Origin of the sequence: Niallia circulans (assembly GCF_003726095.1) — a bacterium.
GTDB classification, from domain to species: Bacteria; Bacillota; Bacilli; order Bacillales; family Cytobacillaceae; genus Niallia; species Niallia circulans_A.
Genome location: NZ_CP026031.1, coordinates 3,806,323 through 3,863,993, shown reverse-complemented (window position 1 = coordinate 3,863,993; position 57,671 = coordinate 3,806,323). Strand labels below are relative to the sequence as shown.

The following is a 57,671-nucleotide window of genomic DNA, read 5'->3' as shown; positions in this document are numbered from 1 at the left end:
ATTGCGACAAAAAGGATATTTTTCATCTGTCACTTATAAAGGCAGGTAAGAGAATAGAGAAGGAAAATAACAGCTGAAAAAAGCAGTATATTCGCTATTAAAGGTGAGCGCTAGGGAGACTAATAAAAAGTTATAAGAGGGAGGCATCTGAGGTGCAGGTATATTCAGGAAAGCTGGTAATAGATTTAGCAACAATTGTTGATGATGCAGATAAAAACATTATGAAAAATAATGCTCATGAAGCATTAACTTTAGAAGTGATACACGAACTGCGAACGATACTGGGGGCAGCTGGATATTTGGCTGGAAGTGTAGGAGCAACATTGGAGACAGTAGAAGATGCTAACCCGAACGATTATTCAATGATTAAGTCATATGTAGAACAATCCAAGAAAGATGTACAACGAGTATATAACAAAGCTAACAGATCTACTTTTAAAATAGAGTAACATGGTGCAATAATATAGGGCTTGCAGCTTTTTATAATTCTAGGCTGTGCAGGCAATTCTAGAAAACAACTAAAAGGTTATCTTATTAATGTTGGGATAGCCTTTTTTTCGGTGATATTAAAACATTGTAATAAAGGAGAAGTGAGTTCTCTTTTAATTTTAACTAAAAAAGGGGTGTGGTTTTGGGTGGGTACTTATGTTCGTCTGTCTATTCTTCCTCATCAGATTTCACAACAAGATTGGATAAGTGTTTATAAAGAAACCGTGAAATTACTGAAATCTTATGATTTTGCAGATTTAGGAGAAAAAAAGTTATTTGATAAGCAGATCCCTGTATATGTTAAATCCGAAGAACATGAAGAGCCTTCTCGATTTTGGAGAACATGTGGGAACTTAGGTAGTAAGAAATTTGCAGAAACTTTCAGGCTTTACTCTGATATTAAAATGTATAGGGAGGCTGCGCCAGCTTCAAATAATGAAACAGATATTTTAAAGGGATACGAAAGCTCAGTTGTTGTTTTTAATGCTAAGACTCAAGGGTATCCATACCATCTTTACATATTAGCCATAGCTATGCTAATTGAGAGCCGTTTCCCCAAGTTTGCTAGTGTAAGTGGAGATATAGATCATCTGCAGTGTGTAAAAGGAAAACAATGGGCAGACACTCATCTCTCAACCCCAATAAAGTTACCGGTACGCGTTGATCCACGGCAGTTGCTTAACCGATTTTCTCTTAAAAATGAAAGTGAAAAAATAAAATTGATTGAAAAATGGACAATTGCAGATCAGGAAAAAATTTTAGAACTAGTTTATACATACTCTGATAAAGAAACTTTCCACAAGTGGATTAAGGAAAAATTAGTTAAGTACTCTTCTCCGACCCAAATTGGGTCTGTTAAGCTCTTGGTCTATTATCTGAATCAAGTTAGGGACATTAATAGTTTGTTTTCTATAGCTTGCAAGGAGGAAGGTGGCCCCAAGTATAAACCTGAAGAAATGCTAAGGGCAATTACTCTTACTTGGGTAAGTATCCCTCCACAAAACTATGATTTTTTGGAGGTGTTTCGCAAAATTGAAGGTCATCCAGCTATTGTTGAAAGAACATTTGGAATGATGGTAATGGATATAAAATTTCCGGGCCGGGAAATTAAAACCTATATACCTTTAAATGAGGTTGTGGAGAACTTCATCAATTGTTATCCAGAATGGGATAATAAAGCGAACCTTTTATTACAACAAGTTAATAGTAGGATAGAAGAAGAACTTCAGGAATTTTATAGAAGTATTGCTCCTATGTTGGCTCTAAATAATGAGAAGGAAAGCGAAGGTAGTTTTTTGGATAATGAAGATGCTTTTCTTTATTTTAATAATCATTCAGTTTTGCTTTCCGAAGAACAGGACTTTCATTTAAAAACAGTAGCATATAGCATTCAAAAACTTTTAACGAAAAATCCTGTAATTAAAGAACGACTGTATGGGTATGAAATTGGATCGATGAAGCTAATACTCGGAAAGATGCTCACTGAAAAGTTTCGGATGTTTCTTACAGAAGATGCTTGGCTATGGATTGAAGGAATTCGGGAAGAAGAGTTTATTATGACGTTACTTGCGAAGCTAATTCTCGATGACTCTTATAATTTAAAAATGAAAGCTAATAACTATAGACTGTTAAGAGGCATGTTTGAAAACAAGCAAATCACTGAAAAAATAACAGAGTATAGAAAAGACCCCAAAGTAATAACCCACATTCAAGAAATGATTGATAAGGAAAAGAACACTAATAAAGATTGAGGGATGCAAATGAAGCTTCTAATGTGCCTCGAATGTAATGATATATTTAATCTGGATTTTTATGAAAAAAGCTGTAGCTGCGGTAGAAGTAAGGGTAAATATATAAATCAGCAGCTTGCTGAATATACTGGTGAATTTTCATTGCCCATTGGCTTTTCTAATCCATCTTTGATACAGGCAACAAAGGATCAACCGATTGAAGGATTTGGTAAGGAGTTCACTGCTTTTGTTATTCCTAAGAACTGTAAGACTTTTTTAAAAAGGGATGTGTAAGGATGTACAAGAAGATAGTTGATATTAATCAGTGGCCCAGAAGTATAAATCAAAGTAAATCAATGAATACAATAATGGAAGAACGAAGAAGGGTAAGAGAAGAAAAAATGAGTGAGTTTCAGAAGCGAGCTGATGGACTCCTTGACTTAATCAAAAAGGGTAATCTAGTGAATTAATGCTCTTTAGTATGGTGTGTATTATCGAAACATACAAGCAAAATTAAATTAATTAGATAGAGATAGTTCGATAGTTTTATAGGTGGTTAAAGGCATCTAGTATTACTAGTATTTAAGAACTCTAATAAATGAACAAAACAGACAGAAAATTTGAATTCTGTCTGTTTTTTTGATGGTTAAATACAAGATTAGTATTTATTTTAATGATAAAAAGGTATATTTAAAGAAGTGTGCATTTAGAAATTTCTTGGGATGAAAACATCTAGAGAAAAATACTCACTACACTAAATAACTATTTTATGAATTGACTTGAAAACCTTTATGATGGAAATAAACAGGCGGATCTTAATAAGAATAATTGTCTTTTTTATTTCTTTGCTTAATTAGATTGAAGTATCATAGTTATGGATAAAATATGCAGAACTTGGTAATTTTGTAAAGTACAGAGAAAAGGGGATTGGTTATCACTATGTCTAATGAAGAAGTATTATTAAATAAAGTTTTAGATGCGAGTTCTAATACAATTTGGGATGAATTGAAAAAGATAAAAGAGTCATCAGAAATTGAAAAAAGGACTATTAGGCGTAGGTGGATATGGGAACTCATCCAGAATGCATCTGATTGTACACCGAAAGGTAAGAAGATAGATATAAAAATTATTTATTCTAATAAGAAAATTATATTTAGCCATAATGGGCTACCTTTTTCCTATGGAAATTTATTAGATTTAATCACTCAAATTTCTTCTAAACAAAGTTCAGAAGAAAAGAAAACAGGGAAGTTTGGAACTGGTTTTATGTCAACCCATTTATTGTCAGATGTTGTACAAATTCAAGGGTCTTTTATTCAAGAAGATAATAAGTATAAAAAACTAGAGTTCACCGTTGATAGATCTGGAGAAAATTATAGCGATATTAAGAATAAAACAAAAATAATGTTAGAACAACTAGAACTAATAACCAAAAGTCAAGAGGCATTACAAGCTACGTATGAGGATACAAAATTCATTTATTCAATAGAAGATGAAAACATAAGAGAAGCAGTAGAGGAAGGGATAGTTGATTTAAAAGAGTCTATCCCATATGTTTTAGCTTTTAATGAGAATATAAATTCTATTACTTACAATGGGAATTGTTACAAGAAGGGTAAAGAAGATATTTCAAAAAAAAATGACAAGCTAAAAGTTGTTCGAATTGATGCTTCTGATAATAATAAAGAGTTGCTAATATTAAATAAAAAAAATGTAACTATTGGATGCGCAATTGAGCGTAAAGATAATAAGTTATATTTCTTAGCGATCCCTAGTATTATGCCAAAAGTTTTCTGTGAATTTCCGCTGATAGGAACTGAAGAATTCAGTTTTCCTATAATCATTAATTCGAAATTATTTGAAGTAGAAAGAGATAGAAATGCCATTCGAGATAGCAATCCTTTAAATAATGAATTAATCAAGGTAGCAGTCTCTTTATATAAGGAATTAATAGATTATTGTTCTAATAGCAATATGACTAGAAATGAATTTAATATTTGTGTACTAAAACCCAATGTCACATCAACTATTCAAACATATAGCTATAAAGAAATTAAAGAATATATTGAGAAGAGTGCAATTATACCTATTCAGGGTTCAGAGCGATTAGCATATAAAGATAATGAAGGAAAGTTTAAAATAGGTATACCAAAGACAAAAAAGAATATACATAATAATTTATTTTGGGATATTTTATCTAAGAATAAAGGGTTAAAGATACCGACAAAAGATACATACTTAGGTTGGGCTGCGGTATTTGGAGGGAATGTTGATTTCTCTTGGATGAACAATGTTCTTAAAGATCTAAATATTGAAACATTAATGGGATGGTTGGAAAAAGATACTCTATACTCAGATTGGTTAAATACGTTTTATTCTCTTTGGATTAGTGATGCAGGAGTTGAAGAAGTTGTAGAATCTGCATTTGTACCGAATCAGATCAATGAATTTGTACAATTTGGTAATATTTATTTTGATAACAATATTGATATTGAATTAAAGGAGATTTTAACATTATTGGGGGGCAAAATAAAAAAGCAGCTATTAAACCAAGACATTGTGTCATTCAATCAATATTTTGAAGAACATCCAGATAGAATTAAGACTAATGAATTATGTTCCGATCAAATAGATATAAAAGTATCACAACTGTTAAGCAAAGAAGCAATTGATAGGGAGGAAAGAAAAGAAGATACTCAAAAGATATTTAATAGATTAACTAATTGGTTCCTAGCAAATCCAGAAAAATCAAAAGAGTGGTTTGAAACTTTATACTCAAAGAGAATGATGTTATCTTCTCCAGAAGAAAATCTAAGAAGATATAAAATAGCAGAAAAAATAGAAGAGAATAATATTAAGTATGAAGATTTAGATGAAATTATTAGTAATAGAGACAAAGTATTAGAGATTATTAATAACTCTGATCTGAGTAGAGAAGATATAATCGAACAATTAAAACATATTGTTACTTCAACAGAAGAGATGAGACACTATGTTGAGAATTTAATACGAAGAAGTACAGAAAATATTTATAATTATTTAAGTGGTCTTAAAGATTATACACTTCCAGCAAGTTTAGAAGAATGGTTGAATGAAAAGTATTCTGATACAGTATTTCCAGCTAAGTATAAAAAAGATGATATTAGAATCGTTATTCGTCCAAGTGATTATCAAAAAATCATATTTTATTATGATGAAGAATTAGAGGCTTTAGATGATTATGCCTATCAATTGTGGACAGATGACGGAGAAAAGCAAAGATGGGTTACTCTAGGTGATTTGCTTAAAACAACTGGTATTTCTAAAATTCCATTAACTAAGATATGAGCGAGGTAAATTTTAGTGTTTAGAACAATTAATGATATTAAAGACAAAATAAGTACAAATAATAGAAAGAATACTACATACATACACCCCATTGCGAGTCCTGAAGAAATAGCGAAATATATTGCTGCATACTCGAACAGTAATGGTGGAGATATTATTTTAGGTATAAAAGATGATGGCATAACATTAAGCATAAAAAAGTTCGTATTTAAGCTTAATATAGGCAATATTCTTGCTTTATTAGATGGTGTGGTGAAAATTGAATATAATCATTTTATATTTCAAGGTAATAATCTTTTTTACATTTCTATTAATAAAGCAGACGAGTTAGTAAAAGTAAATAATATACCCTATAAAATTAATAAAGATGGTGAAGTAGAAGAGATGGCGATAAAAAAAGTTTTTATTTCGTATGCACATAAAGATAGCGATCTAGTGAATATTCTAGAAGAAGAATTGAAAAAACATAAAAACATCAAAGTAACTCGTGATATAAATGTTACAGCATACAGAGATAGTTTGGACGAATTTATGAAGACTATTAAGGAACATGATTTTGTTATCTCAGTAGTGAGTAGTGCCTATATCAAGTCACTAAATTGTATGTATGAAGTTATGCATTTAATGCAAGATAAAGATTATCTAGAAAAGTTATTTTTTATTATTGTTAATAGAGATGATGTAGAATACTATGCTGAAAAAAATAGATATGATGGCTTTGAAGCGAAAATTTATGATGTTATGGATAGATTAAAATATGTTACTCATTGGAGAGATAAAAAAGTAGAACTTGAGCAAAGTATTAAAGAAGCTGGGCTTTCACCAGATTTAATGGCCAATCTAGCGGTAGATATGCGAAAGTTAAATTCTGTAATACCTTCAATGGATGACTTCATCAAGTTGTTGAGCGATAAAGTAGGCAGATCATTTAAAGAAATGTACGAGGATGAATTTAAGGAAATATTAGATACAGTTAATAGATAGTGATACTTTCAACATTAGTAAATATATTTCAGGGGACTTTAAGAAGTCTAATTCTCTGAAACGTATTATTCAAATTCTTCCTTGGAATAAACTAAAACAGACAGGAAAATAACTATCCTGTCTGTTTTTTGCCTCTTAAATAACTACGGTGAACCTTATCATAAGTAAGTGCGGTTTTTTATTAGATAAAAAACATTTACGGTTTCTCCCTGATTTATTTATTCTTTATATTTTACAGTTCATAAATAAGACCCCTACTATTTAAAGTAGGGGTTAATAAGTTATTATGCATTTGGTTCTGAAGTCGAAGCAACCTGTGAAATAATGATTTCACTTCCCAAGATTGGGGATTCCTGTTCAGTGTTGGTTGGGCCTGTATGTGCTTCCTTAAAAGCAGTGCTGTTTTTCCAAAGGGTAAAATCTTCAATAGTATTCCAATACATATTTACATTTAGCTCATCATATTCTGTTAGATTCTTTGTAATTAAAACCTCCACTTTTATAAACCCATCCATTTTTTGTAGGGGTCCTGGTTTTGTGAACATGGGAGCCATCTTTTCAGCAAAACCCAATTTTGTTTTAAGTCTGTTCGTTACTATAATCATTGGTTATACCTCCATAGTTTTCTATGAAAATGTTTATCCTTTTGTAAAATTGTCTTCACTTTTCAAGACTGAAAGAATCGTCATGTTGAAGTCTGCCATCTTCCATTCGATACACTTTATCACAGTATTCCAGCATTCGTTCGTCATGGGTAACCATAATTGCTGCTTTGTTTCTTGTTTTCGTTTCTTTGGCTATGAGTTGAACCACTTCATGAGCCCTTTTTGAATCCAGACTTGCTGTTGGCTCATCTGCCAGAATAATAGATGGGTTGTTTATAAAAGCACGAGCAATTGCCGTACGCTGCCGTTCTCCTCCAGATAACTGTTCAGGTAATTTTTCCAGTTTTGCTGCTAAACCGAGACTGTGTAATAATTCCTTTGCATATTCCTTATCCTGTTTCACAGGTTTCCCTGCCATTCTTTTCACTACAAGTAATTGTTCCAGAACATTTAAATAAGGGACAAGATTACTGGTTTGTAAGATAAATCCGATTTCATCCAACCGCATTCGTACTAAATCTTTAGATTTTAATTCATTAAGGTTTTTACTGTTAACAATGACCTCACCTTTAGTAGGTTGGAGTAAGGCACCTGCGATCGCCAAAAATGTACTTTTTCCAGAACCTGAGGGGCCAATGACGGCAATAAACTCACCTTGTTCCACAGTTAAGGAGACATCATCAAGGGCAAGAACTTGATTTTCACCCTGTTGATAAAGTTTAGAGACATTTTTAAATTGTATTCCTGACATTATTCTATCCTCCCAATCGCTTGAAGTGGGTCTATTTTTGCTATTTTTCGAACGGAAGCCAATGAACTTAAAATCGAAATGATAAGTAGTAAAAGAGCATAAAGGACAACTAATTTCAGATCAAGTGAAAATGGCATTTCATCCGGAAGAATAAGGGCTGTCCCATAGGTTAACAAGATTGCTAAGACAATGCTAATGAATGATAATAAAAATACTTGCGATACAATAGCTCTTCCAAGGAAACGATTGCTGGCGCCGATGGCTTTCAATATCCCAAACTGATTTGATTTTTGCAACGTAAGTACGTAGAAGAATACCCCCAAAACAAATGCCGAAATGGCCAAAAGGAAAGCGAGCATCATTGTAATTGTGCCATTCTCTTCTTTATAACCGGGCATTCCCTGTATGGCTGTGGCCTTAGTGACTGTTTCAGTATTCTTAAATAAATGATTTAGTTCCGCTGAGTCGATTTTTTTTCCTTGCAGCATAATGGCATTCACAGGTTTCTTAATACCTTTATCAGAACCAGGTGCTGCAAATTGAATAGAGCGCCATTTATCTAGAGTAGTAAAAATAGCTGGCAAATGATTGTATGTTTCATTTTTGACAAACCCAACAATTTTTATTTTTTCTAATGATCCTTCAATCTTCAGCGTATCACCAATCTTAAAGCCCTTTTTCTTTAAAGTATCATTAGCGATAACCTCCAAAGGGAGGTTAGTATGAAGGGACTTTCCTTCAATTACTTTAGGTTCCAGAAAACTACCGGGATTGATTCCTAGCATGGCAATGTCTACTTTTTCACTTTCATTCAAATCTGAATTAATTATTACTGTTCCCATGGTTGCACCCATTACTGATGCAGCTGAGACATTAGGTTGGCTTTCTAGTTTTTCTGCCAATGATTCATTCAACAACGATCGGCTCATAGAGGCTCTTGCCCCCTCTTCAAATGTCACATAATCGGCATCCATATTTTTAAATGTCGCCGCACTAAGAGTGGATAGGCCATTACCTAATCCAGATAGAATGAATACAAGCCAAGCAATCAGGACAGTTATAACCCCAATCATCAGAAACCGCAATTTACCATGCTTTAATTCTCTAATAGCAAGAAACAATGAATGTCACTCCTTTATTGTAAATAATAATAGTCACGTTTGACTAATAAAAGTATATTAGTATTTTCATGATTAGTCAATTGTGACTAATCATGAAAACTTATTATTAAGATTTAAATAAAAAAGGAACCCTCTATCGGCTCCTTTGAATCTTTTGGATATAAAATTTTAATTCGATTGAATAAGATGTTGAATGGTATTTTCAAGAAAGGAAATTTCTGCTTCTAACATGGTGATCTTATGTTTGACTGCAAGGTTAACACCGGTTCGTATACCATGTTCAGGAGTTTGTTTAAATAGATCTATGAGCTTTTTATTTTTCTTTAATCTTTCATTCAAGGCCGGTATTACTTGATTCATCGGAAGGAAATCAATAAACATTAACCCAATATCCCCTTGGTAATTTACACTTTCCGCAGAAGAAAGATTATCTAATAGTAATTGATAAAAATATACTCGGCCGCTTTCATTTATAGAGTACACTTTTCGGGTGGGCCTATTTCCTTCTTGTACTAAATGAATATCTATATAACCTTTTTGATTTAGTTTATCCAGAGTAGCATAAGCAGTGGGTTTTTTCATATCTGTCACAGTACTTAAGTTTCTTTCGATGAATTCATTAATTTGATATCCATGTTGACTTTGTCCCATTAGTAACCCAAGCAGAATTAGAGAGCGATGTTCCACAGAGATCCTCCTTTCAGCATTCTTTTTTATATTCTATTTTCTCGTAAATTTTACTTGTAGTCAATTGAGTGGTTTATTAGTTAGTAGGACTATAACATAATTAATGGAGGAAAAACCTCATGTAGAGTAGCGGCGATGAACCGTACCACAAGTAAAAAAGCTAAGCAAAAATAAAAACAGCACCTCTATTTTTATGAAGGGGTGCTGCTTTACTAACGTTAATATTCTCCTTTAATAACAAAAAACGAGCCTCGGATTGTTCCGGCTAACTTAGATTTCTGCCTAGCAAACTTAAATTTCCCTTCTAATTCCTTTGGTACTTCCATCCCATCAGAAAGCTTAAAACCAACGGCGCGCTTTTTCGGGTTATCTACTGTATACAGAACGTTAATTGCAAGACCATCCTCATAAAAGACGTAGGTCCATTTAATATTTTCTACTTGAAAGGTTGAAGTTTCTAAAGGCTTGGCTGCAAATTCAATACCACGTTCTTCCTTTAAAATCCGGTTCACATAATCTAGAGTTTCGCAGGACTCATTAGCTGGTACAACCGTAAATTCATGCTTATATTTGTTCATAAAGTACCGGGCCTCGTTAGCTCGTAAGCCAGCAAGTGCTTCTGCTACAGGTGAAGATTCTAAACCAATCGTAGACACATTTTTAAAATCAACGATATAGGCCATTCCTATCCCTCCATCCTTCTTATTTCCTTACAACAGGAATCCACATCTCACCAAGTAATAAGCCGTTTTGCTGTCCCATTTCTACCACTGTATTTGGTCCACCAACATAGGCGAAATTCTTTGCTTCAGGCAAGACTTGACCAAATGCAATGCCAGTAAGCATATTCTGCAATTCATCAGCGGTCTTACTTTCCCCTTTAACTACTAAGTATTCTCCTTTAGGAAATTGAATCATTCTGTCCGCTTCTGGTAATGATTGCTCTGTCATGACCCCGACATAATGCATCATCTTGTTGTTTACCGCTTCGTTTACGATAAAAATATAGTCATTTGTGGCAATGGCTTTTAAGGCGTCAAGCTTTCCTTCTTGTTTGACTACTTGCCAAAAGTCTGCTTTTTCCTTTGCTATGCCCGCATAGTCTGTATAATCACTCTTAAGTTCAGTTCCAATCCCTAAAACGATAAAGCTGTCTTTTTCTTCTAGCATATAGCCTGCCATATTCAACACTTCCTCTTTAAAAAATTAATCAAATGATTCTTCTTTTCACTTGATAGATATATAATAAACTTAAACCATGTCAAAAAATGATACTGTTTAGGGGGACGGGATGAAAAAGGTTGAACGAATTAATACCATTATGCGGTATATTAACAACCGCGCCAACTTTACAATTTCTGAAATCATGAGAGAATTTAACATCTCTCGTTCGACAGCAATTAGAGACATCAGAGAAATTGAAGCGATGGGGATGCCACTTGTCGCAGAAGTTGGAAGGGACGGGGGATATTTTGTTATGAACAACTCTGTCTTGCCGACTGTTCGCTTTACCGATAATGAAATTAAGGCTCTTTTTATTGCCTTTATGGCTACGAGAAACCAACAGCTCCCTTATTTAAAGAGTCGCCAGTCACTAGCTGAAAAATTACTAGGACTCATCTCAGAAACCCAGCAAGATGACCTTGTTCTTTTAAATCGCATCTTGCTATTTGAAGGGACCAACCCGAATAATCCTGATCTGCTTGATTTGTCAGATCTTCCTCATCCCATGTTAGAAAAATTAATCCAATTACTTATTATGGATAGATATTTACTGATTACCATTAGAGAGGAGAAAGTTATAAAGTCCTATTCTATTTACCTCTTGAACCTTTATCGTGAGAAAAGCCTGTGGCTGATTGAAGGCTTTGATTTAAAGGAAGAGAAGAAACGGATTTTGCCTGTTGACAATCTCACAGATGTAGAACCATGCACTATCAATAATAGATTAAGCAGGAAAAAGATTTTAGAAAAACTAAGTAAGCAGGAGGAAGTAATCAACCTTGTCCTTGAACTTGGTCCAAAGGCAATTGCACAGTATAAGAAATACCATCCGTTAAGAATGTCACTTTCTTATACGAATCCTTACCAAACTACAGCCATTCTAAAGACCTTTATTAATGTTAATCATTCCGAAGAATTAACGGAAATAACAAGTTGGCTATTATTCCTAGGTGAGGATATCAAGGTCAGGGAAATGCCTGTAGAAATCTTGGAAGGTTTACAAAAGAGACTACTCCTATATTGTCCATAATCAATGCTTGTTAGACCATATTTAGATGTATTACGTTGAACCGTATCAGAATAGGCAACGGTTTTCTATAAAATATAATCCCTTAAGTATTAGGGAAGAGCTTTTTGTAAGTTTATGTGTAGAGGAGTTATCTCCACTCTACTACTTCCAGGTATATGAGCAATCGAAGAACCATTCATTTATGTCTTGTGCAAAAGTGACTGGTTCTCTTCATATATTAGACTTTCAATTTTTCAATTATCGTATAGTAGGAAGAATCTTCAATTTCCATTTTGGCAGAAAAGGAGACCTTTTTATTTGTTTTCCTGATAGGTGAGAATCATATTCGATAACAAAATTGAGCTTTTTTATCTTGCCTTTCTAAGTAAACATCTTCAACATTATCTAATAAGATGATATCTTGACAATGCTCCTTTAATTGGTTTTTTCTCGCAGAATCTAAGCTGTTCCATGTAATAAAAATATCTTCTGTTGTTTCATCTTCACCAAAACCAACTTCGTCATCAATTGTTATTTTAACCAAACCAAGTAAATCGATTTGATAATGAAAATTTAGATGTTTTTTCGCTTCTTCCTTGGCATGTGGGGAATGAATTGGGATAAGGTCAAAAACACTCCCTATTTCTGAAAACTTTAATATAAACGTTTCAATCCTTATACTACTCATATTATTTTTCTTCCTTTTCTTACATCATTACAATTATGTCAAAGATTGTCTTCTTCCTTCAAATATTTTTTCCACACATGTCTTCGAATGAATTATTTTTGGTGGTTTTGACGAATGTACATGGAACTAGAGTATTTTAATATGGCGGGTAAGGCATGTGTCATATTTGTTCAGCCATAAGACGTAGTAGACTTATTACTGTGAAGGAAATAATTCTATATTTAATTATATAAAAAATAAATTTTACCAATAAAAGAGGAGGCCCAAACGTCTAGTATATGAAAGGGGGCATAAATAAAATGGATCAAACGAGTCTGCATCAATCAGATGCATCCATAGATAATATCGCAGAATTTAAGCAATTATTCAGTGATTATAAGAAGTATGTGTTTGCAATTGCACTTTCTATACTAAGAGACTTTGAATTGTCTGAAGATGTGTTACAGGAAGTGTATATTAAACTTTTCCAGCATATGAAACATAATGAAATAACAAATGTTAAAGCGTGGCTTACTAGCGTATCTCGAAACACAGCATTAGATATGTATCGAAAGAAAAAGAGGGAACTAACAGGCTTTGACAATGATTATTTTGACCATGTGCAATATCTTTCGGGAGATCCTTTAGAAAAAATGATTCTATCAAAATACTTGGAATTACTTGATTGCGAGGAAAGGCAAATTGTCATCTTGAAGGACATCTCAGGTATGAAGCACAGGGAAATTGCCAAAATCGTTGAAATGCCCTTGGGAACTGTACTTTGGAAATATAGTTTGGCTCTAAAAAAACTTAGAAAAGGTATAGAGTAAGGAGGAGTTCTGATGAAGAAAGAAAAAATACTGAAGCATTTGGACAAGGCTATTGAAAAGCAAGTACCAGATGTTTGGGATGAAATAGAGACTCAGATACATAAAGCGGAAGAACTAGGGGATGGAGAAAAGGTTGTTAGACTAAGTAATGTTAGTACTCAAAACAAAAAAGTATCTTTTTATAAAAGAATTTCATTAGCTGCAGTAGTTTGCTTGATAGTTGCTATTACATTCACTTTCACCCCTGTTTTAGCAACTATTCAAGAGGTATATGAAAAAATCTTTTCAAGTAAGCATATCGATGATACAGGTGTAAGAACGGCAGTTAATCTAGGGAACGGACAAGCTGTTGATCAAACATTTTATGATGAAAAACATGATATAACAGTGCATTTTGATAGGTTAATGACAGATGAGAAGGAGACAAAACTCCTATTGACCTATCAAAGTGATAAGACAGATTTAAAAAACTTTTATATCGACCTGTTTGAGGGTGAAAGTTCAATCAATTTGATAGTCGGAAATGAACGAAAGAAATTAGCTAGTGTAGGTTGGGGAAGTAGATATTACGATAGTAAAAAGAATAAGGTTGCTGAAGCCTTATCCTTTGCTTCAATAAAAGAATATGAAGGACAGGACATTCGCTTAGAAATTGAAAACTTATCTATATATGATAATGAAAAAGAGACTAGGATGATTCAAACGATTTGGCCTATCGATTTTAAGCTTAGTAAATCTGCTATTTCAGACAGAGAAATTGTAGAAGTAAATAAACAATTCACTTTTAGACAAGAAACATACAAGATAAAGCAGGTAGAGTTTTCGCCGCTAGAAACAAGAGTGGTCGTTATTATACCGCCTAACCCCGACGCTGTTCAGGATAAGGATGGATCAACAGCTAGAGTAATGAGCAAATTGGAACATAAATTTCTTGATGCAAGGAAAATAGATAAGGAATATGGTTATATCGTTGATAAACAAAAATCAGGTGTATTTCTGAAATCAGCTGGTGAACGAGTTGATCCAATTTTTAGTAAGGGTGAAGTTGAAGGAACAGAAGATGAGTATATTATGATTTTTGCTCCGGTTAAAAATCCACAAGACTGCATTCTTGAAATCGGTGACGATATTAAAATACCACTCATCGGTAGTGGAACAGCAACGATAGAAAAACAATCGGAAAATAGTGAAAAGCAAATTATAGACGCAGTCTTAGCTGAAAATGGATATGCTGCGGAACCACTGTCACATGATGAAATGAAGGAAATGGATTTATATCTTAAAAAATACCAATCGGAATTTCCAATTGATAGAACTGCAATCGGAAAATTGAAAGGTCATGAAAATTCTAAACTTATAGAAGTTGCGATATCACAAACATCAGAAATTCTTACTGAAATTCAGGCTGGAAGTCCAGAAGAAGCTGAAAAAGCTAGAAAAGAGGATGGATTGTCTTTCATTCCGATTTATTTAACTAATTAATAATGAAAAATAATAAGATTAGTAGGTAAAGTCATCCGTCTATAACCTTACCCACTAGTCTTATTATCTTTTTGAATGTGGAATGAACTAATTTAAGTAAAGAATATACTTTAAAAAATAAAACATCCAAAAAGTAAATATTAGCCAATCTATCTAACTGGTAATGATATAATAACTATAGATTGTAAAGTATGTAGCTGGGAAGAATTTTATTCGGGAAGTAGTCTGAGTTAGCATTGAGCACAGATGAGCAGGGAGTGGTTTTTAAATGAATCAATTTCTTCAAATGGGGGGAAATACAGCTTTAAGTTCTCCAAAAGGATATGTTTCTATTAGTTATGAAATTGCTAATTCAATAGATATATCCTTAACGGCATTTCTTTTAACTGATTCTGATAAGGTACAAGGAGATAGTGGAATCATATTTTATAATCAGCCAAAGAGTTCCTCAGGTGTAGCTACACTTATACCATCTGAGAAAGTAGGGAATACAAAGGTACATAAAATTAATTTTGACATGAGTAAAAGCCCTGAAGGAATTACTAAAATAGCAATAACACTCACAGAGGATAACCATACAGGATTTTCCAATGTGAAGAATTTAAAGGCAGAGATCTGTACTGATAATAATAAAATCCAGTTAACTCCAGCTTCGTTCACAACTGAAAATGGGATTGTAGTCGTTGAATTATATTTAAGAAATGGCCAGACAAAGGCGAGATCCATTTGGCGAGGGTTTGCTTCTGGTTTGGAAGGATTATGTGAAAATTTTGGTGTCGAGGTAGAACCTGAAGAGCATAACAAGGCTTCTGAATCTAAAGTATTTCAAAAACAGAACCATAAGGTTGAGGTATCAGTTGGAGATGAAACACATACTATGAATCAACATAGTACCCAGATAAGTCTTGAGAAGGTGAAGGGAAAGATAAGTCTCGATAAAAGCCAAAAGCCAGTAATTATTGAGAAAACGCCAGAAATCACTGCAACGGTATCATGGAAGACTGGTACAGATTACGATATATATGCTTTGGTATATACAAAGAATGGTGAGCAAATAGATGTTGCTATGTTTGGGGCAGAAGGGAAACCTCCGCTTAGAAGCTTTGGCAACGGAGCTGTTGAACATATGGGGGATGTTAGGAGAGAGAGTCAAGCAACTAAGACAGAAGTAATTAAATTAAGATTAAATAATGATATTCTGGCCGTTGTTCCGGTAGTCTATTCTGCTCAGTCAAATGGAACAGGCTCGTTTCACAGGTACAAGGTGTCCATGAGTATAGATAATAATAATGGAACATCGGTTACTATATTTGCTAAGAATGCCAATAATAATGATCGAATTTATTCCTGTGTGCCGGGCATACTACATAATACAAAAGATGGTGTTATGATAAGCCCATTGGAGCTTTATAGTAAGCCAAACTCAGAATTTAGACCAAAGCTTAGGATGGGTGCTTCCAATCTGGTAGAGGTCATAATGGATGAAGGACCAAAAAATGATTACAAGTGATTTAGATTCTATAAAATTTAAAACCTCTTCTATAATATTTAAGGGATTCATATAGAGACAAAAGCATCTTTTAGCCAAACCCACTAAAAGATGCTTTTTAATATCATAATCCAGGCCATTCTTTAGACATCTGGCTTATGGCAGAGCTAGTATGGATTGATAGCAGGCTGAGACGGGGTGGTAATCTGTTTTGGGAGGTGAGGTTTTTACATTGCTATATTTTTCATTCTCCCGGTTAAGCAGTGTATACCAACCACCATGTTCATGATCCATGAAATACTGGGCGGAATAAGTGAATAACTGATTATAATAATCCCAGTATTGTTGATTCTTTGTTTTTGCAGCTAGTAAGGCTGCGGCAGCGATTGCTTCTGACATAACCCAGTAATTTTTATCCGTATCAATGACTTCTAAGCTTGGCGATAGGGCAAAATAAAAACCTCCATATTTTACATCCCAACCTTGTTCCCATCCTTTTGCGAACAATTTCTCTGCAGTCTCCTGCATCCAAGGTTCTGATTGATGTCTGTCAAGCCACATTAAGAGTTTACTCCATTCAAATTGATGACCAGGGATAAATCCATATGGGCGGAATTCATCTTTTGTATAGTCTTTATTGAATTGATAATCAGGCTGCCAGTCCGGTGTATAGTTTTCCCAAATCATCCCGCCTGCACGGTCTGCTAATTCTTGGGTAACACCCTCTGCGAGCTGGTAGGCCTTCTTTAAGTATTTTGCTTCATTTGTTGCTTCATATGCAGTCAGCATGGCTTCACACATATGCATGTTTGGGTTTTGGCCTCTATAAGAGGAAAGAGTGGTCCACCCAGCATCCCATTGGTCTTTGTAATATCCATGTTTCGGATCCCAAAAGTGGTTTTCCACCACATTAAAGACGTTTTTCATCACTTCTTTGGCTTCTTTTATGCCAGCTTGGTACGCAATAGAGGATGCTAATAATGCAAAGGCATGACCATAGGCCATTTTAGCAGCATCTTTTACATCCGTTCCCTTCATCTCAAAATAGTATCCATTATACTGTTTATCTAAATGATGTTCATGCAAAAATTGGATTCCATGTCGTGCTGCTTTTAAACACCAATCTGGACCATCTAAAATCGCACCAATACTAAAAATATAAATATACCTGCTAGTCGCTACTAAATGTTTAGTATCTGTGTCATTAATAGTACCATCATCTAAAAACCCATTAATATATCCGCCCTTTTCATCATCGATACAGGCCGGATAATAAAAATGAAGTGTCTTAAATATATGTTTTTTCAATTCTTCCTTATCCTGATAATGATCAAACTGGATATGGCTTGAACCTTCCATATTGGCAACCCTCCTCCATTAGGTGATACCTTAAATAGATGGCAGCAATCAAGACAGTATCTCCTTTTCATGAAGAAAATACTGCTTGATTTTTTTAGCTGTCCGAATGACTTATTTATCTAATCAAGAAGACATATATTGTCCACCATTCACATGGATGAATTGGCCGGTCATATAGGCAGAACCTTCAGAAGCAAGCAGGATGTATGGTTCTACAAGATCTGCTGGTTGACCAGGACGACCAAGAGGGGTAGAAACGCCAAATGATTCTTGCAGGTCGGTTGTCATGGTTGCTGGAATAAGTGGTGTCCAAATCGGTCCAGGTGCTACACCGTTAACTCGAATTCCTTTTGAGGAGAGTTCTTGAGCAATGGAACGAGTAAAGGATACAATAGCCCCTTTAGTAGATGTGTAATCAATCAACGCTTTATTGCCAACATATGCATTAATAGAAGCGGTATAGATTAAGCTATCACCAACTGATAAATGGGGAATGGCAGCTTTAGTTAAATACACCATTGAAAAAAAGTTTACGTCAAATGTACGTTTCAATTGTTCAGCAGAGATTTCTAGCACGCTGTTTTTTACTTCCTGACGTGCTGCGTTATTAACAAGGATATTCAGTTTTCCATGCTGCTGAATAACATCTTCAACTAGTTGATTACAAAATGCTTCATCCGCCACATCTCCAGCATGCAACGTACATTTTACGCCTTCTTGTTCAATACGCTTTTTCGTATTTTCCGCATCCTCTTGCTCATTTAAGTAGGCGATGGCAATATCCGCGCCTTCCTTTGCATACCCAATCGCTACTGCCTTACCAATTCCACTGTCTCCTCCAGTAATCAAGGCCACTTTGCCTTTCAATTTTCCAGAACCAACATGGGTTTCTAGCTCATAAATCGGGATAGGGTCCATTTCCTTTTCAACCCCCGGCTGCTCGGATTGTTTTTGAGGATTGACTCCATTTGATAATATGGTTTGTTCATCTAATTTACTCAATTATAACGCCTCCTAAATTATTTATGTGTTATTTAACATTCCACCCTGTCTTGAGACTAAACTCCTTTTTGACATGCAACCGCTTAGTGGATTTTTTTACCTTTTTACCTAGGCGGAGTGTTATAGCACTATCTGTCATATCGGGAATACTAGAGAATGAGTGGAATAGTTGATATATACCTTTTCTAATTCGAGTGGCTCATATATTAATCGGATAATAGAGTGATGAAGTTATCATAAATAGTGGCAGATCAAGGGATGAAATGAGAGAATAGTAGGTTTCCAATTCTATGATCTCTTGCACAAGTTTGTAGCACATTATATGGATGAAGAAGATAGGGGGATCATAATAAAAAGGGAGCAATTAAACTCCCTCAGCTTGTTGACAAAAGGAATTTAGGAAATGTAAATGGAATTATTATGCATTGATTGGAGTGAAAGGGGTGAGACTCCTGTGGGATCTGCGAGACAGTCTGAGACCCTGCAGGCCTTTAGGCCGAAGCGGCTCAGCGCGAGCCCCACGGAAAGCGAACCCCTGCAACGGAAATCAACTCTTATTTAAAAGAATGTATATTTATAAACTAAGACAAACTCCTAATTACCGAATTAGGAGTTTGACGACAGTCTGAGGGAGTAATGAAACTCCCTTTTTTCACAAACATTAACTCTTTATTGATAATTAATAATCGCAGGGCTAGGATCCAGCTTCAAGACCTCTTCGGGACTTAGCACAGGTTTATCTTTGTTATAAAAGATTTTAAATCCACCATATTGCACTGCTTCATTGCGCACGAATTTGCGATAGAGTGCCATTTTAGTATTAGAATCGCCCCACCCGTCATAATTTAAGGCTACTTCTACATTCTCGGTTGGCTTGATGGCTTCTTTGTTCGTTAATGCTTCGTCCATAAATTGATGGACAAGGACAATTTTATCGGGCAAATTATTTTCTTTTACCATTTCCGTTAAGTACTGCACTGCTTCTTGTACTTCAGCTCCGTCTACTTGACCAAGATTGACACCTGGAGTTTGTCCTTCTTTTACATGAAATTCCGTATCAATCGCTAGGTGGACATGAGGGAGCTTTAGCCATTTCTCAAGTAATTTCACCTGATTTAGAACGGAATCTGTTCCAAGTTGAACATCCAGCATAAGCAGGGCATCGTTTTCTTCCGCGAGAGTAGAATATTCATCAATTTGCTCTGGTGAAGTTGGATGGTAGTACTTCCCATCCGTCCCTGGATCACGCTGTGCTACGGTAGAAATGAGTTCAATCATTGGTACGGCAGGGCGTGAAGGGTCTGCATCTGAATATGCTTGGGTCTGTTCTTTTAATTTTGCCATTAATTCATCTGGCTCCATTTCTCCCAATATTCCCATTTTGGTAGAGTTTGGATGTCCGTAATACGCTATAAGTCTATGATTCTTTAAGGGACCATCTGTTTGATCAACGGCATCTTTTACTAATGTTTCTCCAAGTGGAACCATTCTAGTGGGATCTTCTCCACGGGCTTCTGCACTCGGCATCTTCTCTATTTCCTCATCAGCAACCTTTTTGTCTAGAGAAGAAGCACCTTCTGTTGGTTCCAGCGGTTTGTAGGCTGGCGGAGGATTCTCTTCTTTTATTGCTTTCTTCTCACCAGAAGACTTTTCTTCCTGTGTCTGTTCTTCATCATGTTGTTCAGTTTCTTTAATAGTAGGAGTGTTTTTCGAACAAGAGATGAGGAGCACAACAAGTAGTACTCCTGAAAATAACAAGGCTAGTCTTTTCATGTTGTCACTTCCTTATGTATGGATTTCTTCCATCTATTATTCTAGATGTATTCCCCAAATGCAATAAAGTTAACAGGGAATATTTTATTTTTCATAGAATAGGAGCGTTTAGTTAATAGATTCTCCCTTTCTTTCCAAGCACTTACCTATTTATAAATTAGGGTGTAATCATGGAAGAGGAGAGTAAAAAAAAGCTGGATCAAACGTCTCTGCTTGATCCAGCTTCCGCCACTTAAATCTCACATTTCCTCTCGCTTATAATCGCCACTTTTCCCGCCGGATTTCTCCACTAGAAAGGTTGGCCCGATTACCATCCCTTTATCGACAGCTTTGCACATATCATAAATGGTTAAGCTTGTAACTGTGGCGGCCGTTAATGCTTCCATTTCGACCCCAGTGCTTCCTTTGGTTTTTACTTCTACTCGTATAATAAGCTCCCATTTATCCTCATTTTGTTTCCAATTAAATTGCATATCAACTCCACTTAGTGAAAGTGGGTGACACATGGGAATAATCGAAGAAGTTTGCTTTGCTGCCATAATACCAGCAACTTGTGCAACAGCAAGTACATCTCCTTTTGCAAACTCATGGTTCATTATTTTTTTATAAATAAGTTCATTCACGATAATACTTGATTGACTAATAGCTGTGCGAGATGATTCCTGCTTCTCGGTGATATCAACCATCTTTGCCCTGCCTTGCTGATTAAAATGTGTGAAGTTTGTCACTAATATCACTCCTTGTTTGTAGTATAACAAAAGTAAATGGATGCGTCTTGCATCATTATCGGCTAAAAAAGATAAAGGAGGACCATATGTATAAATGGAAAGGCTTGATTATTATTTGTATCTGTTTCTTTCTTCTAGCGGGCTGTTCCTCGGAGAAAAGAGAAGTGAAGCTAACCGTGTCAGCCGCCGCGAGTTTAACGGATGCGATGGAGGAGCTTGTGGAGGCATTTGAATCAAGAGAACCTAATATAGCTATATCGCTAAATCTAGCATCTTCAGGAGCATTACAACAACAAATTAGTCAAGGCGCACCAGTTGACATTTTTCTCTCAGCTGCTGAAGAGCCATTTGACTATTTAAATAAACAGGGTTTGCTAGATAAGTCACATCAAGAATTATTATTACGTAATCAGTTAGTCCTGATCAAAAGAAAAGATACCTTCTCTCAATTTCACGAATTTAAGGATTTACTAGACGAACAGGTACAAGAAATTGCTATTGGGACACCAGAAAGCGTCCCAGCAGGTATCTATGCAAAACAGGCGCTCGAACATGTAGGGATATTTCATTCCCTTGAATCTAAATTAGTCTATGCAAAAGATGTTCGCCAAGTATTACAGTATGTGGAATCAGGAAGTGTTGACTTTGGTTTTGTATATGCCACAGACGTAATAGCCGCTAAGCAAGTAGAAGTAGAGCGAGTAGTCGATGAAGAATGGCATGATCCTATCCAGTATCCAATCGGAATTTTGAAAGATACCAAGCATAAGGAAGAAGCAGTCGCCTTTTATAACTTTTTGCGAAGTACAAAGGCAGACACTATTTTTGCGAAGTATGGGTTCACCACCGTAAACAAGTAAAGGAGAGTGCAGAATGAAAAGTAGCTTTTGGCAGCCTATTGAGCTCTCTTTATTAATTGCAATTAGCGCGACGCTTTTTGTAATTATATTAGGAATTGTAACGGCATGGTTCATGACGAAAAAAGAGTTTCCGGGCAAGGCGATCATAGAAGTCATTCTGCTATTACCAATTGTGTTACCACCAACAGTGATTGGTTTCCTGCTGATTATGCTATTTGGCAAGAAGGGTGTGATTGGGAAAGCTATTGATTTTTTATTTGGCGAATCCTTAATGTTTACCGTTTCGGGAGCTATCCTTGCAGCTGTTGTGGTTGCTTTCCCATTAATGTATCAATCGGTGAAAAATGGGTTTACGAGTATGAATCCATTAATAGAGGATGCAGCTCGAGTAGATGGTGCAAATAGTTGGCGTCTATTTCGACATATTTCACTACCATTATGTTCTCCCTTTCTTGTCACAGGCACAATATTAAGTTTTGCCAGAGCCTTAGGGGAATTTGGTGCAACGATTATGTTTGCAGGAAATATTCCGGGACAAACACAAACGCTTCCATTAGCGATTTATGTTGCTTTTGAATCTAACAAACTTGTACTCGCATGGAGCTGGGTGATGATGATGGTGATTATTTCTTTTGTTATGCTGCTTTTTATTCAAAAGAGGGCGCGCCGCAGTTAATGCATCCATGTGTGATGTATTTCACACCTTAAGCTAGTGGAGGATGTTTTAATAAGCTTATAAGCAACCTGATTTGATGACAGGTCGGAATATGGAGGGATAAAGATGAAGAAAAAACCATCTCCACTTTGGCAACGATTAAACTATTTGAAACCAAAAGAAACATATAGCAATAACCATAGTCAATTACAAGAAGGAGACCGGGATTGGGAAAATGTGTATCGCAGAAGATGGCAGCATGATAAAGTAATCCGTTCCACTCATGGAGTGAACTGTACGGGTTCTTGCAGCTGGAACATCTTTGTGAAAGACGGCATTGTGACATGGGAAGGGCAAAATGTGGATTACCCAACAACAGGACCAGACATGCCGGAATTTGAGCCAAGGGGCTGTCCGCGAGGTGCAAGTTTTTCCTGGTATTTATATAGCCCGTTGCGTGTGAAGTATCCTTATATTCGTAAAAAGCTACTATATTTATGGCGAGAGGCCATAGCGGAACACAAGAAACCATTAGATGCTTGGAAAAGCATTGTGGAAGATAAAGAAAAGGCCAATCAGTATAAAAGTGTTCGCGGAAAAGGCGGATTAGTACGGGCTGATTGGGAAGAAGTTACGCAAATTATTGCAGCGGCTGTTTTGTATACAACGGTAAAATACGGATCTGATCGTAATGTTGGCTTTTCTCCAATTCCAGCGATGTCCATGGTGAGTCATGCAGCGGGAAGCCGCTTTATGTCCCTAATAGGAGGACCGATGCTTAGCTTTTATGACTGGTATGCGGATTTGCCACCTGCATCTCCACAAATTTGGGGAGATCAGACAGATGTTCCAGAAAGCTCTGATTGGTTTAATGCTGGCTATATTATGACATGGGGCTCTAATGTTCCCTTAACACGTACACCAGATGCTCACTTCCTTGCCGAGGCAAGATATAAAGGAACAAAAGTGGTTTCTGTTAGTCCAGACTATGCGGAATCAACCAAATTCTCTGATGACTGGATGGCTGTCAAGCAAGGGACGGATGGTGCGGTAGCCATGGCAATGGGACATGTTATTTTAAATGAGTTTTATCATAAAAAACAAATACCATACTTTGAATCTTATGCGAAACAATATACTGATTTTCCTTTCGCCGTTCGTTTGAAAAAAGTGGGATCAAGCTATCAGGCTGACCGCTTTTTACATGCAAAGGATCTAGGCCTTTCTGGTGAGCATAATGAGTGGAAGCCTGCTATGTATAATGAGCGCACGGGGAATTTTGCTATTCCACAAGGAACAATAGGTTCGCGATGGGATAAAAAAGGGAAATGGAATCTGCATTTAGTGGATGAATATACAGGAGAAGCAATTGATCCAAAGCTAAGCTTTCTAGGGCTTGAAGATGAGGTGATGGAAATTCAATTACCATACTTTGATGCAGAAAAGCGTTCCGTTATGATGCGTGCCGTTCCAGTAAAAGCAGTTGAATTAAATGGGCAAACAGAATATATCACAACAGTTTATGATCTTATGCTTGCTAATTACGGAATTGATCGAGGCATCGGTGGAGAAGTCGCGCAATCCTATGATGACATGGCGCCTTTTACTCCAGCATGGCAAGAGAGTATTAGTAATGTCGATCGAAACTTAGTTATTAAAATCGCGAAAGAATTTGCCCAAAATGCTATCGATACAAAAGGTCGTTCTATGATTATTATGGGTGCTGGTATTAACCATTGGTTCCATTCTGACACTATCTATCGTGCCATCATCAACTTAATTTTAATGGTAGGTGCGCAAGGAGTAAATGGGGGAGGCTGGGCACATTATGTAGGGCAAGAAAAGCTTCGACCAGCAGAAGGATGGAATACCTTAGCTACAGCAAAAGATTGGCAGGCACCGCCAAAACTGCAAAATGGGACATCATTTTTTTATTTTGCTACAGACCAGTGGCGTTATGAAGAAACGTCTGTTAATGAGATAACGGCTGCTACAGTAGAGAAAGCAAGATATGACCATCATGGGGATTATAATGTGCTAGCGGCTCGATTAGGATGGCTGCCATCCTATCCAACATTTAATAAGAATGGCATTGCTATTTATAAAGAGGCAGTGTCGAAGGGCTGTCAAACCCAAGAGGAAATTGCGCAATATGTAGCAAAAGAGTTGATGAATAAATCATTGCAATTTGCGATAGAAGACCCAGATAATCCAGTCAATTTTCCTCGTACGTTATTTGTTTGGCGTGCCAATTTAATCTCAAGCTCTGGAAAAGGGCATGAATATTTTCTAAAACATTTACTTGGAACAACACACGGATTGTTGAATGATGATCAATCTAGTATTCGACCAGCTGAAATAAAATGGCGGGAAGAAGCACCAGAAGGAAAATTGGATCTTTTAATCGATCTTGATTTCCGGATGGCAGGAACGGGATTGTATTCCGATATTATCTTACCAGCTGCGACCTGGTATGAAAAATTTGATTTATCAAGCACAGATATGCATCCATTTGTACATCCATTTAATCCAGCGGTTGCTACGCCTTGGGAATCGAAGTCAGATTGGGATATTTTCAAGAAGCTAGCAAAAGGGGTTTCAGAGCTAGCCGAACAAATCGATATGGACGTAATTAAAGAGGTTGTAGCTACACCGCTGCAGCACGATACTCCACAAGAAATGGCCCAGCCTTTTGGGGAGATTAAAGATTGGTCCAAAGGTGATTGTGAAGCAATTCCAGGGCGAACCATGCCAAATATTCATGTGGTAGAACGAGATTATAAGCAGGTTTATAAAAAAATGACCTCTCTAGGACCGAATGTTGCCAAAAACCCATATGGCGGCAAAGGGATAAGCTGGTCCATGGAAAAAGAGTATGAACAAGTCAAGCATGCAATTGGTGTAGTAGAAGAAGAAGGCATTTCCAAAGGTCTCCCAAATATTGAAAGTGCAAGAGACGCTTGTCAGGCCATTCTCATGATGTCATCTACGACAAACGGCAAAATCGCAGTCAAAGCTTGGGAATCACTGGAACAGCAAACAAGCTTGGAGTTAAAGGATTTAGCTGCAGAGCGTGAAGAAGATCTATTTACATTAGAACAAATTAATGCACAACCAAAAACGGTCATTACGTCACCTGCCTTTACTGGTTCGGAAAAAGGCGGGAGACGGTATTCACCATTTACAACAAATATTGAGCGAATGATTCCTTTCCATACCCTTACAGGAAGACAGTCCTTTTATTTAGATCATGAGATGATGAAGGAATTTGGGGAAGAGATGGCGACATTTAAGCCAATGCTCCACCATACACCTTTTCAGCAAGATCGTCCAAAAGTGGAAGGAAAAGAAATTACGTTAAATTATCTAACACCACATAATAAATGGTCTATTCACAGTATGTATTATGATGCACAGCCGATGCTGACATTGTTTAGAGGTGGACCAACGATATGGATGAACAAGGAAGATGCCAAAGAAGTAGATATAGAAGATAACGATTGGATTGAATGCTTTAACCGAAATGGTGTGGTCGTTGCCAGAGCGGTTGTCTCTCATCGAATTCCTAGAAGTGTTGCCTTTATGTACCATGCTCAAGACAGACATATTCACGTTCCTGGCACAAATCTTACGAAAAACCGAGGAGGGACACATAATAGTCCTACGCGAATCCATGTTAAGCCAACGCATATGATTGGTGGCTATGGCCAACTAAGCTATGGATTTAACTATTATGGACCAACTGGAAACCAACGGGATTTACATGTAGTCATTAGAAAGATGAAGGAGGTGGAGTGGCTTGAAGATTAAAGCACAAATTGGCATGGTGATGAATTTAGATAAATGTATTGGCTGTCATACATGTAGTGTGACATGCAAAAATACGTGGACCAATCGCCCTGGCGCAGAATATATGTACTTTAATAATGTCGAAACAAAACCTGGAATCGGCTATCCGAAACAATGGGAAGACCAAGAGAAATATAAAGGCGGCTGGGAGCTGGATAAAAAGGGTGAACTAAAACTGAAATCAGGTTCTAAAGTAAATCGATTATTCAGCCTTTTCTATAACCCAAATCAACCAGAAATTGATGATTATTATGAACCATGGAATTATGATTATGAAACATTGACAAACAGTCCAGAACGTAAGCATCAACCTATTGCCCGAGCAAAGTCAGCTATCACTGGCGAGTTTATGGATTTAGAGTGGGGACCGAACTGGGAAGATGACCTTGCTGGCGGGCATATAACTGGTTTACGTGATCCAAATGTTGTGCAAATGGAGGAATCAATAAAAACGGAGTTTGAAGATGTATTTATGATGTACTTGCCGCGTATATGTGAACATTGCATTAACGCACCTTGTGTGAGCTCTTGTCCATCCGGTGCGATGTATAAACGTGATGAAGATGGCATTGTACTTGTAGATCAGAATGCTTGTCGTGCTTGGAGACAATGCGTCAGCTCCTGTCCATATAAAAAAGTGTACTTTAACTGGAAAACAAGTAAAGCGGAGAAATGTACATTATGCTATCCAAGAATTGAAAATGGCCAGCCAACGATTTGCTCCGAAACATGTGTTGGCAGAATCCGTTATATCGGGGTCATGCTCTATGATGCTGATAAAGTATTGGAGGCAGCTTCTGTTAAAGAAGAGAAAGAATTGTATCAGGCACAATTAGATATTTTCTTAGATCCAAATGACCCAGAAGTAGTGAAGGAAGCGAAAAAAGAAGGCATCCCAATGGATTGGATTGAAGCGGCGCAGCAATCTCCATTATATAAAATGATCATCGACTGGAAGATTGCTTTACCATTACACCCAGAATACCGAACAATGCCAATGGTGTGGTATATTCCACCACTTAGCCCAGTTATGAATATGATAGAAGGAAAAGGCAGTCAAGCAGATACAGAAGATATCTTCCCGGCTATTGACGAAATGCGCATTCCGATTGAATATCTAGCTAATTTATTAACTGCTGGGGATACGGCTCATATTCGTACTGTATTAAAGAAAATGGCAGTTATGCGTAGCTATATGCGGGCCGAACAAACAGGGAAATCCTTTGATGTCTCTATTATTGAAGAGCTGGGACTCGAGGAAAACGACATTAAAAAGATGTACCGACTGCTAGCCATTGCCAAATATAATGATCGCTTTGTTATTCCTAAAAGCCATAAGGAAGATATAGCAGATCTTTACTATGACCAAGGCGCTTGTGGATTAGATTTTGCTAGCGGGCCTGGCGCCTGTGGCGTCTTGTCTTGATAAATGGTTCCACCCTTTCACGAGGAGAATAAATGATTAGAGCAAATATGAATGAAGGGAATTGCGTGGGGAAACCACAATCCTAGGAATCTGTAGCTGCTAGAATTTCGCGGAAACAGCATAAGCATAAGCTGGGACAGGGCGCCACAATCTATAGCAGCGCCCGCCCTATTCGAGATAGGCAATGGATTACTAGCCACACAATAAACCTGCTTTGCGATAATAAGTAACCTGACAAAAAGGATGAACAAACATGAAACAAACAGAGCTTTATCAAATGCTAGCATTTTTATTACGCTATCCAAATGAAGAATTTAGGCAGATTCTACTTGGATTAACAGCAGAAATACAGGAAGTGGGCGACACGAGAATTCGTCAAAAACTGTTTCAATTTATAGAGCTGGTAGAGCAAACACCATTGGATGATTGGATTAATCATTATGTAAGCCAATTTGACTTTGACCGGAAAACAAATCTTTACGTTACGTATTTTAAAAATGGTGAACAAAAGGAGCGAGGCTTAGAGCTTCTAAAACTAAAAAAATTTTATCAGGCAGCCGGCTTTGACATTGTTGAAACAGAACTGCCAGATTATATACCGTTAATGCTTGAATTTTCTGCACAGGTTTCAGCTGATATCAGACAAGAGCTTTGGAAAATGCATGAACAAGCAATTTGGGAAATTAGAGAAACTCTCTTATCAATTAAAAGCTTTTATGGCTTACTTTTTGATGTTTTGATTCAGCTGTTTGAACAAGATGGCCTCGAGCATCATCTGACAGCCGAAAAGCAAACTCCTATACCAAATTTAGAAGATCAAGCTATTCTTGCAAAGATGCGAGATCAATTAATTAAGAACCAGCTAGGATAAGAGATATTAGCTGGAAGAAAAGGAGTAACCAATATGAACTCACTCAATTTATTACTTTGGGGAGTTTTCCCTTATATTGTCCTGACCATTTTTATTGGCGGTTTAATTTATCGTTATCAAAAGGATCAATTTGGTTGGACAACAAAGTCTAGTGAAATTTTTGAAAAAAAGCGACTGCGAATTGGATCGCTCATGTTCCACTGGGGGTTATTTTTTGTCTTGGGCGGCCACATTGCAGGGCTGATTGTTCCAGTATCTTTCTATAATGCTTTTGGTATTTCTGAGCACTTTTACCATAGAATTGCCCTAATCTTTGGGTTACCTGCAGGAATTGTTGCTTTTATTGGGATTCTGTTGCTTGCCCACCGCAGGTTTAGTGTGAAACGTATTAAAGCGACCTCTTCGATTGGCGATTGGGTAGCATTAATCTTGGTCATCATTGTTATTTTTACAGGATTATTAGCAACAAGCATGAACGTCGATTCACAAGGATTTGATTACCGGACAACGATCGCGCCGTGGCTAAGAGGTTTATTCGTTTTTCGTATGCAGCCTGAGCTAATGGCTGAAGTACCCATTTGGTTTAAAATCCATATTTACACAACATTTGCTTTATATGTTTCTTGGCCGTTTACTCGATTAGTTCATGCATTTAGTTTTCCGCTTCGTTATTTAAGTAGAAATTATGTGATTTATAAACGAAGAGTTCAACGTAAGGCTGGATGAGATGGGAAGCACCTATCATAGTGAAATAATTTTACAAATAAGGTTGGGATGAGGATGAACCATCAGGACATTCTTTTATTGGGGGCAGAGCTCGATAAAACACTCCAAGAGAATAACATGGCACAAGCAAAAGATATCGTGAGCCAGTTGGAACCTCATTACGAGGCGAGATCACAGGAGTTTTCCGTATCGAATCAATTAACCATTGCGTTGTCACTTGCAAAGTATTTTCGAAAAAGGAACCAGTATGATAAATCGGCTCATTATAGCAGACAGGCAATTCAACAAGCAAAAATAGGAAAGCTCGGACTAACTAGACCACTGGTTGACGCGTATTTAAACTATGCAAAACTAGAAAAAGATTATAAACAGATTGACAATGCTAGAAAACTATTAGCAACACTGTTGAAGCAGCTAGAGAAAAATAAGGTAGAAGATAACTATATATTTGGTCTCGTCTATCATTTGTTAGCACAAATTGGCTTTCAAGATCTGGCCTTTGATACGGCTGTTGAACAATTTAAAGAAGCATTAACCTGCTTTCGGAAAGTAATTCCTGAAGAGCATCCTATTATCTATCAGACTATTAATGAATTGACAGAGACGTATATTCGCATGGAGCATTATCAGGACGCCTTGTATCTTCAAGAGAAGACCTTACAAGATTACCAAAAGACAGATGACAAGTTAACCCAAGCCTTGATCCTGTTACGGATGGGAGAAATCTACTTTTATCTTGATTTGAAAAAGGCAAGGAAAGCAATATCGCAATCGCTGGCATTTTTGAAAGCCCTTGAACAGCCACTGTTGCTTTACCAAGCAAAGGCGAATTTGCTATTAGCAGAGCTGGAGGAGAATCTAGCAAATGCTCCACGTTCTATCAATTATTATAAGAGAAGCCTTAAACAGCTGGAACAAGTTCATGAGCAAGAGCACTTCATGGTTGTCTATGCCTATTCAAAAATCGGAACGTTACTTATGAAGGTAAACCAATTAGAGGACGCCAAATACTACTTGGAGAAAGGGTTGCCGTTAACGAAAGGCCATCCCCGTATTCAAATGCAATTCCTTTATGCACTCGGGAAGATTTATTCGAAAGAACAGTCGTATGAACAAGCGAGAAATCTATATCAAGCTTTCCTAGATCAATTGGAAAAGGCAAATAAAAAACAATCGAAGGCATATGCAGATACATTACAAGCAATTGGATTTAATTTTATTCAACAAAACGATATGGAAAAAGCTTTTATCTGCTATCAAGAAGCCATTGATATTTATCAAGGCCTTAGACCGGTTAGTAAGGATTCCTTAGGATTTGCAAGTATTCGTCTTGCTTATTGTTATGAACAAAAGGCTGAAAAGGACATTGCAAAAGCAAGTGAGTGGTACCAGTATGGCGTAGAACAGATAGAAAAGCTAAAAGATAAGGCACTCTCTGAAGAGGCACTCGCAGCAGTAATTGATTTTTACCAGCGTCATGATTTTCCAAAGCAGCAGTCTTACTATGAAAATAAGCTAGTCAAATTGCAAGTAAACAGCTGAGAAGTATTATCGTATAAAAGAGAAGAAAGCGATCAAATATGAGGTTACAACCAACAGAGGAGAATTTAGCATGTTACAGGATAGGCTCGGTCGTCCATTACAAGATTTACGTATATCAGTTATTGATCGATGTAACTTTCGTTGTACGTATTGTATGCCAAGGGAAATCTTCGGTAAAGACTTTTCTTTCTTGCCCAAAGACCAGTTGCTAAGTTTTGAGGAGATTGAACGATTAGCTAAACTATTTGTTCAATTAGGCGTAAGGAAAATTCGTTTAACAGGCGGGGAACCTTTATTACGAAGAGACATTGCAACCCTAATTGAGAAGTTAGCTGCTATTGATGGGTTAGAGGATATTGGCTTGACAACAAATGGAATGCTGCTAGGGAAAATGGCAAAAAGTTTGAAGCAAGCAGGTTTAGAACGTGTGAATGTGAGCTTGGATGCATTAGATGATAAAGTTTTTCAATCAATTAACGATAGCGGTATACCGACTAAAAAAATATTAGACTCCATTGAACAGGCACGAAAGGCTGGACTCAGTGTAAAAGTGAATATGGTTGTCAAAAAGGGAATGAATGATCAACAAGTAATCCCAATGGCAAAATACTTTAAAGAACAGGAAATACCATTGCGATACATTGAGTTTATGGATGTTGGCCAAACAAATGGTTGGGATTTCAGCCAGGTGCTAACGAAAAAACAGCTGTTTGAGCAATTAAGCCATCATTTTGAGCTGGAACCTGTGGATTCTGCCTATATAGGAGAAGTGGCAAAGCGTTATCGTTATGTTGGAACTAATGCAGAGGTTGGATTCATTACGTCAGTTTCTGAATCCTTTTGTTCTACATGCACACGAGCCAGGCTAGCAGCAGATGGGAAGTTTTATACCTGTTTATTTGCAAGCGGCGGGCTCGATCTTCGAACATTATTACGTTCTAATGCAGATGACCAGACAATTTTACAATCAATTGTGCCAACATGGAAAAACAGAAACGACCGCTATTCAGATGAACGGACGGAAGAGTCAGCGAAGCATAGAAAGAAAATGGAGATGTCCTATATTGGTGGATAGATCAATAAAGGAGAGCAAAGCGATGAATAATCGATATTCCAGACAAATACGTTTTCAGCCAATTGGCGAGCATGGACAAGAGCAAATGGCGAAAAAGCACGTATTAATAGTAGGGTGTGGAGCTTTAGGATCAGCTAATGCAGAAGCACTTGTCCGCGCGGGAGTTGGGGAAGTATCTATTGTGGATCGAGATTATGTAGAAGAGAGTAATTTACAACGCCAGCATCTGTTTACGGAAAAAGATGTAGAGCAGCAGCTCCCTAAGGCAATTGCAGCTCAACAACACCTGCGGGAAATAAATCAGTGTATAAAGATTCATGCACATGTGATGGATGTAACAGGTGAAACGCTTGAGCCATTAATAAAAGATGTGGATCTCGTAATGGACGCAACTGACAATTTTGATACTCGATTTATCTTGAATGATGCGTTGCACCAGCATAGGATACCTTGGATTTTTGGTGCCTGTGTCGGTGCTACGGGAATGAGCTATACGGTTATTCCAAATGAAACACCTTGCTTACGTTGTTTGCTTGACGCCATACCGGTAGCAGGTGTGACATGTGATGCAGTTGGAATCATTGGTCCTGCCGTGCAAATGGTTGTAGCACATCAAACAGCTGAAGCATTGAAGCTCCTAACAGGTGCAGCAGATAAACAACGAGCCACTTATTTAACGTTTGATCTCTGGAATAACCTTTATCAAACGATTAGAGTGGAGGGAGTAAAGCGGGATGAGTGCCTTACTTGTGGGATGAACCCGACATATCCAGCATTAGCATACCAAAATCAGTTGAAGACGGAAGTCTTGTGTGGAAGAGATACGGTCCAGCTTAGGGCGAGTACATCACACTCCTTAGCAGCATTAGCAGCCCGATTTCAAGTCTTTACGAGTGTAAAACAGAATGAATATCTAGTATCGATTACGTACCAGTCCTATCGAATTGTCTTTTTCCTTGATGGGAGAACATTAATACATGGCACTAATTCCGTTACAGAAGCGAAAAAAATTTACTATCAGCTAGTAGGTTAAGGGGGGATAATGATGGAACGGCGAGAACCAATAAAAGTTACAGAAGCAATTGAACGAGTCATGCAATATGGGGCAGCAGGCGACATTGAACATATAGCATTGGAACAAAGTATGGATCGAGTTTTGGCAGAAGATGTTCTGGCCGATCATGATGTGCCCCCATTTGATCGTTCGCCATATGATGGATATGCTATTCGCTCCAGTGACACTTGCAGAGCATCAACAGAAAATCCGATCACACTATCTGTTATCGGCCATATTGGCGCCGGGGAAGTTTTTGCAAATACCGTTAGGGAAAATCAAGCGGTCCGGATTATGACAGGAGGGCCGATTCCTGTTGGATGTGATGCTGTTATCATGCTAGAACTAGTAGAGGAAGTATCCGAGCACAAGATTTGCATAAAACGTAAAGTGAAGCCGAATGATAACATTTCCTTTCAAGGCGAAGATACAACAAAGAATGATGCCATTGTTAGAAAAGGAACTCGAATTAACCCAGGAATTGTCGCACTACTTGCCACATTTGGCTATAAGCAAGTCCCTGTAGCAAAAAAGCCGACTGTAGGAGTGATTGCGACAGGCAGTGAATTACTAGAAGTAGATGAACCACTTGTACTAGGGAAAATTAGAAATAGTAACGCATATATGATTATGGCCCAATTAGAACGAGCTGGCGCAAAGGCAATCTATTTCGGTCAATTTATCGATGATTTAGAAGTATGTTATAACCAAGTAAATACAGCGATTGAACAGGTGGACTTTTTAATAACAACAGGTGGTGTGTCAGTAGGGGATTATGATTACTTGCCAGAGATTTATCGGAGAATGGGAGCAAATGTATTATTTAATAAGGTAGGGATGCGACCGGGCAGTGTAACAACTGTTGCCGAATTAGCTGGCAAACTGTTATTCGGGTTATCTGGTAATCCATCTGCGTGCTATGTCGGCTTTGAGCTTTTTGTAAGACCAGTGCTCCAGTTCTTTTTAGGAAATCCACTAGCCTATAATAAAGCAATCCAAGCTAGGCTTGGATTGGATTTTGCAAAGCCAAATCCATTTGATCGATTTGTGCGCGGCAAGCTTTATTTTACCGAAGCACAACCTGTTGTCACGCCGATCGGGCTAGATAAATCAAATGTCGTTTCCTCATTAGGAGAAGCAGATGTATTGATTGTATTACCAGGAGGCACAAGGGGATATGAACAAGGAAGCAGTGTGGTTGCCTTATTGCTCGAATATGCAGAAGGGGATGCCGAGTTCTTAAACAATTATCAATTAAAGGAGAGACAGCATGGACACTAAGCGTTACAAAATCGTGGATCAGCCTATTGCAATCGATGAACTTATTGACAAAGTAACGCGTCCTGAGGCAGGTGCCATTACAACATTTATTGGAACGGTAAGGGAATGGACGAAAGGAAAGCGTACCATCTATTTACAATACGAAGCATATATTCCAATGGCGATAAAAATGTTGGAACAAATTGGACATGAGATAACGGAAAAATGGCCGAATACCGAAATTGCAATCACCCATCGAATTGGTAGATTAGAAATTACGGATATTGCCGTCGTAATAGCGGTTTCTTCCCCGCATCGTGAAGCTGCATACCAGGCAAATCAGTATGCGATTGAACGAATTAAGCAAATAGTACCAATATGGAAAAAAGAGCATTGGGAAAACGGCGAAACATGGATTGGAGATCAGCTCGAGCAAATCCCCTATCATGATCCATGGTCAACAAACGAGGGAGGCATTTAAAATGAAAATATTGGTGTTTGCATATTTACAAGAACAGCTTGGCACATCAGAATTAGAGCTGGATTGGGAAGCACAGACGGTTCAGACATTTAAAGAAGCCTTTCAACAAAGCTATGGGATTGATTCTTTAGACCAGGTCATGATTGCCGTAAATGAAGAATTCGCAAGGGGCCAATCTATGATCCAAAAAGATGATGTAGTGGCACTCATTCCGCCAGTCAGCGGCGGGTGAATCAGTTAGTTCAATTGAAATTAAAGGATGATAGCACATGCAATGTGTACAAATTATCGGTTATAAAAATCGTGGGAAAACCACTTTAGTAGAGCATTTAATAGGATACTTTTCAAAATACCATTACCAAGTGGCAGCAATCAAGCACCATGGACATGGAGGCCCTCCTTTAGGGTGGGAGAAGACAGATAATGCAAAACATCTTCAAGCAGGAGCAGATTTTGCTGGTGTGCAAGGAGAAAACCTGCTGCAAATTGCGACAAATAAGGAATGGAATCTAGATGTAATTATACAATTATACACGCTATTAAACGTAGATATTCTATTTATAGAAGGATACAAGCATGAACCGAAGCCGAAAATTGTGCTAATTGGGGAGCAAGAGGATATCCATCTAATAAATAAAGTATCTAACCTGAAAGCGGTAGTTTCTAGTATTCCTTTAGAAGAAATATCTGTTCCGATATTTAAGCCTAATCAATTAGAAAAATTGGCCTGTTGGCTTCTGGAACAATACACGCAAAATCTGCTTCATTAATCAATATTACACATTTCCAGCGGGCAGTTTTCACAGCCGATCGCCTGACGTAAATACTCAATGTCGTGAAGGATTATTTTTCCTTGTGTATTCAAAGAAATAATATTGTTTTTCCGAAGGTCACCGAGCATGCGGTTCACACTTTCCCTTGTAGTTGCACAGAACCTTCCTAGCTCTTGATTTGTTAAGGTCATGTCGATAAGGATGCCATCATCCACAGGGACACCGTAACTATTGGATAAGCGAATTAAGGTAGAATAGACAGCACCTTTTTTTCCATTTAATAGTAAATCGCGCAGCTTTGATTGGAATTTTCTCATGTGGTCGCTTACCCAGCGCATGAATTCAAAGGTGAGCGCGCTGTTAGCCATTAATTCTTTTTCTAATTTGCTTCTTTTTATCACATAGACCTCACCGGTTTGGAGCGTTTTACAGCTTAATAGAAACTTTGGATTATCAGCAAACAGCGTTAGCTCACCGACGATATCATCTTGTTTACAAAGCCGCAGCAATAGTTCGTTTCCTTCTGCAGTAAGCTTGCTAATTTGAACTAAACCGGATTCTAGTAAATAAATTTCTTTTGCTTCTTCTCCTTCGCGGAATAGATAATGGTCTTTATATATTTTTTTCTTTGTACCAATAGACACAAGCAAATGCCGCAGTTCTGGAGAAATCATTCTTTTCCTTGATGCTTGTATTGGAATTTTCACGTGGAGACCCCCTTATCATGGTTTCATTTCCATGATAGCATGAAAAAAATGCAAGTAGCTCGTTGAAAAACTAAAACTTAATGACAATTTTTAAACAATAAGCGTCTAAGTATGGAGTGATGACATGCAGCAACCTATCGTTGGTATTTTATTGGCAGGAGGAAAATCAAGCCGCTTTGGTTCGCCGAAGATGTTTGCCGAGCATAATGGAAAAGCTTTTTATCATCATAGTCTGGATGCTATTACCCCTTTTGTTAAACATGTATACATGGTAACGCAGCCGCATTATGTAGATCAGATAAAAAGTGCAGAGGCAGATGTTTCTATCCTGATAGATTTGCCTTCTATAAAAGAAAAAGGCCCGCTTGCCGGGATATATTCTGCCATGCAGGAAAATCGAAGTACATGGTATTTAGTCATCCCTACCGATGTCCCATTTATGACAGAAGCTACGATTCATTTGATCGTAAAGGAAATCCAGCCTGGATATCAGGCAATTATTCCATCTTGTAAAGGAAGGTTACAACCTTTAGTCGGTGTATATCATGCGACCGTTGCTCCTCTCATTGAGGAAATGCTGCAAGCTGGGGACTATGCTGTTTATCAGCTCCTTCAAAAGCTAAAGGTAAAAACAGTTGAGGTGGAAGATGAAGAGCCTTTTTACAATTTGAATTATCAGCGGGATTACGATTATCTAATAAAGAAGTAGCCAAGAGTATAAATGCCTGGATAGGTGCTATAAATTAGAGACAAGGAATATAAGGAAATGAACATAAATAAGGATACGAAGCAGCAATTACAGAAGCCTCTTTATAAATGGACAGTTCACGATTTATTATTGTTAATTAAATGTAAGGTATTATTAGCTAATGTTTTGCCAGTGCTGACTTCCTTTCTATTAGCACTGAACATCCTTAGAGAAGGATTTTTAGATTACTGGATGGAATTTATCTTTGTTTTACTTGGTTCAACTTTGGTAATGGGAGGAGCATTGGTACTGAATAATTGGTATGACGTGGATATTGATTCCATCATGGAGCGTACGCAAAAGCGCCCAACCGTAACAGGTAATGTGCCACTGCAGACGGTGCTTATTTTAGGAATAGGCTTCACGATAGCTGGCTTTATTTTTTTACTGATGGTGAATATGAAGACTACGTTATTTGCGTTCATCGGTTGGTTTACGTATGTCTTTTTATATACAATGTGGTCTAAACGCCGCTATGCTTTTAATACATTGATAGGCAGTTTATCAGGGGCTGTGACCCCATTGATGGGATGGGCGGCAGTTGGGTCTATTCTTCATAAAATCCCACTTGCCTTATTTTTGCTTTTGTTTATCTGGCAAATGCCTCACACCTATGCCATCGCTATTAAAAAGTTTCAAGAGTATGCGGACGCGAAGGTAGCAATGCTGCCAGTTGTATCGGGAATAACTAAAACAAAATATCACATGTTATTTTATATTGCATGTCTGTTACCAATTCCCTTTCTCCTTGCTTCATTTGGAAAAGTATTTGTGATCGTGACATTTGTTTTCACAATGGGCTGGCTTATTTTAGCTTTATCGGGATTCTTGGTAAGAGATCAATGGAAATGGGCGCATTGGAATTTTTTATACTCTGTGAATTACTTAATGATCATATTTATTTACATGACTATCCTCACTCTTTGCTTCAAAGTTAAGTAGAGAAAAAATAAGAAGGCGAAGGATGATAGTAAATCATGGTCCTTCGCCTTTACACTTATATGAACTTAAGCGTTTATCTCCCTTTTTGCTGTACTTAAATCGTTAAATATCCCGACATAATACCGGACTTCCCCGACATTATTTTTGATGGCACTAATGGTCAACCATTGTAAATAAAAGGAGCCATCTTTTCTTTTATTCCATATTTCACCCTCCCAGAAGTCATGCTGATCAATCGATTTCCACATTTCTTGGTAAAAGGACTTGTCGTGTTTGCCCGACTGGAGGAGCACAGGAGTATTTCCTAAGGCTTCCTCTGTTGTATACCCAGTAATCCGTGAAAATGCAGAATTTACCCGTTTAATGACGCGTTTTTTATCTGTTAACATAATTGCTTCGGCTGTGTTTTCTATGATCTGCTTCTCGATGTTTTTCTCATCTTGATAATACATCCAAACTACAATAACGAAGCTAACCAATGCAAATTGGGACAATGCCATAAATCCGATCGAATATTGCCCTGTCATTTGTTCAACCGCAGTCAAAATAAGAGGTGGGAAGAACCCGCCTAAACCACCAATGGCAGAAACTATTCCATTCACAATCCCAGCTTGCTTTGGAAAGTGCAATGGAACTAATTTAAAGATCGTTCCATTCCCGATACCTGCTGTTACAGCGACAGATAATGTTCCGATCGTGTATAAAGTCAAGGTTGGGGAAAATGATAAAATGATACCTGAAGCAGTGATGCCGATAAATGTTATCATTAAAATAATATACGGGTTAAATTTATCAGCAAGCCAGCCACCAACTGGTCTTAGGAAAGTCGCAAGCGCTATGAACCCTGCCGTTCTCATTCCTGCATCAACCGTACTCAATTCAAAATGAGTAGATAAGAAATTAGGTAAATAAACGGTAAACGCCACGAAAGCTCCAAAGGTAATAAAATAGAAAAGACTTAACGCCCATAATGTCGCATTTTTGTATACAGCTTTAAATTGCTTAGATAAAGCGACATGCTCTTTACTTTCCTGCTTATCTCCTAAAAAAACAGTTAAAGCTATAAACAATAATAATAAGACAAGATACATCTGAACCGCTTTATTCCAACCGAGCATTGCTGCGATAACAGGGGCTCCGAAGGAAGTAACGGCTGTTCCAATGTTACCTACGCCATAAATTCCATTAATAAAACCATGTTTTTCTTTCGGATAATATTTTGGTAACGAGGTGACACCAATGGAAAAGACAGCTCCGCCGACTCCAAGAAATAATCCACCAATTACTAAATCTGAGAATGAATTAGCTATACTAATAAAGTAGACGGGAAATAGAAGAATAAAAAAACTAATACTAAATAATAGTCTTGCTCCATAGCGGTTTGTATAAAAGCCTATGGGAATCCGCAGTATAGAACCTAAAATAACAGGAAGCGCCGTCACTAATGACACTTGTGATGCTGTTAATGAAATATCTTCTCGAATACTAGGCATTAGGGAGGATAAGATCACCCACACCATGAATCCAATGACAAGATTAAACGTTTGCAGATTTAGTTGAATCGTTTGTTTTTTCATATGACGATATCCTTTCTTATGATTTCATATTTGTCCTCTATACAACAATAAAAAAAATTTTGCTGTCTACGTGTGATTTACTTCACATATAGCCAGCAAAATTTTGTTTTTTTTATTATATTTACTGTTAATGGGACCATTTCAATCTCTGGCTGTAAGGAAGGCGGCATCAGATAAACTTTGTCCAAATATTATTAAATGGGGATAATAACGACTTGAACATATCCTGCTGTGAAAGAAAAAAGAATTACCATCAAAAAAGTATGGGTAATTCTTTTTTTAATAGTTATTTCTTTGTTTTATCTCTTTCTTGCATTTCTCTCACATTTTCTGAGTGGAAGGGAGAATTGCTCACTTCATTAACGACACTAAATGGGTTACCGTCCAAGTCAAAGAAATCAAAAAATTTCATTCCGCCAAAATCATCGATTTCGGTAGTAACGATGCCATTGTTTCTAAATTGTTGATGGGCAGCTTCAATATTATCAACGACAAAATTAAAATAGGAGTTCTTCTGATCCCCTTTAATAATAAATTCAGTAGGCTGGGGGGATTCTACTTTTACTAAGGCTAATTGTGTTGTTCCAGCTGGTAAATAAAAGCCGGCACCATCCTCCCAACTATCGATTATCTTCACACCAAGAAACTTTACATACCAATCGGTAGATTTCTTAATATCTGTAACGGGAATAAATATACTACCTACTTTAAACATAATCTTCCTCCCTTGAATGAAATTCTTCCTTATAACGAATATAATAATGGAAAAGTTACACTTACATGTAAATTTATATAAAAGAGGAGGAGACATGGTTTTTGAAGATATCGAGGTTGTGATTAAGAAACTTTATAAATATTGTTTAAGGTTGTCAGGGTCACCTTGGACAGCCGAGAATCTAGTACAAGAAACGATCCTAAAGGTTTATAAAATAAAAAAAGCGGAGCCGAAAAGGGAGTTTACATTTTCTTATTTATGTACGGTGGCAAAAAATCAGTTTATCGATGAGAACAGGAAATATAAAGAGAGTATTTTATTTAATGAGGACATTTTCGGAGAAGCCTACGATTTTATAGATTACGATGGTTTAATAGAAATTTTACTTACCACCCTACCTTTAAAACAGGCTATGCTAGTTACCTTGAAGGATGTATTTGGCTACACTTCAAAAGAAATGGCATCCATGTTAAGAATAAGTAATGAGGCGATTAAAACAGCACTTCATCGGTCTAGAAAGAAACTAAAATTGCAAAATAATAATATGAAAATCCCCTCTTCTAATCAAGAAATTATTACTGCCCTCACTAAAGCAATACGGGAAGCGAAACCGATGCAAATATTTTATCTTTATCGACTATTAGAATCACAAAATTTTAAGGTAAGAAGAGGTTCTATCCATTCTCGATTCTATGTTATAGACCCAGATGGAAATATTTTAGAAATTACATCCTCATAAGTTGAACTATATTCATACTAATAAAACGTGGTATATTAGTTTTACCCACAATTAGAACGGAGACTAATTATAATAATATAATAAAAATTCGGGAGGCAAATATGCTATCATTTGAAGAAAAACTAAATATTATTGAGGAGTTCCCTCAATTAGAACGAAAGAATGTTTCATTAAAACGCGTTAATTTTCATTATGCGGAAAGTGGAAGTGACAAAAAGAACGTCGTGTATCACTTACATCCCAATGGAAATGGATTTGTATATGCGGACAAGCTGAATGAGTATGAGACAGATGAAAAAGGGATGGTCAATATTAGAGATTTTTCAAAAGAAGAACTAAAAGAAATTATTGAAAAATCCATTCAATCATTAAGACCGAATATACAAGAAGAAGAGACGGTCGAGGAAGAAACAGTGGAAGAAGAAACATGGATTGATACGGAAAATAATACACTCCTTCTTCTTCAAGAAGAAGGGTTTTGGAATATATATGCCGGAGTCAATCTAGAAAATAGTTTTTCAAGCTACGAGGAAGCTTGTGAATACTTAAAGGAAGAAGGCTTTAACAAGTCTTCCATTTAAGATACGTAGGAAAAACAACGCAGAGGGTAGGACAAAAGAATTTTACATAAAGAAAAAGCCAAACTATAATACAATAAAACATCGTAATAGTTCGCGTTTTTCTTTTCGCTGATTTATCTTTTTTATAGCTAAAAAACAAGTTCGTTCCATTGCGCTCCAGTCACTCGCTTTCCGCGGGGAGGAAGCTGAGCCTCCTCACTGCGCTGCGGGGTCTCAGCCTTTCCTCTATTTCCCGCAGGAGTCGAGTGTCTTCCACTCCATTTCACTAATCTTATAAAATGGGGCGAGAAACAAAAATAGATTTTATTTATCATTCGTCTAATTCAACAAATGATTATTCAGCTTTAAGCATATCCTTTTTTAGTTTTGTCTCAGCCCCGTTTTACTATTTTCATGAAAAAGTGGAACAGCTCAAGGGCTTATCCAAAAAAAGGAGGAGAAAGAACTTGAGTCAAAATAGATTGGTCCCGAATACCTTCTTGTATACCTTCAATTATGCGGAGGAAGAAGAACAACTATGTAAATTAGAAGTTCGTTCTCTATTTCGTGCTGACTTACATGCCTTTGTATTAGAGAGCAGTATAAATAGAGATCCAAGCAGGAGTCCTTTTATAAAAGAAAAAATAGCGGTTCTATTTTCAGGTGATACGTTAGAAAATCTAAAACAAAAGGTCGAGGCAATGCCTTCTTTGCATAGTACTTACAAAGTAATCGGCATCAATTATCGGGACATCGATCCCCTTGATAAAATGGAATTTAATGAAAGGAAAGGAATCGCTAGACAAATTGGATGCTTGGTTCCAGGTGCAGCAAATCTTCATAATCCAGAGATAGTATTTGCTATTACCAAGTTAAAAGGAAAATGGTATTTCGGATACTATTCGGAAAATCAGGGTATGTGGCTTATTCATCAACAGAAACCTCATAACTACTCAACTGCACTAACTACCCGAGTGGCTAGAGCGCTAGTAAATATTGCAGTTCCAGAATTAAGAGGAGTGAAGGTGATTGATCCATGCTGTGGCATCGGGACAGTATTGGTAGAGGCTTTATCGATGGGAGTTAATATAACAGGCAGTGATTATAATCCCTTAGTCATGAAGGGCATTCGGAACAATCTCGCCCATTTTGGACTTTCTGGTCCTGTATTTTTAAGGGATATCAGAGACATAACAGAAATGTATGATGTGGCAATTATCGACATGCCATATAATCTTTGCTCCGTTGTTTCCGATGAGGAAAAATTTGCAATGTTGCAAAGCGCCCGTCGCTTTGCTAAAAAAATGGTCATCGTAACGACTGAAGATATAGATGGAATACTGGGTGAAGCAGGTTTTGAAATAGTAGATCGGTGTGAAGTCCCAAAGGGAAAATTTATACGGCAAACAATCGTTTGCTGCTAAGGCATAGGGATGGAATAGATGAGGATTAACTTGTAGTTTAAATACTAGATGAACTAATATATGATAACAAACAAAACGATTGGATTTATTATCCAATCGTTTTGTTTGCAAAGTTGTTTTCTTCAACGAGCTCCCATTACTTTAAGTATATTTCTTAACAGGCTAATTCCCTTTCAATTCAATTATTATGGATATCTTCCTATTTCTAAATAGAGATATATTCAACATCAGATTATTTTTATTATACAAATTCACTTAACTTCCTTTACTTATTTTTGAAATCCCCTTCTTCTCAAATTAAATCTAATTTGTAATTTTTCTAAATTAAGATGAATAAACGATACCCCTGCTAATATTAGTAGTCCCCCTAATAGAGATACCTGTGTTGGTTTTTCACCAAGCCAAAACCACCCAATCACAAATGAAAGTGCTGGAGTTAAATAAAGCGAACTAGTTGCTACAGAGGACCCAACACGTAAAGTTAAGTAAGCTAATATTATATACGGAATAATGGTAGGGAATATCCCTAAATATATGACGCTTAAAGTGGACTCTAATGAAGAATTTGTAATTTCCCCTACTAAACCCGGGAGAAGAAAAAGCATACAAATAGTCCCAGCAATAATGGTATAAACAGTAAAGGCGAAAAAACCATACTTCTTAATATAATGCGTTTGAAAAACAAAATAAAAACTTTCTGATATTGATGCTATAAGAATAAATAAAATTCCACTGCCAGTTCCAAAACCCCATGTTCCTAAGGAAATCAAAGCTACTCCAAAAAAGCTAATAATAGATCCAATCCATTTTGATATTCCGAATTTTTCCTGGAGAAACCAACCAGCTAAAAAAGCGCAAATAACCGGTGTAGTTGAGACCAGTAAACTGGCAATTCCTGAACTAACTGTCTTTTCTCCTATATTTAATGCCAAATGGTATACAGTAAAGCCTAAAAATCCAAACAAAAATATAATGGGAATATCTTTAAATTCAGGCAATTTCATTTTAAAAATAATAGCAATTCCTATGAGTAATATGGAACCCACTAACATTCTAAATAGGGCAAGGTGCTCAGGTGTATAAGATTGTAATCCGACCCGAATCCCTGTAAAAGCTGATCCCCAAAGAAAAATTATAAGACAATTTGCCACTACTATCCTAATATTCAATTTATACGGCATATGTTCACATCCTCGATAAAATTTCCAACCAATTCTATTTTTCTTTCCCATAGTATTTAAGATTTGTTAAAATGTCTGCAACCAGTTAAAAAAGAAAAAAACCAACCACTTAAGTGATAAGGGAATTTTAATGGAGGTAAACGGAATTGGTATTGAAAATTAAAACTCCAAAATATCAACAAATAATCGATTTTATTAAAGAGAAAATATCTAATGGAGAGTGGCCAATCGGAAGTAAAATACCTAGCCAAAGAGTATTAGCAAAAAGATTCGAGGTTAATAGAAGTACAATTATTACTGCTTTGGAAGAGTTAATGGCTGATGGATTAATTGAGGCTAAAATTGGATTAGGCACATACGTAGCGAATAACACATGGACTTTATTGGCTACAAATCCACCACCTGATTGGGATGAACATGTAAAATCTGGATTACTTAGACCAAGTCAATCAACTGTACAGGAAATAAATTTGGCCGAATCTAATGCTGATCTTATACAACTTAGCAAAGGGGAGTTATCTAAAGATTTATTTCCCTTAGAAACAATGAAATCAGTGTTAAGAAGAGTATCTGACCAATTAGAGGCTTTTGGGTATGAAGAACCAAAAGGGTTTCTTCCTTTAAGAGAAGCTTTGAGTGATTATCTTAAAACTATCGGTATTCAGGCTTCCCCTTCTTCCATTTTAATTGTGTCTGGTGCATTACAGGCTCTGCAATTAATTTCAGTGGGGCTACTCCATAGAGGTTCAAGTGTTTTACTGGAACAACCTTCCTATCTTTATTCCCTTCGTGTTTTTCAATCTGCTGGGATGAAGCTTACAGGACTACCAATTGATGAAGATGGACTTATACCTAACTCTATTTCCATCACAAATAAACAACGCAACAGAGCCATTTTGTATTCCATTCCCTGTTTTCATAACCCTACAGGTATCTTAATGCCTGACAAACGACGCCAAGAGCTCCTTAGCATTTGTAAAAAGGAACAGCTTCCTATGATTGAAGACGATATTTATCGAGAATTATGGCTTGATGAAATTTCACCTTCTCCTATTAAGGCAAATGATAAACATGGTCATGTATTGTATTTAGGCAGTCTATCTAAATCGTTAAGCCCTGGTTTAAGGATTGGATGGATTGTTGGACCAGAACCAGTCATTGAACGATTATCCGATATAAAAATGCAGACAGATTATGGTTCCAGCTCCATATCTCAAAGAGTAGCAGCTGAATGGTTTAAAAGTGGGTTATATGAACAACACCTTGGCTTGGTACGAGAAGAGTTAAAAAAAAGACGGACAGTTATGTTAGAAACATTAGTATATTATTTAAGCGATATAGCTTCTTGGTATACACCAAAGGGTGGATTCTTTATTTGGTTAAAAATAACTTCAAAAATTTCCATGAAAGAACTTTATGTAAAAGCCTTAGACAGAGGCATATTACTGAACCCTGGAAGTATATATGGTCAAGATTCTAACCGTTATCTTCGCCTTTCTTATAGCTATGCCTCCATCGCTGACTTGAAAAAGGGAATTTACCAGTTAAGCAAAATTATAAGAGAACTTGTAGGTAGTTAGATTGTAAATATTTATGCTGTGAAAAAATTTGGCTTCTCATTCTAATGGTTACTTTACCTTGTTTATCTATTCCGCTTATAGCAAAAAAACAATTAAGAAATATGTACTTACTGCTCTAACAATGAGTGCATATCTTGTTCTAGAAGAAAAATTTTCAGTAAAGAAAAAATGGTGGTGGTTCCCGTAAAATATAAAACATAATGTCTTGGCCGAACTACCATTAATTAGTGAACCATTCTTTACTGGTTCTATTTGGATAGAAAGAAGTTTATCAGTAATAATTTAGGAATGTCGTTTTATAGATATTCCTATTTTTTCCTATTAGTAAAAATGTATCCCTTATTTAACGGACGGATCTTTTGGTTTAAGTAGCATTATTTACAAGCTTTCTTTTTTCTTACTTATGCTTTGGCTATTTAAACACTTCAAAACTTTCTAGCTAAACAAGCAATAACAAGACAGAATAGCTCACCAAACCAAGGAAAAAAGCAATGAAACTGCTCTCTCTTTCTTCTGGTAACTCTTCCTTCAGTACATTTAAAATTATCCCCCCTGCCAAGAATGCTGTGAGCATGGAAATATAAATTTCCTTTAATTCAGTAAATAAGCCAACCATCCATCCAAATAATATTGCTAATGTTAGTAACCATCTACCAAAATGGTCATATATTTCTTTGTGATCTTTTCTTAGACTGTGATCATTGGTAACAAAATGAACCGCCATTGCTAAGAAGTAGAATAACATTCCCCAATTGCTTCTATATGTTTCTCTAATCAAAAGATAACCAATTAGCGCGTTATATACAAAAAAAGATGTTATATGAATCCAAAATACACCGGTTTTCGATTTTTTCGTCCCACTTTCTTTTTTTGATTTTTTAACCATCTTTTCTAGTCCATAGAAAATAGTTAATCCCAGCAGAGCTATCAGATAGGCGTGATTCTCAAATAGGTGAAAAATTCCTTTATCTCCTAATTGCTCTAATACTCTTTGATGTTTGCTTAACTCGGGCATTAGATGGATAAATACATAAGAAACTGCTATACCACCAGCGATTGAGAGAAATCTACTTCTAGGTGAATCTTTGATAAACTTCATTGTTTTAGAAAAGAAATGAATAAAAATAAATCCAATTACAAAAACAAGACTTAGACTAATCGTCATTTTAATCCCACCAAATTTTTAGGTTAGTACAGTAAATAACCTAAATCTACATAACAAAACCATACTCAGAGATTTTGAGCCAGTTATTCTGCTAATTATAATATAGAAAAACATTGGAATATTGGTAGTAGGCATGGACATCTTTCTCAGAAATATCACATTAATTCCTTATTTAACAGCAAACACAAAAAATCTATTTTGAATAAGAATTGAACAAAATGGATTTTCTTCTGGATTTTGTCTTTTTATTTGAACTCATTTATTTAAGTGTAAAAATATATTTCTTATAGCAGGCATCAGAATTATAACTATTGAAATTTCCTGAATGAGATAAAAGTTACATACCAAATAACAAGCAAACTAACACCCCGATTGCACGATGACAATATTTATTGTTAAGAAGCGATTAGGGGTGTTATTTGCTATATTGCAAGCTAGCAAATTTACATGTATTTATAGTGTTTTTTTCACAAAACGGAATTACCTACTATTAATCTACCTGACTTTTTTGTTTTATCAGAAGGATAAGGGGTATATATTTCCATAAGCAATATATCAAGTTAGAGGTAATGATAAAAAGTAAATGAAAGAAAAAGGATGGATAGCCAACATGTTGTTGAATAAAAAGATACTACTGTTCTTCAGTTTAATCGGGCTCTGCCTTTTATCTGCTTGTGCCGAAAAGGAGAAGCTTGCAGATGGATCTGAACTGATTAATAAAAATCAATTTGTTTTTGCTGCTTCTGGTGAGTTTAAGCCATTTAGTTATATAAATAACGATCTCACCATGTCAGGATTTGATGTTGAAGTTGGCGAAGCACTTGCAAAAGAAATGGGACTTGAACCAGTTCAGAAGCGAATTAAATTCAAAGGGATTGTAGAAGGGGTGAAAACAGGACGTGCAGATGCAGCCGTTGCCAGTCACACGATTAATCCGCAGCGGAGCAAACATGTTGCCTTCAGTACTCCTTACTACTACTCGGGTCCGCAAATTTTCACCAGACCAGATAGTTCAATTAAGACGGTCGACGATTTAAAGGGAAAGGAAGTAGCTGTTGCAAAAGGTTCTACATATGCCGATACTGCCTCCAAGTATACGGACAAAATAAAAACATATGACAGTGATATTACGGCTTTACAAGCGTTAAGCAGCGGTCGACATGATGCAGTAATCACCGATTTTGTAACAGGGAAAAGTGCTGCACAGGAAGGGTTTAAGATTAAAGCACAGCAGTTAATTGATCGCAGTGAACAAGCGATAGTTCTTCCCCAAGATAATCCAAAACTATTGAAGCGAGTAAACCAAGCCTTGGAAAAACTCCGAGAGGATGGGACACTTACTCGCATTAGCATGAAATATTTTGGAGAGGACATTACGACTAAACCAGAATAAATTTATACCAGAATAGAAAGGAAGTAATACTTTGCCAAGTTTTTCACATTTTTTTAACATACTAGCGGAAACAAAAGGTGTATTCCTAAAAGCTATGCTTTTGACATTAGAGCTGACAGCTGTTTCGATCGTACTCGGAATCGTCATTGGGCTGATCTTTGCCTTATTAAAAATTTCTAAAATCAAAGTGCTGGAGCTTATTTCCGATGCATATGTCTATTTGGTTCGCGGGACACCGCTGATTGTTCAAATATTTATTCTCTATTTCGGAATAAGTGGAATTTTCCTTCTTCCTGATTTTTGGGCTGCTTCCCTTGCTTTAGCATTCCATAATGGAGCTTATATTTCCGAGATTCTTCGTGGTGCAATTCAGGCAGTTGATAAAGGTCAGTTAGAAGCAGGACGTTCTTTGGGAATGACAAAGGCGCTGACATTAAGGAGAATTATTCTTCCACAGGCATTTAGACGCGCGCTGCCACCATTAGGTAATCAATTTATCATTAGTTTAAAAGATTCTTCGCTAGCTGCATTTATCTCCATGAATGAGTTGTTCAATGTAGCAACAACACTAGGATCCAATAATTTTGACGAAATGACCTATTTACTCATTGTAGCTGTCTACTATTTAGTACTGGTAGCGCTGTTGACATTTGTAGTAAACCGAATTGAATTAAAATTAGCAGTAAGCGACAGATAGGAGCGAAGAAATTGGACAAGAAAGAAATGATCAGAATAAACCAATTGAATAAATCATTTGGAGACTTACATGTATTGAAAAATATCGATTTAACTGTTTATGAAAGTGATGTCGTTTGTTTAATAGGATCAAGTGGTTCAGGGAAAAGTACCCTCCTTCGCTGTTTGAATTTTTTAGAAAAAAAGGATAATGGCAGCATTATCATTGAGGGGAATGAGGTCAATCCAAGCACAGACAACTTGAACAAAATTAGGGAAAAGGTAGGAATGGTCTTTCAAAATTTCAACTTATTCCCACACAAAACCGTATTGGAGAATATTATTGAAGCACCTATCATGGTAAAGGGTGTAGACAAAGATAAAGCTATCTCCAAAGCAAAACAGTTACTGCAAAAAGTAGATTTAGAGGATAAGGCAGATGTTTATCCTAGTAAACTATCAGGTGGGCAAAAGCAGCGGGTAGCCATAGCCAGAGCACTTGCAATGGAACCAGACATTATGCTCTTTGATGAGCCGACATCAGCGCTGGATCCAGAGCTAGTGGGAGAGGTATTAACAACGATGAAAGACTTGGCAGAAGAAGGAATGACCATGGTAGTTGTAACCCACGAAATGGGATTTGCTAAAGAAGTAGCAGATAGTATTGTGTATATGCATGATGGAAAGATTATTGAACACGGAACAGCTGAGCAATTTTTTAACAATCCAAAAGAAGAAAGAACGCAAGAATTTTTAAAAGCTACGATGCTTAAATAACAAAGAAGTCCTGTCTAAAAGTATAGACAGGACTTCTTTGTTATTGTATTTGTAAATTGGATAAATTTCGTAAAATACGCTTGTAAATCTAAAGAAGACAGCCACTGATGATTCATTTTAATAGAGCTAAGAAGAGCATAATATTCTTTTTCTAAAGACAGACCATAAAAGCAAGAATGAGGACGAAATGGTGGCAGATTACTTGTTAAAATAGGTCCAATAAAAGATTTGGAGGAAAATTAAAATGAATAAGATGAAGGAATTCAAGGAACTACATTTTTCAGAGGATTTATTATTTCTTGGAAACGCCTGGGATCTTCTTTCAGCTTTAACGCTAGAAAAGGCCGGATTTAAAGCAATTGGTACAACTAGTTGGGGAATTGCTAACTCATTAGGATATTCAGATGGAGAATTAATTGATTTTGATCGACACTTAGCTATAATCAAAACGATTACAGAGAATGTAAAAATCCCTGTTTCCGCTGATATTGAAGCTGGATACAGTGAGGATCTAGATAAAATTATTAATAATGTATTAAGGACAGCTGAGATTGGAGTTGCTGGTATCAATATAGAGGATTCACTGAAAAAATCAAATGAATTGAGAGAAATAACGCAGCATTGTAAACTAATGGAAAAAATGAGGGCAGCCTTAGATAGAAATGGTTATAAAGACTTTTATATCAACGCCAGAACGGATACTTACCTAAAAAGGAAAAACCCCTTGCTGGAAACAATGGAACGAGCTCATGCATATGTGGAGAGTGGTGCCAGTGGAATTTTTGTTCCTGGGTTAAGAGAGGATAAAGAGATTAAAGAAATTACAAAGAATGTTAGCGCTCCACTAAATCTATTATCTTTACCTGGGCTGACGAATTGTAATATGCTTAAAGAATTAGGAGTAAGACGATTTAGTTTTGGAAACGCCCTATCTGATAGTGTAATTGTTCATTTAGAAAAAAAGGTTGGCGAATTATTAGAGTTCAAGGATATGTCCTCTTTGTATGAAAAAGAAGCACTAGGGTGAAAGGATAGTGGTTTATATGTCGACTAATCTCAATCTTTCATTTGAAGAGATGTGGGAGAAAATCATCAATTGTGATCGTAAATATGATGGGATTTTTTTTACCGCAGTAAAAACAACAAAAATATATTGCCGTCCTTCCTGCAGATCACGGAAGCCTAAAAAGAAAAATGTTGAATTTTACTATGATAGGAATGAAGTTGAAAAAGCTGGGTATCGTCCTTGCAAAAGGTGCCAGCCAGAAGTTGAGCATTCTCCTCATATTGAACTTGTCAGAAATATCATTACCTTCCTGGTCAATCATTATAAACAAAATTTGATATTAAAGGATATAGCAGCCCATGTCGGTTTGAGTCCCTTTTATTTGGAGCGATTGTTTAAAAAGGAAACTGCTGAAACCCCACGTGCTTATTTAGAAAAAATACGCATTGATAAAGCGGCCTACCTTCTCAAAAGCACTGCTATGACAAACCTAGAAATTTGTTATGAGGTGGGTTTCCAGAGTTCCTCTAATTTTTACAAAGTATTTAGAAGCATAAAAAACTGTTCTCCTAGTGAATATCGCAAGGGATACCAACATGAATTGGATTGATTATGAATCTTATATCGAGATTTATCCTCCAAAGGAATTTAATTTTGAAGAGTGTTTAGTTTTTTTAGGCAGATCCAATCAGGAAGTGCTTCATCGGATTGAAGAGGGATTTTTATACAAATTGATAAAAGTGAATGAATCGTTGATTTTATGTAAAGTTGGATCAATCGATCATGCCATAAAGGTCGAATTTCCATTGAATCCAGCATCCAATGACATACACAAAAAAGTGGCGGAGTATATTTGGGAATGGTTTGATTTGGATCAGGATTTGGAGAGCTTTTACCAAGTTGCAGATAAAGATAAAGTGTTAAGGCAGCTTACCCATAAATACCATGGTTTAAGGATTATGTGCATTCCTGACTTATTTGAGGCGGCCGTGTGGGCAATTATGGGTCAGCAAATTAATTTAACATTTGCCTATACCTTAAAGAAACGCTTCGTTGAAAAGTATGGCGAAAGCCTAACATTCCAAGAGGAAACATTGTGGTTATTCCCCTCATTTGAAAAAATTGCGTCTATCCATGTCGATGATTTAAGGGAACTTCAATTTACTACAAGGAAGGCTGAATACATCATTGGCATTGCTAAAGATATGCAAAGCGGCAAATTAACAAAAGAATTATTACTTATGAAGCAAGATAATTATCAAGTAAAAAAATCTCTTCTGTTGATAAGAGGGATAGGAGCATGGACGGCAGAGTATGTCATGATGAAATGCCTCCACTACACCTCCTCCTTCCCAGTTTCAGATGTCGGCCTTCATAATGCCTTAAAGAATGTATTAGAGCTTAAGAGTAAACCGACTATAGAAAAAACGAAAGAATTAGCAGAAGGTTGGAAAGGCTGGCAGGCATATGCAACTTTTTATCTTTGGAGGTCATTATATGACAAAAATATATAAATTAGATTATGAATCGCCGATTGGAATGATAGAAATAATTGGTACCCATGAAACAATTATTTCTATTTTATTTTCTGAAGAGAATGATAAGAGTGTGAATTTATTACAACCAGAAACTCCTCTCGTTTTAATAGAATGCTATAACCAGCTCGACGAATATTTTAAAGGCAAGCGCCATGAATTTTCCATCCCATACCAATTGGAAGGAACAGATTTTCAAAGCGCGGTATGGAACGCTTTAATAAAAATACCGTATGCTGAAACGGGGTCCTATAAGGATATAGCCATGTCCATTGGGAATGCAAGAGCGATTAGAGCTGTAGGAAGCGCAAATGGAAAAAACAAGTTAAGCATTGTCATTCCTTGTCACAGAGTAATCGGATCAAATGGGACATTAACTGGCTATGCAGGAGGTTTATGGAGGAAAGAATGGCTGCTTCAACATGAGAAAACGTATCACAAGTAATTGAAATGTTAATGATAATCCACACCAATCATTAAAGATTGGTATGGATTTTTTAGTTTTATTATAGAAGAGAGTAATAATAGTTCCTTTTATTACTCAATAGGGTGATGGTTTCAGCTATCATTTTTACTCCCCATTTTATTTGATGATCTTGTACTTGTGATATACATAAACGGATGAGATTATCCTTCTTGTAGTTGGTCAAGAACATTCTATCCGCATCATCAATTAATATCAGTTTTTCAGATAATAAAAAAGCTAGTCTTTTGGCTGATACATTTTCAGGTAAATAAATAGAGAGATAAAAACCGCTGTCCGGTTGCGTGTAATGTGTCCCCTCAGGAAGTAATTCTTCACAAGCACTTTTTAGTAATTGCATTCTATGAAAATAAACTTCTTTTATTTTTTTAATATGACTTTTATACATCCCGCTTTTTAAATAGATTTCTAACGCACCTTGTGAAAGGACGGAACTATTAAAGTCCGAACTAAATTTATAGCGTAAGAAGTTATTTATCATTATTTTTGGCAATACCACTCCAGCAATACGCAGCCCTGGAAGAAATACCTTTGAGAAACTTTTAATATAAATGACTCTTCCAGAAGTGTCATAAGAGAATAATGGATCAGATTTTTTGTTGCGGTCTAATTCACCCAAAAAGTCGTCTTCCACAATATAAACGTCATACTTATTTGCCAGCTCCACTATTTTTTTCTTCTCATTATTCGTATAAGAATGTCCAAGGGGGTTATGAAATCTTGGAATGATATAGAAAAACTTAATGTTATTATTTTTAAAAATATATTCAAGGCGGTCTAAATCGATACCGTTCATGGAGAGTTCTATCCCAAAGGTGGAAACTTGATGTATTTGCAGTGATTCAATCATGCCAAAATAGGTTGGCTGCTCAATAAGAATATTTTTTTTGCCGTTTGGAAAAGGGAGTGCTGTAAGCAGATGGATAGCTTGTTGCGAGCCTGAAACAATTACAACACGATCAGGATCGGTGAATACTTGTGAATCTTGAAGATTTTTAACTATTTCTGTACGTAAGGAGTAAAAGCCTTGATGATCTGAATAGGTGAATATATCCTTTTTGTATATTTCGATAGCTTGATTTAAGCAATGCTGAAATTCTAGATAAGGAATTAAATGGTTGTCTGGTCCAGCTGATAAAAAATCAACAATGGTAGAATCCTCGGCAGAGAGGGCAAATTCATTTACGATATAATAGCCGCTTTGAGGTATTGCATAAACTAAGTGTTCTTTTTCTAGCTCACTGTAAGCTTTAATCACAGTATTTTTACTACAGGAAAACGTTTCAGACAACTGGCGAACAGAAGGTAATTTACTACCAGCGACAAGTGTCCCATTTGTAAGTTGATTCTTAATTTCCTCTACAATTTTTTTGTATTTTGTGCTCAAAATAATGGCCAACCTCCTCAAACTGTACCATGACAGATTTAGAAAATAGATATGTATATTTGGTTTCTGTATCAGGTATTATCTAAATTATAGCAAAACTGTCACTGTATATTTAGGTTTCTTAAGACAGAAAAAAATAGTAGGAGGAAAACGAATGGAAAAGGAAAAATTGGGGTTATTATTAGGCTTGGTGGGAGTAATTTGTTTTAGTTTAACCTTGCCAGCTACCAGTATTTCTGTTGAATATTTTGGTACTACCGTGGTTGGATTAGGAAGAACGGTTCTTGCAGCAATTATAGCTAGTATCGTGCTTGTTGTTGGAAAGGAGAGAGTTCCTAATCGGCAGCAATTTAAAAGTATCCTAATTGTCGCCATGGGCGCTGTCTTAGGATTTCCATTACTAACTTCATGGGCAATGCAAGCACTACCAGTTTCGCATGGAGCGGTTGAAGTGGCTTTATTGCCATTAGCTACAGCAGGGATTGCGATGTTAAGAGCTGGAGAAAAACCTTCAGTGAGATTTTGGATTGCCAGTCTAATCGGTGCCGGTGCCGTAATTTTTTATGCAGTTAATTTAGGTTTTGGCAAACTTCAGTTTGCAGATTTGGCACTTTTGACAGCAGTCATTATTTTAGGTTTTAGTTATGCCGAAGGGGGCAAGCTTTCCAAAGAAATAGGAAGTTGGCAAGTAATAGCATGGGCCATCGTTATTGGAGCGCCATTTTTCGTCATTCCAGTTGTAATGGATTTTTCTGTTGAAATGTTAACTGCCCCATTTCAAGCTTGGGTTAGCTTAATCTATTTAGCTATTGTAAGCCAGTTTTTAGCATACATTGTTTGGTATGGCGGCATGGCATTAGGAGGTGTTGCAAGGGTTAGCCAGCTTCAATATATACAACCTTTTATTATGATTATCTTTGCAACAATCTTTTTAGATGAGTCGATAACGCTTGTAACGATCGTAACAGCAATAATTGTAGTCGTTTCGGTAATCGTTGGGAAAAATACTCCGATATCAAAAAAGACATCACCCTGAGATAGAATAAAAAATATTGATTAAGATAAATGAAAATATAAAGAATCAGTAAAAAGAAAAATGTGCGTTTTTTCTATTTTACGACGAAGTAGTTAATCTGATAATTTGATGCCCGGGAGGTGGATGATACTCACAACCTCCTTTTTAAAAAGAAACGCTGTTTTCGTAAACTTTGTTGTTTTTCTCATAGATGAAAGAGAACTCCGAGGGAAGTTCCCTTTCTAACTAGACTTTTTTAAATTTCTATTGTTCCAATGATAGTTTTAATACGTTCTTGCTCTTCGCCCTTATCTAAGTATTCGAAAAATCCCAGTCGATTACCCCAAGGGTCTGTGAAAGTTCCCCATTTCACTGGTACTTCAGGTCTTGAATGTATTTCAAAACTATCAATCTTTAATTCATCTATCAGTCTGTCTCTTTCAGCTTCAATGTTAGTAACTCCTAAACGTAAAGGTCCGTTACCCTCGGTAAGAGTTCCTTCTGCGACCTGCAACCAACAACCAGGAATGAGTTCCCACTCAGCAAATCCCTCGTGTGGAGTGAAATCAGGCTTCTTATTAAGCAGTGTTTCATACCACTTTTGCCCTTCTTCAATATTGGCAACTCTAACCTGAGTAGTCATTTCAAAAATCATCTATATCCCTCCTAAATATGTATTATCAAATATAATAATACATATTTAGAGATTAATTTTCTTTAGGTAATAGCCAATTTAGATTATATACATAATATAAAATCTCTTCATCTTCGATTTAACACATAATAGGATACCTCTCCACTTTTAGATAAAGCAGAAATAGTCTTTGCGCATGTTTTCAATTAGGTTATCTCTTTCTTAAGGTTCTATAGGACTTTAAGATCATCTTTTAATTTTCCTCACTTGTCTCTTTCGAATAATTACGTACAAAAAATAGGTGTTCTCCGCTGGATAAATAATCCACGTCACTAAAATATTGCATATCGTTATTTGCTATAATCCATATTAGTTTAGGCGAGAATCTCTTTTATTCTAATATTAAAATCTAGATAAAAAATGGCTTCCCTAACTTGAAAAAAATGGTTAATATATGGATGATTACATGTGGACACACAAAAAACATATCCATAGCTTAAGTTTAAGTTTAAGTTAGGAATAAACTGCCGCATGAAACAAAGGAGTATAACATGAGAAAACGCAGTATTACTGTCAAGTTATTCGCTGTAACGTCTATATTCTTTTTGGTGTTTTACGTCATGATTATGATATTTCAGCTAGTATTCTTTGACCGTTTTTATCAACATCATAAAACGAAAGAAGCAGCAAAGCATATCCATCAGTTAGCAGAAGGATATGAGCAAAATTCTTGGAGCGAAGCAGAACTGACAAAACAGACATTGTCCTACATAAAGAAGACAAAAAGCCCGTTGACGATTGTGGACACAGAAGGTTATCAGTTGGTACAAGATCCTTTTAATATCATGTTGGATACAGAGGATGGCAAAATTGTGGAAGTATCACTTTCATTACTCATCACAGATTATGGAAAACAAGTACAAGCATTGAATATTGCAAAGGGGGATACAGTGATTGTACAAGGGGAAACAGATGCTCTAGTTTCTTCAGTCATTTATCCATCTATTATTACGAAGAATAGCTCTAGTGTTGGGGAAAGTCAGGCCGAGAATGAAGTGACCATTAAAGGGAAGGTAAAAAGTATTTCGCTGCCTAAAGGGAAAGTGGCAAGTAGAGGGCTAGGAATTCTCTATGATGCACTATTGGAATGGTTCCCTCTTCAAGAGAAGCAGATAAAGCAGCTTTCCAGAGGAGAAAGCCTAAAGTTAGACTGGGTAGAGTCATGGAGTGGAAAACATTATTTAGTATTAATGGAGCCAATCAAGAAAGACGGAGAAATGCAAATTATGTTCTCTGTCACATCTCTTCAAGAAATCAGAGATACCAATGAATCGCTCCGAATATTTTATGTATATATCGGAATTGCTGGCTTTATTCTCATCCTTTTATTGTCGTTATTCTTCTCCCGTCTTGTTAGTAGACCACTGATTAAGCTGAATGAAATGGCAAAAAAAATGGTGCATCTAGACTTCTCATCGCTGAAGCCGATTAAGCAGAAGGATGAGCTAGGGAGTCTGGCGAACAATATGCTTGTTATGGCGCAGAACTTGGATGTTGCATTAAATGGTTTGAAAGAAGCCAATGGAAAGCTGAAAGAG

57 protein-coding genes (2 of these 57 only partly in view) are annotated in these 57,671 nt (G+C 36.5%); 39 read left to right on the top strand and 18 right to left on the bottom strand.

Annotated elements, in window-relative coordinates:
* The 7 genes from C2I06_RS18430 to C2I06_RS18405 form a co-directional block, all read left to right on the top strand.
* A protein-coding gene (locus tag C2I06_RS18430) for a hypothetical protein (protein WP_123258623.1) crosses the window boundary here: on the top strand, positions 1-77 show its final stretch. The gene continues 175 nt to the left of window position 1, outside the view; 77 of the gene's 252 nt are visible here — the last part of the coding sequence; the start codon falls outside the window, past its left edge; its stop codon occupies positions 75-77.
* Between the two features lie 75 nt (positions 78-152).
* Positions 153-449: a hypothetical protein gene (locus C2I06_RS18425; RefSeq protein WP_123258622.1), complete on the top strand. Its 297-nt coding sequence runs from the start codon at positions 153-155 to the stop codon at positions 447-449.
* Positions 450-470: 21 nt separating this feature from the next.
* Positions 471-2,240, top strand: coding sequence for a hypothetical protein (locus C2I06_RS18420; RefSeq protein WP_249928239.1), 1,770 nt, complete (start codon positions 471-473; stop codon positions 2,238-2,240).
* Positions 2,241-2,249: 9 nt separating this feature from the next.
* A complete protein-coding gene (locus tag C2I06_RS18415) occupies positions 2,250-2,513 on the top strand; it encodes a hypothetical protein (protein ID WP_123258621.1) in 264 nt (87 codons plus the stop codon).
* 2 nt (positions 2,514-2,515) lie between these two features.
* Positions 2,516-2,689: a hypothetical protein gene (locus C2I06_RS25155; protein WP_164463738.1), complete on the top strand. Its 174-nt coding sequence runs from the start codon at positions 2,516-2,518 to the stop codon at positions 2,687-2,689.
* Positions 2,690-3,158: 469 nt separating this feature from the next.
* A complete protein-coding gene (locus C2I06_RS18410) occupies positions 3,159-5,546 on the top strand; it encodes a sacsin N-terminal ATP-binding-like domain-containing protein (RefSeq protein ID WP_123258620.1) in 2,388 nt (795 codons plus the stop codon).
* A gap of 15 nt (positions 5,547-5,561) precedes the next feature.
* Entirely contained in the window at positions 5,562-6,530 is a 969-nt protein-coding gene (locus tag C2I06_RS18405) for a TIR domain-containing protein (protein ID WP_123258619.1), read from the top strand.
* 284 nt (positions 6,531-6,814) lie between these two features.
* Here the strand turns inward: C2I06_RS18405 and C2I06_RS18400 are convergent, their stop codons facing one another.
* The 6 genes from C2I06_RS18400 to C2I06_RS18375 form a co-directional block, all read right to left on the bottom strand.
* Positions 6,815-7,135, bottom strand: a complete 321-nt coding sequence (locus C2I06_RS18400; protein ID WP_095333262.1) for a heme oxygenase — start codon at positions 7,133-7,135, stop codon at positions 6,815-6,817.
* A 55-nt stretch (positions 7,136-7,190) separates the two neighbouring features.
* Complete coding sequence (locus C2I06_RS18395; RefSeq protein ID WP_095333264.1) at positions 7,191-7,886, bottom strand: ABC transporter ATP-binding protein; 696 nt, start codon at positions 7,884-7,886, stop codon at positions 7,191-7,193.
* Entirely contained in the window at positions 7,886-9,007 is a 1,122-nt protein-coding gene (locus C2I06_RS18390) for an ABC transporter permease (protein ID WP_095333265.1), read from the bottom strand. The genes C2I06_RS18395 and C2I06_RS18390 overlap by 1 nt, the downstream gene beginning before the upstream one ends.
* 168 nt (positions 9,008-9,175) lie before the next feature.
* The gene (locus tag C2I06_RS18385; RefSeq protein WP_095333267.1) at positions 9,176-9,694 is read right to left on the bottom strand and encodes a PadR family transcriptional regulator; all 519 of its coding nucleotides are present in this window, start codon (positions 9,692-9,694) and stop codon (positions 9,176-9,178) included.
* A gap of 218 nt (positions 9,695-9,912) precedes the next feature.
* Positions 9,913-10,377 (bottom strand): phage tail protein, encoded by a 465-nt coding sequence (locus tag C2I06_RS18380; RefSeq protein WP_095333269.1) that lies wholly within the window; start codon positions 10,375-10,377, stop codon positions 9,913-9,915.
* Positions 10,378-10,396: 19 nt separating this feature from the next.
* The gene (locus C2I06_RS18375) at positions 10,397-10,876 is read right to left on the bottom strand and encodes a GyrI-like domain-containing protein (protein WP_095333270.1); all 480 of its coding nucleotides are present in this window, start codon (positions 10,874-10,876) and stop codon (positions 10,397-10,399) included.
* Between the two features lie 109 nt (positions 10,877-10,985).
* Between C2I06_RS18375 and C2I06_RS18370 the strand changes: the two genes are divergently transcribed.
* Positions 10,986-11,948, top strand: coding sequence for a helix-turn-helix transcriptional regulator (locus C2I06_RS18370; RefSeq protein ID WP_123258618.1), 963 nt, complete (start codon positions 10,986-10,988; stop codon positions 11,946-11,948).
* A gap of 319 nt (positions 11,949-12,267) precedes the next feature.
* Here C2I06_RS18370 and C2I06_RS18365 read toward each other — a convergent pair whose 3' ends face one another.
* Entirely contained in the window at positions 12,268-12,615 is a 348-nt protein-coding gene (locus C2I06_RS18365; protein WP_123258617.1) for a hypothetical protein, read from the bottom strand.
* Between the two features lie 299 nt (positions 12,616-12,914).
* On the opposite strand from C2I06_RS18365, the gene C2I06_RS18360 reads away from it, so the two are divergent.
* From C2I06_RS18360 to C2I06_RS18350, 3 genes are all read left to right on the top strand, one after another.
* Positions 12,915-13,424 carry an RNA polymerase sigma factor gene (locus C2I06_RS18360; RefSeq protein WP_164463737.1) on the top strand — a complete coding sequence of 170 codons (510 nt, stop codon included), beginning with the start codon at positions 12,915-12,917 and terminating at the stop codon, positions 13,422-13,424.
* A 12-nt stretch (positions 13,425-13,436) separates the two neighbouring features.
* Entirely contained in the window at positions 13,437-14,906 is a 1,470-nt protein-coding gene (locus tag C2I06_RS18355) for a DUF4179 domain-containing protein (protein WP_123258615.1), read from the top strand.
* Between the two features lie 268 nt (positions 14,907-15,174).
* Positions 15,175-16,416 carry a TerD family protein gene (locus C2I06_RS18350; protein ID WP_123258614.1) on the top strand — a complete coding sequence of 414 codons (1,242 nt, stop codon included), beginning with the start codon at positions 15,175-15,177 and terminating at the stop codon, positions 16,414-16,416.
* A 135-nt stretch (positions 16,417-16,551) separates the two neighbouring features.
* Here C2I06_RS18350 and C2I06_RS18345 read toward each other — a convergent pair whose 3' ends face one another.
* From C2I06_RS18345 to moaC, 4 genes are all read right to left on the bottom strand, one after another.
* Positions 16,552-17,754, bottom strand: coding sequence for an AGE family epimerase/isomerase (locus tag C2I06_RS18345; protein WP_123258613.1), 1,203 nt, complete (start codon positions 17,752-17,754; stop codon positions 16,552-16,554).
* Between the two features lie 123 nt (positions 17,755-17,877).
* Entirely contained in the window at positions 17,878-18,756 is an 879-nt protein-coding gene (locus C2I06_RS18340; RefSeq protein WP_371000506.1) for an SDR family oxidoreductase, read from the bottom strand.
* A gap of 669 nt (positions 18,757-19,425) precedes the next feature.
* Positions 19,426-20,529 (bottom strand): hypothetical protein, encoded by a 1,104-nt coding sequence (locus C2I06_RS18335; RefSeq protein ID WP_123258612.1) that lies wholly within the window; start codon positions 20,527-20,529, stop codon positions 19,426-19,428.
* A gap of 239 nt (positions 20,530-20,768) precedes the next feature.
* The gene (gene moaC / locus C2I06_RS18330; RefSeq protein WP_095333285.1) at positions 20,769-21,257 is read right to left on the bottom strand and encodes a cyclic pyranopterin monophosphate synthase MoaC; all 489 of its coding nucleotides are present in this window, start codon (positions 21,255-21,257) and stop codon (positions 20,769-20,771) included.
* Positions 21,258-21,343: 86 nt separating this feature from the next.
* On the opposite strand from moaC, the gene modA reads away from it, so the two are divergent.
* The 13 genes from modA to mobB all read left to right on the top strand — a co-directional run bounded on the left by modA (position 21,344) and on the right by mobB (position 35,826).
* Positions 21,344-22,117 (top strand): molybdate ABC transporter substrate-binding protein, encoded by a 774-nt coding sequence (modA, locus tag C2I06_RS18325; RefSeq protein ID WP_123258611.1) that lies wholly within the window; start codon positions 21,344-21,346, stop codon positions 22,115-22,117.
* A 13-nt stretch (positions 22,118-22,130) separates the two neighbouring features.
* Positions 22,131-22,793, top strand: a complete 663-nt coding sequence (modB, locus tag C2I06_RS18320) for a molybdate ABC transporter permease subunit (RefSeq protein WP_123258610.1) — start codon at positions 22,131-22,133, stop codon at positions 22,791-22,793.
* Positions 22,794-22,898: 105 nt separating this feature from the next.
* Positions 22,899-26,582 (top strand): nitrate reductase subunit alpha, encoded by a 3,684-nt coding sequence (locus C2I06_RS18315; protein WP_123258609.1) that lies wholly within the window; start codon positions 22,899-22,901, stop codon positions 26,580-26,582.
* A complete protein-coding gene (narH, locus tag C2I06_RS18310) occupies positions 26,572-28,047 on the top strand; it encodes a nitrate reductase subunit beta (protein ID WP_095333294.1) in 1,476 nt (491 codons plus the stop codon). Before C2I06_RS18315 ends, narH begins: the two co-directional genes overlap by 11 nt.
* A gap of 253 nt (positions 28,048-28,300) precedes the next feature.
* The gene (gene narJ / locus C2I06_RS18305) at positions 28,301-28,918 is read left to right on the top strand and encodes a nitrate reductase molybdenum cofactor assembly chaperone (protein WP_095333296.1); all 618 of its coding nucleotides are present in this window, start codon (positions 28,301-28,303) and stop codon (positions 28,916-28,918) included.
* Between the two features lie 33 nt (positions 28,919-28,951).
* Positions 28,952-29,644 (top strand): respiratory nitrate reductase subunit gamma, encoded by a 693-nt coding sequence (gene narI / locus C2I06_RS18300; RefSeq protein ID WP_095333299.1) that lies wholly within the window; start codon positions 28,952-28,954, stop codon positions 29,642-29,644.
* Positions 29,645-29,698: 54 nt separating this feature from the next.
* Entirely contained in the window at positions 29,699-31,186 is a 1,488-nt protein-coding gene (locus C2I06_RS18295) for a tetratricopeptide repeat protein (protein WP_164463736.1), read from the top strand.
* Between the two features lie 70 nt (positions 31,187-31,256).
* Complete coding sequence (moaA, locus tag C2I06_RS18290) at positions 31,257-32,261, top strand: GTP 3',8-cyclase MoaA (RefSeq protein WP_123258607.1); 1,005 nt, start codon at positions 31,257-31,259, stop codon at positions 32,259-32,261.
* 22 nt (positions 32,262-32,283) lie between these two features.
* On the top strand, positions 32,284-33,294 hold the full coding sequence (locus C2I06_RS18285) for a ThiF family adenylyltransferase (protein WP_123258606.1): 1,011 nt from the start codon (positions 32,284-32,286) through the stop codon (positions 33,292-33,294).
* A 9-nt stretch (positions 33,295-33,303) separates the two neighbouring features.
* On the top strand, positions 33,304-34,596 hold the full coding sequence (locus C2I06_RS18280; RefSeq protein ID WP_095333307.1) for a molybdopterin molybdotransferase MoeA: 1,293 nt from the start codon (positions 33,304-33,306) through the stop codon (positions 34,594-34,596).
* Complete coding sequence (locus C2I06_RS18275) at positions 34,586-35,056, top strand: molybdenum cofactor biosynthesis protein MoaE (RefSeq protein ID WP_095333309.1); 471 nt, start codon at positions 34,586-34,588, stop codon at positions 35,054-35,056. The genes C2I06_RS18280 and C2I06_RS18275 overlap by 11 nt, the downstream gene beginning before the upstream one ends.
* A gap of 1 nt (position 35,057) precedes the next feature.
* The gene (moaD, locus tag C2I06_RS18270; RefSeq protein ID WP_123258605.1) at positions 35,058-35,288 is read left to right on the top strand and encodes a molybdopterin converting factor subunit 1; all 231 of its coding nucleotides are present in this window, start codon (positions 35,058-35,060) and stop codon (positions 35,286-35,288) included.
* Positions 35,289-35,325: 37 nt separating this feature from the next.
* Positions 35,326-35,826, top strand: coding sequence for a molybdopterin-guanine dinucleotide biosynthesis protein B (mobB, locus tag C2I06_RS18265; protein ID WP_123258604.1), 501 nt, complete (start codon positions 35,326-35,328; stop codon positions 35,824-35,826).
* On the opposite strand, the gene C2I06_RS18260 is transcribed toward mobB, so the two are convergent.
* Positions 35,823-36,503 carry a Crp/Fnr family transcriptional regulator gene (locus tag C2I06_RS18260; protein WP_095333327.1) on the bottom strand — a complete coding sequence of 227 codons (681 nt, stop codon included), beginning with the start codon at positions 36,501-36,503 and terminating at the stop codon, positions 35,823-35,825. The genes mobB and C2I06_RS18260 overlap by 4 nt on opposite strands.
* Positions 36,504-36,660: 157 nt before the next feature.
* Between C2I06_RS18260 and C2I06_RS18255 the strand changes: the two genes are divergently transcribed.
* Positions 36,661-37,245: a molybdenum cofactor guanylyltransferase gene (locus tag C2I06_RS18255; RefSeq protein WP_095333313.1), complete on the top strand. Its 585-nt coding sequence runs from the start codon at positions 36,661-36,663 to the stop codon at positions 37,243-37,245.
* 57 nt (positions 37,246-37,302) lie between these two features.
* Positions 37,303-38,226: a heme o synthase gene (gene cyoE, locus C2I06_RS18250; RefSeq protein WP_095333315.1), complete on the top strand. Its 924-nt coding sequence runs from the start codon at positions 37,303-37,305 to the stop codon at positions 38,224-38,226.
* Between the two features lie 65 nt (positions 38,227-38,291).
* On the opposite strand, the gene C2I06_RS18245 is transcribed toward cyoE, so the two are convergent.
* Together C2I06_RS18245 and C2I06_RS18240 are read right to left on the bottom strand one after the other, a co-directional pair.
* Positions 38,292-39,803, bottom strand: a complete 1,512-nt coding sequence (locus C2I06_RS18245; RefSeq protein WP_095333318.1) for a nitrate/nitrite transporter — start codon at positions 39,801-39,803, stop codon at positions 38,292-38,294.
* 286 nt (positions 39,804-40,089) lie between these two features.
* Complete coding sequence (locus C2I06_RS18240) at positions 40,090-40,518, bottom strand: VOC family protein (RefSeq protein ID WP_095333320.1); 429 nt, start codon at positions 40,516-40,518, stop codon at positions 40,090-40,092.
* Between the two features lie 94 nt (positions 40,519-40,612).
* On the opposite strand from C2I06_RS18240, the gene C2I06_RS18235 reads away from it, so the two are divergent.
* The 3 genes from C2I06_RS18235 (at position 40,613) to C2I06_RS18225 (ending at position 43,241) form a co-directional block, all read left to right on the top strand.
* Positions 40,613-41,257: an RNA polymerase sigma factor gene (locus C2I06_RS18235; RefSeq protein WP_123258603.1), complete on the top strand. Its 645-nt coding sequence runs from the start codon at positions 40,613-40,615 to the stop codon at positions 41,255-41,257.
* Between the two features lie 101 nt (positions 41,258-41,358).
* A complete protein-coding gene (locus C2I06_RS18230) occupies positions 41,359-41,838 on the top strand; it encodes a hypothetical protein (RefSeq protein ID WP_095333325.1) in 480 nt (159 codons plus the stop codon).
* Between the two features lie 446 nt (positions 41,839-42,284).
* Complete coding sequence (locus tag C2I06_RS18225) at positions 42,285-43,241, top strand: TRM11 family SAM-dependent methyltransferase (protein ID WP_123258602.1); 957 nt, start codon at positions 42,285-42,287, stop codon at positions 43,239-43,241.
* Between the two features lie 269 nt (positions 43,242-43,510).
* Here the strand turns inward: C2I06_RS18225 and C2I06_RS18220 are convergent, their stop codons facing one another.
* The gene (locus C2I06_RS18220) at positions 43,511-44,422 is read right to left on the bottom strand and encodes a DMT family transporter (protein ID WP_123258601.1); all 912 of its coding nucleotides are present in this window, start codon (positions 44,420-44,422) and stop codon (positions 43,511-43,513) included.
* 146 nt (positions 44,423-44,568) lie between these two features.
* Here C2I06_RS18220 and C2I06_RS18215 point away from each other — a divergent pair, with 146 nt between their 5' ends.
* The gene (locus C2I06_RS18215; protein WP_123258600.1) at positions 44,569-46,002 is read left to right on the top strand and encodes an aminotransferase-like domain-containing protein; all 1,434 of its coding nucleotides are present in this window, start codon (positions 44,569-44,571) and stop codon (positions 46,000-46,002) included.
* Between the two features lie 439 nt (positions 46,003-46,441).
* On the opposite strand, the gene C2I06_RS18210 is transcribed toward C2I06_RS18215, so the two are convergent.
* Positions 46,442-47,167 carry a ZIP family transporter gene (locus C2I06_RS18210; protein ID WP_123258599.1) on the bottom strand — a complete coding sequence of 242 codons (726 nt, stop codon included), beginning with the start codon at positions 47,165-47,167 and terminating at the stop codon, positions 46,442-46,444.
* A 610-nt stretch (positions 47,168-47,777) separates the two neighbouring features.
* On the opposite strand from C2I06_RS18210, the gene C2I06_RS18205 reads away from it, so the two are divergent.
* The 7 genes from C2I06_RS18205 to C2I06_RS18175 all read left to right on the top strand — a co-directional run bounded on the left by C2I06_RS18205 (position 47,778) and on the right by C2I06_RS18175 (position 52,998).
* Positions 47,778-48,560, top strand: coding sequence for a transporter substrate-binding domain-containing protein (locus C2I06_RS18205; protein WP_123258598.1), 783 nt, complete (start codon positions 47,778-47,780; stop codon positions 48,558-48,560).
* A 31-nt stretch (positions 48,561-48,591) separates the two neighbouring features.
* Positions 48,592-49,257, top strand: coding sequence for an amino acid ABC transporter permease (locus C2I06_RS18200; RefSeq protein WP_047940992.1), 666 nt, complete (start codon positions 48,592-48,594; stop codon positions 49,255-49,257).
* Positions 49,258-49,283: 26 nt separating this feature from the next.
* Positions 49,284-50,012: an amino acid ABC transporter ATP-binding protein gene (locus tag C2I06_RS18195; protein ID WP_061797312.1), complete on the top strand. Its 729-nt coding sequence runs from the start codon at positions 49,284-49,286 to the stop codon at positions 50,010-50,012.
* 244 nt (positions 50,013-50,256) lie between these two features.
* Complete coding sequence (locus C2I06_RS18190; protein ID WP_123258597.1) at positions 50,257-51,039, top strand: isocitrate lyase/PEP mutase family protein; 783 nt, start codon at positions 50,257-50,259, stop codon at positions 51,037-51,039.
* Between the two features lie 16 nt (positions 51,040-51,055).
* Complete coding sequence (locus C2I06_RS18185) at positions 51,056-51,628, top strand: bifunctional transcriptional activator/DNA repair enzyme AdaA (protein WP_123258596.1); 573 nt, start codon at positions 51,056-51,058, stop codon at positions 51,626-51,628.
* The gene (locus tag C2I06_RS18180; protein WP_123258595.1) at positions 51,615-52,532 is read left to right on the top strand and encodes a DNA-3-methyladenine glycosylase family protein; all 918 of its coding nucleotides are present in this window, start codon (positions 51,615-51,617) and stop codon (positions 52,530-52,532) included. Before C2I06_RS18185 ends, C2I06_RS18180 begins: the two co-directional genes overlap by 14 nt.
* Positions 52,516-52,998 (top strand): methylated-DNA--[protein]-cysteine S-methyltransferase, encoded by a 483-nt coding sequence (locus tag C2I06_RS18175; protein ID WP_123258594.1) that lies wholly within the window; start codon positions 52,516-52,518, stop codon positions 52,996-52,998. The genes C2I06_RS18180 and C2I06_RS18175 overlap by 17 nt, the downstream gene beginning before the upstream one ends.
* A 61-nt stretch (positions 52,999-53,059) precedes the next feature.
* Here the strand turns inward: C2I06_RS18175 and C2I06_RS18170 are convergent, their stop codons facing one another.
* Positions 53,060-54,424: an aminotransferase-like domain-containing protein gene (locus tag C2I06_RS18170; protein ID WP_123258593.1), complete on the bottom strand. Its 1,365-nt coding sequence runs from the start codon at positions 54,422-54,424 to the stop codon at positions 53,060-53,062.
* 154 nt (positions 54,425-54,578) lie between these two features.
* Between C2I06_RS18170 and C2I06_RS18165 the strand changes: the two genes are divergently transcribed.
* On the top strand, positions 54,579-55,460 hold the full coding sequence (locus tag C2I06_RS18165) for a DMT family transporter (protein ID WP_123258592.1): 882 nt from the start codon (positions 54,579-54,581) through the stop codon (positions 55,458-55,460).
* 235 nt (positions 55,461-55,695) lie between these two features.
* Here C2I06_RS18165 and C2I06_RS18160 read toward each other — a convergent pair whose 3' ends face one another.
* Entirely contained in the window at positions 55,696-56,094 is a 399-nt protein-coding gene (locus tag C2I06_RS18160; RefSeq protein WP_123258591.1) for a VOC family protein, read from the bottom strand.
* Between the two features lie 530 nt (positions 56,095-56,624).
* On the opposite strand from C2I06_RS18160, the gene C2I06_RS18155 reads away from it, so the two are divergent.
* Positions 56,625-57,671, top strand: the 5' portion of a protein-coding gene (locus tag C2I06_RS18155; protein WP_123258590.1) for a sensor histidine kinase. 696 nt of this gene lie beyond the right edge of the window; only the first 1,047 of its 1,743 coding nucleotides appear in the window; its start codon is at positions 56,625-56,627; its stop codon lies off the right edge, out of view.

Bases quoted from the DNA above. Each gene is read 5' to 3' on its own strand.
- C2I06_RS18415 (WP_123258621.1), top strand. From the start codon at position 2,250: ATGAAGCTTCTAATGTGCCTCGAATGTAATGATATATTTAATCTGGAT.
- C2I06_RS25155 (WP_164463738.1), top strand. From the start codon at position 2,516: ATGTACAAGAAGATAGTTGATATTAATCAGTGGCCCAGAAGTATAAAT.
- C2I06_RS18410 (WP_123258620.1), top strand. From the start codon at position 3,159: ATGTCTAATGAAGAAGTATTATTAAATAAAGTTTTAGATGCGAGTTCT.
- C2I06_RS18400 (WP_095333262.1), bottom strand. From the start codon at position 7,135: ATGATTATAGTAACGAACAGACTTAAAACAAAATTGGGTTTTGCTGAA.
- C2I06_RS18395 (WP_095333264.1), bottom strand. From the start codon at position 7,886: ATGTCAGGAATACAATTTAAAAATGTCTCTAAACTTTATCAACAGGGT.
- C2I06_RS18380 (WP_095333269.1), bottom strand. From the start codon at position 10,377: ATGGCCTATATCGTTGATTTTAAAAATGTGTCTACGATTGGTTTAGAA.
- C2I06_RS18375 (WP_095333270.1), bottom strand. From the start codon at position 10,876: ATGGCAGGCTATATGCTAGAAGAAAAAGACAGCTTTATCGTTTTAGGG.
- C2I06_RS18370 (WP_123258618.1), top strand. From the start codon at position 10,986: ATGAAAAAGGTTGAACGAATTAATACCATTATGCGGTATATTAACAAC.
- C2I06_RS18365 (WP_123258617.1), bottom strand. From the start codon at position 12,615: ATGAGTAGTATAAGGATTGAAACGTTTATATTAAAGTTTTCAGAAATA.
- C2I06_RS18360 (WP_164463737.1), top strand. From the start codon at position 12,915: ATGGATCAAACGAGTCTGCATCAATCAGATGCATCCATAGATAATATC.
- C2I06_RS18355 (WP_123258615.1), top strand. From the start codon at position 13,437: ATGAAGAAAGAAAAAATACTGAAGCATTTGGACAAGGCTATTGAAAAG.
- C2I06_RS18350 (WP_123258614.1), top strand. From the start codon at position 15,175: ATGAATCAATTTCTTCAAATGGGGGGAAATACAGCTTTAAGTTCTCCA.
- C2I06_RS18345 (WP_123258613.1), bottom strand. From the start codon at position 17,754: ATGGAAGGTTCAAGCCATATCCAGTTTGATCATTATCAGGATAAGGAA.
- C2I06_RS18335 (WP_123258612.1), bottom strand. From the start codon at position 20,529: ATGAAAAGACTAGCCTTGTTATTTTCAGGAGTACTACTTGTTGTGCTC.
- modA (WP_123258611.1), top strand. From the start codon at position 21,344: ATGTATAAATGGAAAGGCTTGATTATTATTTGTATCTGTTTCTTTCTT.
- modB (WP_123258610.1), top strand. From the start codon at position 22,131: ATGAAAAGTAGCTTTTGGCAGCCTATTGAGCTCTCTTTATTAATTGCA.
- C2I06_RS18315 (WP_123258609.1), top strand. From the start codon at position 22,899: ATGAAGAAAAAACCATCTCCACTTTGGCAACGATTAAACTATTTGAAA.
- narJ (WP_095333296.1), top strand. From the start codon at position 28,301: ATGAAACAAACAGAGCTTTATCAAATGCTAGCATTTTTATTACGCTAT.
- narI (WP_095333299.1), top strand. From the start codon at position 28,952: ATGAACTCACTCAATTTATTACTTTGGGGAGTTTTCCCTTATATTGTC.
- C2I06_RS18295 (WP_164463736.1), top strand. From the start codon at position 29,699: ATGAACCATCAGGACATTCTTTTATTGGGGGCAGAGCTCGATAAAACA.
- moaA (WP_123258607.1), top strand. From the start codon at position 31,257: ATGTTACAGGATAGGCTCGGTCGTCCATTACAAGATTTACGTATATCA.
- C2I06_RS18285 (WP_123258606.1), top strand. From the start codon at position 32,284: ATGAATAATCGATATTCCAGACAAATACGTTTTCAGCCAATTGGCGAG.
- C2I06_RS18280 (WP_095333307.1), top strand. From the start codon at position 33,304: ATGATGGAACGGCGAGAACCAATAAAAGTTACAGAAGCAATTGAACGA.
- C2I06_RS18275 (WP_095333309.1), top strand. From the start codon at position 34,586: ATGGACACTAAGCGTTACAAAATCGTGGATCAGCCTATTGCAATCGAT.
- moaD (WP_123258605.1), top strand. From the start codon at position 35,058: ATGAAAATATTGGTGTTTGCATATTTACAAGAACAGCTTGGCACATCA.
- mobB (WP_123258604.1), top strand. From the start codon at position 35,326: ATGCAATGTGTACAAATTATCGGTTATAAAAATCGTGGGAAAACCACT.
- C2I06_RS18260 (WP_095333327.1), bottom strand. From the start codon at position 36,503: ATGATTTCTCCAGAACTGCGGCATTTGCTTGTGTCTATTGGTACAAAG.
- C2I06_RS18255 (WP_095333313.1), top strand. From the start codon at position 36,661: ATGCAGCAACCTATCGTTGGTATTTTATTGGCAGGAGGAAAATCAAGC.
- cyoE (WP_095333315.1), top strand. From the start codon at position 37,303: ATGAACATAAATAAGGATACGAAGCAGCAATTACAGAAGCCTCTTTAT.
- C2I06_RS18245 (WP_095333318.1), bottom strand. From the start codon at position 39,803: ATGAAAAAACAAACGATTCAACTAAATCTGCAAACGTTTAATCTTGTC.
- C2I06_RS18240 (WP_095333320.1), bottom strand. From the start codon at position 40,518: ATGTTTAAAGTAGGTAGTATATTTATTCCCGTTACAGATATTAAGAAA.
- C2I06_RS18235 (WP_123258603.1), top strand. From the start codon at position 40,613: ATGGTTTTTGAAGATATCGAGGTTGTGATTAAGAAACTTTATAAATAT.
- C2I06_RS18230 (WP_095333325.1), top strand. From the start codon at position 41,359: ATGCTATCATTTGAAGAAAAACTAAATATTATTGAGGAGTTCCCTCAA.
- C2I06_RS18220 (WP_123258601.1), bottom strand. From the start codon at position 44,422: ATGCCGTATAAATTGAATATTAGGATAGTAGTGGCAAATTGTCTTATA.
- C2I06_RS18210 (WP_123258599.1), bottom strand. From the start codon at position 47,167: ATGACGATTAGTCTAAGTCTTGTTTTTGTAATTGGATTTATTTTTATT.
- C2I06_RS18205 (WP_123258598.1), top strand. From the start codon at position 47,778: ATGTTGTTGAATAAAAAGATACTACTGTTCTTCAGTTTAATCGGGCTC.
- C2I06_RS18195 (WP_061797312.1), top strand. From the start codon at position 49,284: ATGATCAGAATAAACCAATTGAATAAATCATTTGGAGACTTACATGTA.
- C2I06_RS18190 (WP_123258597.1), top strand. From the start codon at position 50,257: ATGAATAAGATGAAGGAATTCAAGGAACTACATTTTTCAGAGGATTTA.
- C2I06_RS18185 (WP_123258596.1), top strand. From the start codon at position 51,056: ATGTCGACTAATCTCAATCTTTCATTTGAAGAGATGTGGGAGAAAATC.
- C2I06_RS18180 (WP_123258595.1), top strand. From the start codon at position 51,615: ATGAATTGGATTGATTATGAATCTTATATCGAGATTTATCCTCCAAAG.
- C2I06_RS18175 (WP_123258594.1), top strand. From the start codon at position 52,516: ATGACAAAAATATATAAATTAGATTATGAATCGCCGATTGGAATGATA.
- C2I06_RS18165 (WP_123258592.1), top strand. From the start codon at position 54,579: ATGGAAAAGGAAAAATTGGGGTTATTATTAGGCTTGGTGGGAGTAATT.
- C2I06_RS18160 (WP_123258591.1), bottom strand. From the start codon at position 56,094: ATGATTTTTGAAATGACTACTCAGGTTAGAGTTGCCAATATTGAAGAA.